The following is a 57,671-nucleotide window of genomic DNA, read 5'->3' on the forward strand; positions in this document are numbered from 1 at the left end:
TCGTACCCGGTGGTGCTGCTGTCTCGACTTGCACAATAACTGGGACGTCCAAGTGTTCGTGCGGTGCCTGCCACATCGGAGTCCGGCTGGGGCTCGGGTCACAAGCACTACGGAATGCTGGCCGACCCGTCGTTGGCGTATTCGACGCGATACGTGGACTCCTGCGCATCGACGAGCATCGTCGCGAGTACCGGCCGGCCGGGAGGGAGCAATCGTATTGTCGCGGAACCGTTTTCGAGACCGTTGAGGCATCGCGCCACCGATTCGACGACGGTCGCACGCACATCCGCGTCGAGCTCGGCGTCGGCACGGTCGTCGAGAAGCACGACGCCGACGCCGCGTCGTCGCGCAGCACGGACCGATTCCTGCAGAACGGGATCGGCGAGACGCCTCGCGCGCAACGAGTCTCGAAGATCGGCTTCGAGGATGATGCAGGCCATCTGTTCTTCGGGGCCGAGATCGGGGCCCGACACGGCACGTTCGAGGAGCGGGCGCGCCAACTCGTCGAGCCTTTCGAGCTGCACGTCCCGTTCCTCGAGGACTGCGGCGGCCGCTGCCTGAGCGGCGATGCGTTCGGTCGACTGCCTGCGCAACTCGAAGATCGAGCGTCCGAGCGGCCTGATGGTGAACGTGAAGAACGTGGCCATCAGCAACGGCGCCGCGTTGATCAGGCTGTACGACAACCCGTACCACGCGCCTTGATCGGTGGCCACCGCCCAGACCACCGTCGCGGCGACGGACATCAGCAGGCCGAGCCACGCCAGCGGCGTCCGGCCGCGCACGCACATGAACGTGTAGATCACCACGGACATGCCCAGTGGCCAGGTCTGCAGCGGGCTCGTCAGCGGAACTGGAATGGCGACGAAGACCAGCGAGCACGTGATCGGCCCGACCGCCGACAACGCCAACGCTGCACGCCGAGGCAAGGGGTCGCCGGGTGTCGTCACGACGAACAAGGCACCCGCCGCGATGACGCAGAGAGCGACGGCCACCGGCCAGATCGGGTCGACGCCGTTCAGCGTCGACAATGCGCACGTCGCTGCTGCCAGCGTGTAGAAGCCGACGATCCAGTACGCCGCACGTGATCGGATGCCGATGAGGTCGCGGATGTCCTCGCCGTCGTGGCCGGTCATCGTGGAACCCATGACAGGTGGACGGTAGTTCCCGCGCCCGGAGCCGAGTCGAGCCTCGACGATCCGCCGGGCAGGCTGTTCATCCTGCCGTGGATGCTCACCGCGATTCCGAGGCGATGCGGTGGCACGTGCGCGGGATCGAAACCGGAACCGTCGTCGCGTACGACGACGTCGAGCAGATCGGTGTCGACGCCGATCGCGACGGTGCGGGAGGCGTCGTCGCCGCCGTGACGGACACTGTTGCGAACGGCTTCCGACAGCGCAGCTCCCAGCGTGCGTACCGCGTCGGCGACGTAACGCCCGTCGGTCGTCGTGACGACGGTGACGGTGATGTGCTCGTCGACAGTGGTTGCGGCAGAACGTAGGTGCGCGACGGTCTCGTCCGCGTCGAACTCGGTGACGCTTCCGTGTGCGCGCAACGAATCCAGTTGCGCGAGAGTGCGTTCCGCTTGCTGGACGACGCCGTCGGTTCGTCCCTGTCTGGCGACGGCGAGCAACGTGGACAGCACACCGTCGTGGATCAACGCGTCGAACCGTTCACGTTCGACAGCCCTGGCGCTGACGGCCGCCGTCGCAGACGCTTGCCGGTGGGTGGCGTCGATCGTCGCGTCGAGAATTCGGGCCGTTCGGAACGCCCCGATGGTGGCGGCGAGGAATACCGAGCAGAACACGAGTCCGAACACCAGCTCGGCGAACAGCGGGGTCTCGACGAGCGTCGATCGAAGGGCGTACTGGCTGAGCTGCACCGACGTCACCGCTGCGGTGAGATACGTGAAGGCGAGCCAACCCGAGAACACGCACCCCGCCGCCAATCCTGCGACTCCGGGGAATGTGGCCAACGGCAGCCCGTTCGGGTCCAGAGAGCCGTTCCACGCCGTCCACCAGCTCAGTGCTGCGGCCAGGTAGGTGAATGCGGCTGTGGCCGCCGCGATTCGGACCCACTTGGTGTCCGGGAGCATCGACGCCAGCCCCATCGCGAGGCCGGTTCCGAACACGGCGACGGAGCTGACGGGCGTCCACCACGACGCAGTGAAGGCGGACGTCCGAACGATCTCGGGGAACAGCATGACCAGGTAGATCAGATATCCGGCTGCGATGAAACGGGCGAACGTGCGCAGAAGACGATCGGACGACGAATGTTCAGCCGTGTTGTCACGGTCGACCGTCGCGCTTTCGAAGTCCCTGTTCACCAGCCGACGAGTTTACGGTGGTGACTACTTCTCGTTCAACACGTTCTGCTGTTCGAATGACACAGCGGCACGAGCCTTGCGACGACGTACGGCGGCAACGACGATCCACGCCAGAACCGAGACGGCGAGTACGACGGCCGCGCCGATGATCGGAGCCGACGTTCCCGGCATCACGCCCTCGAAGAAGAGGGACACGCCGAAGACGAAGAACAGAATCGCCGCACCGATCTGAATGACCTTCTCCGGCAAGTGCTTACCGAGAACAGCGCCGACGACGATGGCCAATGCATCCGCAGCGACCATGCCGACCGTCGAACCGATCCACACGCCGAACCAGTTGTTGTCCGCGGCGAGGGTGACGGTCGCGAGCATCGTCTTGTCGCCCAGCTCGGCGAGGAAGAACGCGGATGCGATGGCGATGAACGCGGAACGGCCGACCTTCGACGCCTTCTCGCCCTCCTCGTCCGAGAGGGAATCGCCCCGCAGCGTCCACAGGCCGAAGATCACGAACGCGATGCCCGCGACGATCGAGACGATGTGGGTGGGGATCGACAGGCCGAGGAAGTGGCCGACGGCAACCGAGAGCAGGTGAGTGAGTGTGGTGGCGGCGGTGATGCCACCGATGACGACGTACCACTTGTAGCGCAGCGCGAACGTCATGGCCATCAACTGCGATTTGTCGCCGAGCTCGGCGACGAAGATGACGGCGAAGCTGAGGAAAAGTGCGGACAGCACGGAGATGGATCCCTTCGGTCTACTGATAGGACCGAAGGTCTCGCCCACCGCTCGTCGAGCGGTTCACTGTGCCGGGCCACGCAACTCGTACGCGTGTCCAGTATGTCGACACAGCAATTGGGGGCTACTCCCCTTCGCTGGGTTCCAGATTAGGAGGGGTTGCGCGAAAAGTCCAATGCCACAATAAGTTTGGTATCCCGAACTCTGCTATTCGGGCCGAGGTCACGACGCGAGGAGCATGGCCAAAACGGCAGTATCGGGATCGCTGATCGGGTCGAGACCGACACGGCTCACCATGGAGGTGACAGTGCCGTCGGATTCGGCTTCCACCCAGGCCGCACGGTGTTCGAGGCCGAGATGCGGTAGCCCGGGAAGAAGCACGCAGCCCGACGCGGCCCCGGCGCATTCCGGAAGGCTCGGAGTGGTCTCGGACGGCGGATGCAGCATCAGAAGAGCTGCGGGTTGGTGGTCGGCGAAACGTCCGGGCGTGACGGCCGTCTCACCGATGACGGGGCCCTCGGACACGATGAGGCCGACGGTTCCCGGTGCCGGGTCGTCGGGAAGCTCCTCGCGGACACCGAAGACCGTCGACGTCACGAGCAAGCCCGGCATCGACGCGACGCGTACCGCCAGGGCGAGAAATTGAGCCCACTCCTTGGTCGTGTCGGGCCAGCGGCCGGAGACGACGAAGCCGTGCAGAATTCCTGCGGCGTGGAAGGGCGAGATACCGATCAGATCGCGCTCGTTCATGTCCGTACTCCTCGCTCGCCCAGGGATATCCAGGTACGCAACGTTGGGTACGCCTAAGGATGGATCAGAAACACGCTGGCACACAAGACGGTACGAGTGCTAACGGCCCGCCCGGGACCGCTTGAATGGTCCTTTCATACGATCAGATGGCTTGGAAGCGCCATTCAAGCACCGGCTGGACACGACAATGGGCCACCGCGACGTACGCGATGGCCCATCGATGTCGAAATGACTTACGGGAAGATCAGACCCGGGGTCTTCGACGTGGCAGCCTCGAAGCGAGCCTGAACGTCGGCCCAGTTCACGACGTTCCAGAACGCCTTGACGTAGTCGGCCTTGACGTTCTTGTACTGCAGGTAGAAAGCGTGCTCCCACATGTCGACCTGGAGCAGCGGGATGATGCCCAGGGGCACGTTGGCCTGCTGATCGTAGAGCTGGAAGGTCAGGAGCTTCTTGCCGAGCGAGTCGTATCCGAGGACTGCCCAACCCGAACCCTGCAGACCGTTGGCGGCTGCGGTGAACTGAGCGCGGAACTTGTCGAACGAACCGAACTGGTCGTCGATCGCTGCGCCGAGTTCGCCCTCGGGCTTGTCGCCACCGTTGGGGGAGAGGTTCTTCCACCAGATGGAGTGGTTGACGTGTCCGCCGAGGTGGAACGCGAGGTTCTTCTCGAGTAGGAAGATTGCGCCGTGATCCTCGTTGTCGCGAGCAGCGGCAAGCTTCTCGAGCGCGGTGTTGGCGCCGGCGACGTAGGTGGCGTGGTGCTTGGAGTGGTGCAATTCGTTGATCTCGCCCGAGATGTGGGGCTCGAGGGCGGAGTAGTCGAAATCAAGGTCGGGCAGTGTGTACTCGGACACGTGTTTCCCTTCTCTATCGACGCGCCGCCTATCGTTGGCGCGCGCGTCCTACTGTCGATCATTCGTCAGGTTCAACCCAATCTCATTCGTACCCCTAGTGCAACACCTGTAACCGAGACGCATTTCTCGGAATAAAACCACGCTGACGCGACGCACGGACTGAAGCGCCTTTTCACGCTTGCGCGACGCACGGACTGAAGCGCCTTTTCACGCTCGCGCGACAGTGCAACAAGGTCACGGGAAGGTCACAGCTAGGCGTCAGGATTCGTCCAGTCGGTGAACAGGAACTTAGTATTGCCGCCGTGAGTCCGCAGGGAATGTCGAGCGAGCGCGCCGACGCGCGGCCTGCCGTCACCGCCCCCAGAGTCGAGCTCGCGGGCGCGGACCTGCTCCGGACCATCGCCGTGCTGGCGGTCCTGTACTCCCACATCTCGTTCTACCTGATCGACGACCGCGGCGAAGGCTGGTGGGTCATCGACGTCGTCTACCGGGTCCTGATCGAGGAGACCGGGCTCAACCAGCATCTGTCGTTCGTCGGCGTCGCGATCTTCATGCTTCTGACCGGGCTGCTCGTCACCCGGTCGGCGATGCGGCAATCGCGTCGCGACTTCGCCGTCAGTCGGCTCGCTCGCCTCGTCCCGGCGTTGTGGATCAGCGTCTTCGCGGCGATCGTGCTCGTCCGACTCGGTATCAACGGCATGTTCAGCGGACAGACAGGCATCACCAACTCCGAGGCAGCGCTGAGCTTCGTCCTCGGCGGGTTCTTCCTCAAACCCGAGGTTGCCGTTCTCGGGGTCACCTGGACGTTGACCGTCCAGCTGCTGTTCTACCTGTACTGCACCGCGGTCCGCGGCGTGCTGCGGACCTATCCGGTGGTCGTGCCGCTGGTCGGGGCTGCCCTGTGCGTCGTCGTGCTGATGTACAACTTCTACATTCCGCAGCCGTGGTCGGTGCCGATGCTGTCGAAGATCGCCGCCACCATGCCGACGCTCTTCCTCGGCCAGATCATCTACCTCGGCTGGGCCAAGATCATCGGCTGGCGCTGGGTCGTCGTCGCCGTCATCGCGCAGGCCGAGGTGGTCCGGCTGGCCACCGACATCCACGCGTACTGGGCAGGCGATCAGTACATGTGGACGATCGTCGTCGTCACCGGCCTCGTGCTGCTGCTGAGCCGCTACGACGGCCGCGTCGCGCAGTGGGAGATCGTGCGGTGGACGGGCACTCGCAGTTACGCGATCTACCTCGTCCACACGCTGATCCTCTACCGCGTCTACGAGAACGTCGTCCCGTACACCGGACCCACGGGGGCCGTGGTGGCATTCGTCGTCGTCACCGCGTTGGTGTCCGAAGCCGTCTACCGATGGGTCGAGACCCCCGCGGCCAGGTGGTTGAACGGGCGGCTCCGCCGCCCACGTGCATGAAAATCCATAGCCCGCTATGTATTTTCGTGCACATGTCAGCGAAGCTGACCCATCACCTCCGACGCCACCAATTCCAGGTGATCCAGGTCGCTCAGATCCAGCACCTGCAGGTACACGCGCGACGCACCGAGTTCGCCGTAACGACCGATCTTGTCGACCAACTCGGCGGGTGAGCCGGCGGCGCCGTTCTCACGCAACTCGGGAACCTCACGGCCGATGGCAGCTGCGCGTCGGGCAATCTCGTCCTCGGTCTTGCCGCAGCACAGCACAAGCGCGGTCGAGTACGCGAGTGACTCGGGGGCGCGCCCTGCCGACGTGCACGCAGCTCGAACGCGGTCGAACTGCGTGCTGGTGTCGTCGATCGATGCGAACGGGATGTTGAACTCGTCGGCGTACTTCGCCGCCAGTGCGGGTGTGCGCTTCTTGCCACCGCCGCCGACGAGAATCGGAGGCCGCGGACTCTGCACGGGCTTGGGCAGGGCAGGCGACGAGACGATGGGGTAGTGCTTGCCGTCGTACGAGAACGTCTGTCCCGCAGGCGTTTCCCACAGGCCGGTGATGACGGCGAGCTGCTCTTCGAGCTTGTCGAACCGCTCACCCAACGGCGGGAACGGAATGCCGTACGACGTGTGCTCTTCCTCGAACCAGCCGGCGCCGAGGCCGAGGTCGACGCGGCCACCGCTCATCGCGTCGACCTGTGCGACGCTGATCGCCAGCGGGCCCGGGTACCGGAACGTCGCCGACGTCACCAGCGTGCCGAGGCGGATCGTCGACGTCTCGCGGGCGATTCCAGCGAGCGTGATCCATGCATCCGTCGGGCCGGGAAGACCGTCGGAGTTCATCGCCAGGTAGTGATCGGAGCGGAAGAACGCACCGTATCCGAGCTGCTCGGCGGTACGAGCGACGCGCAGGAGGTCGTCGTACGTCGCTCCTTGCTGGGGTTCGGTGAAAATCCTGAGTTCGATGCTCATGGCCTCGATCTTAAAAGCTCGATATCCGGTCGGAGCCTGTGGATGAAAACGGTCGAATGCCCCGTTTCTGTGGAAAGTCCTGTGGAAACTGTGGATAAAGGTCCCGACGGGTGGCAGGTCTCGGCCGGCCCGTGACAAGATCGGGGAGTGTCTGCTCCGGATCTGCCTTCCGTGCCCGCTGCCGAACTGCCCTCCGATACGACGGAGCCGTTGATCCTTCTGGACGTCCGAGAGGACGACGAATGGCAGCAGGGACACGCTCCCGGCGCGGTGCACATTCCGATGAGCGAGATCCCGTCGCGGCTCGGTGAGATCGACATCGACTCCCAGTTGTACGTGGTGTGCAAGGGCGGTGGCAGGTCGGCGCGCGTCGTCGAATATCTCAATCAGATCGGGTACGACGCGGTCAACGTCGACGGTGGCATGGCTGCCTGGCAGAGTGCGGGCCGCCCGCTCGTGCGTGACGACGGTGCCGAGGCGAGAATCTTCTAGTGTCCGCATTCCAGGTCTGCGCGCGGTGTGCCACACGGTGGCCGGTCGGGACAGCTCCGGCGGTGTGGTGCCCGCGGTGCCACGGGGTTCTGCTGTCGCCGGTGTCGGCGCACGCACCCGCGCAGGGGGTGCGGAACTTCAAATGGGTCGCGCGGTCGCCCAAGAGCAAGCGGGCCGCGTCGGCGTCGCCGAAACGTCGACCGAGCGCCACACCGCGCTACGACGAGATCCCACGCTGGGGATTGATCGATCGGCCGGCACCACGTCCGGACGAGGGCGCGTCGCGGCTCGATCGGTGGGGCAATGCCGCGTCGGGCCTGTTGGTGCTGACCGGAGCGCTTCTTCTGCTCGCCTGCGTCGCCGAACTGGTTCGCTACGGAATTCTTCTCTACAACCGAACCCGCCTGGTCAGCCAGACTGCTCTGGTCGCATCGGATGCGTTGGTGTTGTTCGCCGAGACAGCGTCGATCGTCATCGGCATTGCGGCGGCCGTCGCATCCGCGTGCTGGCTGGTGAAGCGTCGTCGAGACTTCTTCGCGCGTGCGAAGTCTCGTGACCCGCGCAGCACCCGGTCGATCTTCCTCGGGTCGCTGATCCCGGTCGTGTCGCTGGTCATGCCGGGCGTCTACCTCACCGAACTGGTCGACGTCCGAGGCCGCAGCGATCGTTCGGCACTGCTCCGTCTCGTTCGAATCTGGTGGGCTGCGTGGGTCGTCAACTGGCTTCTGGTGCTGGGTGCGACGCTGTGGCGTACCCGTGACTCGCTGCAAGCCCAGGCCGACAGCGTTCTGTTCTCCGCTGTCCTCGCACTCGTCGCCGCCGCCGTCGCGTTCCTGACGCTACGGCTCATGCGCGACGTCGAAAGCCGCAGCTTCCGAGGGATGGACCGGCCGGCTCCGACGCGGTGGGTCGTCGACGCCTCCAGAACTCGCGACGAGGTGACGGCATGACGTCGGACCGACGGGGACCCTTCGTCGTCGCGCATCGCGGTGCGTCGGCCGAGAAGAAGGAACACACGCTCGCCGCGTACGACCTGGCCTTGCGCGAAGGCGCGGACGGGCTCGAATGCGACGTCCGACTGACCCGCGACGGACACATCGTGTGCGTCCACGACCGCCGCGTCGATCGCACGTCGACGGGCACGGGCATCGTCAGCGAACTGTCGTACGACACGCTCAAGACCTTCGACTACGGTGACGACAGCGAACCCGCCGAACTGCTCACCCTCGCCGATCTGATCGAACTGGTGCTCAGCTGGACCAGCAAGCCGACGAAGCTGTTCATCGAAACCAAGCATCCCGTGCGTTTCGGCAGCCTCATCGAGAGCAAGGTCCTCGCCGAGCTGCACCGATTCGGCATCGCCCAGCCGGCGTCCGCGGATCATTCGCGTGCGGTCATCATGTCGTTCGCGCCGACGGCCGTGTGGCGGATCCGCCGATCGGCGCCGTTGCTCCCGACGGTTCTGCTGGGCGACGCGTCGTACTACCTCGGTGGAGGTGCCGCGACGACGGTCGGCGCCACCGCGGTCGGTCCATCGATCAGGACGTTGCGGGAGCATCCGACGATCGTCGACCGGGCCGCCGCGTCGGGACGCGCGACGTATTGCTGGACCGTCGACGAGAAGGACGACGTCGAGCTCTGCCGTCAGCTGGGTGTGGGGTGGATAGCGACGAACCATCCAGGGCGTACACGGGCGTGGCTCGAGGCCCGTTCGGACGTGTAGGTTTCGGGCGTGGGTAAGAGCAAAAGAAACAGTGGTCCGAAGCAGGACAGCAACCGGGCAGCGAAGCTCGCGCAGCGCGAGGCCGAGCGCCAGACCGCATCCGCGGCGCCGGTGCGTCCGTTCCAGGGCGTCGCAGCCGAGTGCGATCTCGTGGCGATGCGTGAGTTCGTGCCGTCGGCGACCGCGCCCGTCGAGGTCGACGGCCGTGCGGTGACGATCGCGACGGTTCTTCCTGGTGCGGTCGCAGCGTTGACGCGCGAGGAAGACGGCGTCGTGAAAGGCTTTGCCGCCCTTCAGGTTCAGGCGCATTCGCCGAACGTCGCCGCCGATCTGTCCAGCGCGTTGCGGTGGGCCGCCGATGCGGAGGCAGGTGAGTCGCTCGAGGCGTCGAACCCCGACGGAAACACCGCGGCGCTCGCCGAGGTGCTCGATCCTTCTGCTGAACTGAACATCACGGTGCACCAGGATTTCAACTGGTGGATCCCCGAAAGCGCTTCTCCTGCACCCGATGTCGCGGCCACCGTCGAGCGCGCGAACCAGGCGATCATGCCTTCGGCGCGCTTGGAAGGCGAGGGGCTCGTCGCAGCCTGGTGGGTCGACGCGGGTGACAAGGCGCATCTGCGCTGGGTGCGGCCGGAGAGCGAGGACGATCTGATGTTCGCTCTCGCACGGCTGCACGCCGCAGGCCATCTGACGCTGGGTGAGGGTTCGCGGTACGCGGGATCGTTCCGTACGCACGGGCTGTTGGTGCCGGTGTTCGATCTCGATCCCGAGCTGCACCCGACCGAATGGGCAACGCCCACAATCGAATTCGGTGCGAAACTTGCCGAGGCTCTTGCGGTCGACGCGCCGCTGACCTCGGAGCAGCGACGCTCGCGCGATGGGCTGCGCGGCCGTCAGGTCACGTTGCGATAGGCGCTTCGCGCATGTGCACGGAAATGCATAGCAGGCTATGTATTTCCGTGCACATGGCGCCGGAGGCGCATTACAGCGAGCCGCCCGCAGCGTGGGGTGCGCCGGCATCGGCTGCAGCTGCACCGCTCATCTCGCGGGCAACGAACTCTTCGAGATCGAACAGGTTGTGGCCGGCGCGATCTGCGATGTTGAGCAGCGTCTTCATGCTCGCAACCTCTTCGACCTGCTCCTTGAGGAACCACTGCATGAACTGCTCGCCGAGGTAGTCGCCCTCTTCGCGTGCCGTGCTCGCGAGGTTGATGATCTGCTCGGTGACGGTCTCCTCCTGAGCGAGCGCCAGTGCGATCGGCTCACGAGCGTCGGTGAAGACGGTCTTGGCAGCGTCGACGCCGGTGAGGTCGACGGTGATGTCGCGATCCAGGAAGTACTGGACGATCATCATCGCGTGGTTACGCTCTTCGACGGCCTGCGCGTAGAAGTGCTTGGCCAGCTGCGGCAGGTCGACATTGTCGAAGTACACGGCCGTCGCGATGTACTGGTGCGAGGCGTTGAACTCGTTGCGAATCTGATCGCGAAGCAGTGCGTGGAATTTCGAGTGTGTGGTTTCTTTGATGTCAGCGCTCATGACACAAGAGAATATGCTGGTCAGAGGGGGTTGTCATCCAAGCGCGGCCTTATTGAGGCCAACATTCCCTTAATTAGATGCGCCTAATTCTTTACTCTGACCTGGGGAAACGTTCAGACCGTTCCGGCTTGCCTCGGCGGATTGGTGCTCCGGTTCACCCGCGCCGTCGTTTCGCGCGCCACCCATTCCTCGATATCGAACAGTTCACTACCCGCGCGATGGACGATGTTGACCAGCCTACGCATGCTCGCGACTTCCTCCACCTGCTCCTGCAGGAACCACTGCACGAACTGCTCACCGATGTAGTCACCGGTATCGCGTGCGGTGCTCGCCAATGCCGTGATCTGGTCGGTCACCGCCTTCTCCTGTTCCAAAGCGAGTTCGACGGGTTCGGCGACGCCGGCGAATTCGGTGACGACGTCGGCGATTCCGGGTACCGCGACGGCGAGGTCGGCGTCGATGAGGAACTGAATCATCATCATCGCGTGGCCACGTTCCTCGGTTGCCTGCGCGTAGAACCGTCGTGCCAGTTGTGGAAGGTCGTTGCAGTCGAACCAGACGGCGATCGCGACGTACTGCTGCGACGCCGCGAACTCGTGACCGATCTGGGCCCTCAGAAGTTCGTGAAATGCATTGTCGGCGTTGTCAGTAGACGTCATAGAGGTCAGGCTACGCTCTTACGGACCGGATGTGCGTAGCTCCTCGGGGATCTGACGGTCGTCGGCGAGGGCGCCGAAGAACTGCGGCGCGCGTTCGTCGTCCCACAGAAGAACGTTGCCGACGTCGGAATCCTCGAAGCCACCCACTGGAACCGTCGTCGTGACGAGGTCGCCGCGCATCGCCCATGCGAGCCCGGCCAGATTCCAGATGTGGTCCCCGTCGTCGACACTGAGCGAGCTAGCCGTGTCCTTCACGAGCGGCCACAGCCGCAGTGGATTCAGGAAGGTCGCCGGACTCGTCGCCTTCGACAGCAGCGCCGACATGAACTGCCGCTGATTGTTCATACGGTCGAGGTCTGCGAGGGCCGTCGCGCGGGATCTCACGAACCCGAGAGCCTGGGAGCCGGTCAGGTCCTGACATCCGGCGGCAAGATCGATTCCGGCGAGAGGGTCGGAAATGGCGTTCTGCAGGCACACGTTCACGCCGCCGACAGCGTCGACGATGCCGGCGAATCCGCCGAAGCCGATCTCGGCGTAGTGGTCGATGTGCACGCCCGTCGCTTCCTCGACGGTCTGGACGAGCAGTGGGGCTCCGCCGAACGCGAACGACGCGTTCAGCTTGTCCTGCCCGTACCCGGGAATCGACACGTAGGAGTCACGCGGCAGGCTGACCATCGTCGACGGTCCACCGCTCTCGGGTATGTGGATCATGATGATCGTGTCGGTGCGGCTCGGCCCGACCTCACCACCGGTAGCCAGCGCAGCTTCCTGCTCGGGCGTGAGACCGGTTCGGCTGTCCGATCCGACGAGCAACCAGTTGGTACCGGGCGTATCGCCGACGCGGCCGCTGTAGTCCGGCAACGCGTCGACGCGCGTCAGCGAGCTGTCGACGTAGTAGACGAGCCCACCGAGGGCGAGGAGCAGGACGAGAAACGTCAGGCCGAACCGTCGACCCCAGTGGCGTTTCTTTCGTGCACGTGGCGGCGTGGGCCGGGCCGGTGGCGGTGGTGCTCCACGCCGAGGCGGCTCTCGGCGCGGTGGCTGCCGTCGAGGAGGCTCGTCGACGTACGGCTGTGGCTGCTGCCGCGGCGCGTACTGGACGCGGTCCTGCTCGCCGCGTGAGTACTGCTGTGTGGGGTTCGGTCCACGCGACAACGAGCCGGGCTCGGGTGCCTGCGACCACGCCTGTGGACCGCTCGGTCCGGGCCTCGGAGCGGACGGGCGGCCGTCGCGTCGGATGATCTGGGTGCCCTCGGGCGGCGGGCCGTCGGGACGACGCGGTGGCGGCGGCCGATTGCCTGGGGGTTGGTTCCGCGGCGGAGGCGGCCGATAGCCGGGTGGAGGTGGAACTCGGCGCGGCGGTGGTGGGCCCTGCCTGGGATTCCCCCGATTCCGCTGGTCGTCGTTCACGAATCGACTGTACCTAGGGAATCCAGGACAAATGGTTTCTCAATGCCGTGTAACCGACGAACGCGACGATGTCGATCAGCGCGTGGGCGATGAGCAGAGGCCACAACCGACCGGTCTTCTGCCAGTAGCGGCCGAATACGAGACCCATCGCGACGTTGCCGATCCCGCCGCCGAGCCCCTGGTAGAGGTGGTACGACCCGCGCAGCAACGCCGACGCGAGCAGCGAGGCGTTCTCGCCGACGCCGAGGCGTCGTAGACGCGAGATGAGGTAGGCGACGACGATGATCTCCTCGGCGCCGGAGTTGGCGAACGCGTAGCCGACGAGAGCGGGGACTCGCCACCAGTGGTCGTCGATCGCGCTGGGTACGACGGTCAGATTCAGGCCGAGCGCGTTGGCGACGAGATACAGCGCCAGTCCGGGAAGTCCGATGAGTGCTGCGAGCCCGAGGCCCTGCAGCACGTCCTTACGCAGTCGCGGCTTCGCGAGCCCGACGAGTTTCGGTCCGAGCCCGGCGCGCCACAGCAGATACAACCCGAGCGCACCCCACGCACACAGCCTGACGATCCTGAGGACCTGATACAGCAGGTCGATGATGCTCAGGCTGGAACTCGACGTATTGAGCGCGACGGTCTGATCCGACAGGCTGCCGGCGATCAGAGCGTCCTCGACGAGCGAGAGCATGCTGCTGAGTCCGCTGAGCCCGAACGTCACCAGTAGAACGATGGCGATCTCGATCTTGATCGCGCGTCGTTCGGAACCGTCGAGCGGGGGGCCGGTGTCAGGCGTCGGCGGGTTCAGCCAGCCTTTGAGGTCGATCACGCACGCAAGTCTGCCTTAGCCTCGGGCGCGCAGTCCGTTCAGAAAAGGGCAGCCGGCGAGCACACGTAGTGCGCGGCTGAGAGACAGCGTGTCGTCGACGGGTTCGGCGAACGCGAGCCGAACGTCGTTGTCGCCGTAGTCGCTTTCGATGCGCAACCGGATGCCGTAACGATCGATGCCCAACGGCCGGATGCGGCCCTGGCGCAACGACGGCGGAAGGCGTCGTGCAAGTTGGTTGACGAGATCGGCATGATCCTCGTCGAGATGCTGCAGCCAGCTGGTCTCCATCTCCCAGAACGGATCCGGCTCGGCAGCGAGGAGATCGTCGACGGCAACCGGTTCGGCGCCCGTGCTGTCGGCGACGACGGCCGACGACATGATCAGGCGCAGCAACACGGTGCTGTGTCCGACGTCGAGAAGCGACGGGTGCGGGTGCTCGGCGGCGACGGCGCCGGCCATCGGTCGCATCAGCGACTCGGGGACGGGCCGCAGCTCGCCGCGCAACCACACCAGTGAACGGACCGGCTCACGCAGCGGCAGTGGTGCGTGATCGGTCAGCTCGAGTACAGCCGGAACCCCTGCACGGGCCGACTGCCACGCGATGGATCCCATGGCCGACTCCATCGGCACCGCGAGTATCACCTCACCGTTGGATCGAAGGTGGTGAAGCGACGTGACGACGGGTTCGCTGCCTTCGATCGCCAGCGCGGCACCCTCCGCACGCGCACAGGCGCTGCGAACGCGTTCGGCGGTGGACGGTCCGGTGGTGGTAGCGCCGATCATGGGCTCCTCCGATGGGGTAGCTCGACTAGGTGAGGCAAACCTAAGTTAGTCCACACTTGTTTGGTCCGCAAGTCCGCAGTGCGGTCTACCGTGTAGACGGTGTCGATTCCTCTGACTCTCGGCGTGCCGCACAGGCCCGACCCGAACGCCCTCGTCACGGGCCTCTTCCAGCAGCGATACCCCGGTGTGGCTGCCGTCGAGAAGGCGATTTCGGCGGGTCCCGTCGTCGTACCGGCTTCGGTTCTGCTAGGCCTGGACGACGGCGTCGACCTCGGCCGGGTCGTCGTGGAACTCGACGTCGACCCGGACGATCTGCGCAATGTCCGCGCTGCCTATGAGGCCGTGCGGTACTCGGTGCACGTCGATGCGGACACCCTCGCCGACGCGCTCGTGTTGCGTCTGCCCTCGCCGCTCGTGATCTTTCCCGAGTTGGACGACTCCTCGGCGCTGGAGACGGTCACCGCGATCGTCGACGCGCACCGCACCCCGGGCATCTCGGCCTGGCTGTCGCCGCGCCACATCGCGGATGTCCTCGCCGTCGTCGCGCATTCCGAGGTCGGATTCACGGCACGAGCTCGCTCGGGTGCCGAGGCCATCGCTGTCGTCGCCGCGACTGTCGCCGCACTGCGCGGTGACGACATCCCGACGGCTCTCGCATCGCCCGACGTCGCGGCGCTCGCCGCTCTGCGTCCGGAAGCGGCCGACGCCGTCCGCACCGTTCTGCTCGGCATCGAGGTCGACGACGCGTCGGCCGGGCATCGTGCTCTCGTCGAGGCGGGTTTGGTCTCCGCCGACTCGCTGGGGACGTAACCTGGCAGTCGTGCCCAGAATCGCATACTTCGGTCCGTCGGGAACATTCACCGAAATGGCGCTCGGCCGAATGGAGTCCGACGGCGTCGTCGAATCACTCGGTTTCGGTCGGCAGGTAGAACGCGTCGCGTACGGCAGCCCACCGGCAGCGTTGGAAGCCGTGCGCGACGGCGACGTGGACGCTGCAGTGGTGCCGATCGAGAGTTCGGTCGAAGGATCGGTGCCTCCCACGCTCGACGCGTTGGCCGCATCCAGCAGGCTGCAGATCCTCGCCGAGACGGAGATCGACGTCGCGTTCTCGATTCTCGGCCGACCGGGCGTCGCACTCGACGAGGTCCGATCGGTCCGCGCGTATCCCATTGCAGCAGCGCAGGTTCGGCAGTGGCTCGACACCAAGATCCCCGACGCCGAAGTGCAGTTCGCATCGTCGAACGCAGGAGCAGCGGAGGACGTCGCAGCCGGGCTCGCCGACGCGGCAGTCTCGACGTCTCTCGCCGGTGAACGGTTGGGGTTGCCGTCGCTCGCCGACGGCGTTGCCGACATCGACACGGCGCGAACGCGATTCGTTCTGGTCGCCACCCCGCGACACGCTCCTGCTCCAACCGGCGCCGACCGGACCGCGCTGGTGTTGATGCCCGACAACGTCCCGGGAGTCCTTCAGTCGGCCCTCGCCGAGTTCGGTCTGCGCGACATCGACCTCACCCGTATCGAATCACGGCCCACGCGAAAGGAATTCGGAACCTACCGATTCTTCGTCGACTGCGCGGGACACATCGAGAACCCCATCGTTGCCGAGGCCCTCGGTGCCCTGCACCGCAAGATGAAGTTGCGCTTCCTCGGATCCTGGCCCGTATCGACGGGAACAGGAAGCACGCCGCCGTCGTTGGACGATCAGATCGATTGGTTGGCGCGACTACGCGAGGGCAGGTCAGACGAATGACGGGCAAGTTGGTACTGGTACGGCACGGGCAGACGTTCGCGAACGTCGACAAACGGCTCGATACCCTGCCTCCAGGTGCTGCGCTGACCGATCACGGCCATGAGCAGGCCCGACGGTTCGGCGAATCGATCGCGGCCACCCCGCCGAGTGTGCTGATCTCGTCGGTGGCACTGCGCGCACGGCAGACGGCCGAACACATCTCGAAGGCCACCTCGGTGCCTGCGCAGGAGCGCGACGGTATCCAGGAGACCTTCGTCGGTGAATGGGAGGACCGCAGCGACAAGGACGCGCACGCGGGATTCACCGCCGTCTACGGCAAGTGGCACGCGGGCGACCTCGACGTAGAGGCCCCCGGCGGTGACAGCGGGCGGTCCATTCTCGACCGCTACGTTCCGGTTCTCGAGTCGCTACGCGCCGAATATCTGACCGATCCCGATGCGCCCGACGTCGTCGTGGTCAGCCACGGAGCTGCGATCCGCCTGGTCGGCGCGGTGCTGGGCGGAGTCGACGGCGAGTTCGCGGCCGACAACCACCTCGACAACACCGAGACCGTCGAACTGCTGCCCACGCCTGGTGGCGGCTGGACGTGCGTCCGATGGGGAACGTTCCTGCCGCCGTTCGAAGGCAAGGGCAGCCACGTCGCGGACAACCCGATCAGCTGACGTCCGCTTGCTCGGCCATGTCGGTCAGTGCTGAGCGGAGTCGCGCGTCCGAGCCGGACGAGAACGATGTCCACCGCGCGCCGTCGGCCGCGGTGGTGGAGGTGGCGACGAGCCTGCCGCGAGGAGTGTCGAACACGGCGACGGGGTGAGGACCGAATGATCTGGTGCCGGAACCGACTGTCACGCACGTGATCTCGGTGTGTCGCGTACATGTGGCGAGCGCCGCCGCGACGGCAGTGGCCGATGACGCGTCGATGCCGAGGTCGGTGAGGCGAGCAGCCGTCCCTGTGGCGTCGGTCGGGCTGGCGTCGAGCGCTTCGGCCAAGCGGTCGGTCGGTGCGGAGATGCTGTCGATCTCGAACGGCGGTTCACTGCCGAGGACATCGAGCAGGTCGCGTGCTGGGTCTCTGATCGTTGTCCGGATGTTCAGCCGTTCGGCGCTGCGAACCGCAACGACCGAACCCGCACTGTTCGACGCCCGGCACACTCGTGTGATCGGGTGGCTTCCGTAGGGGCGCGGGACGATCCGCGCCTCGACGTACCAAGCCGGTTGCTCCAGGGTGCGCAGCCACAGCTCGAGGTCGGGGTGCACACGGTCGTCGTGCAGCAGCTTGTCGGCGACGAGGCCGTCGCGACCGCGGATCAGCGCGGCACGTAGGTCCGGCGCCGCGTCGAACCGCGGGAAGACGTCGAGTACGACGGGTAGCTCGGCGATGCCCATTTGGTCGACGAGATAGTCCATGCGATCGGCGTCGAGATCTGCGAACGGAAGATCCTGGCCGACGGGTCGGGTACCCAAATCGATCAACGTTCGTTCCACGCGCCGTCGGCACCGATGACCGACGGGGCCACCGTACGTCCGTCCGCGAAGTGCTCGAACTGTTTGAGGTATCCGGGGGTGTCGTGTTCGTCGTCGCCGTCGTCGGTACGGGCTCCCGCCATCGGCGCGGGTGCGTGCCCGCCACGGGCTGCAGCGGCTGCATCGGCCGGCCCTCCAGGTGTGATCGGGCCGGAAGTGTTGGTGCCGAACGGGTTTCGATCCATTCCCAGCAGCAACCCGGCATGACCTCCTGGGAGGCCGGACGGCAGTCTCGACCCGAGCGAGCCTGAGCCGGAGATGCCTCCGGAGAAGGACGCGCCCGTCGACACTGCCCGTGTCCGGACCGGCGAGGTGGAGTCCGCTCTGGGCGATACGTGCGCCGGGGCAGTGGACTGCTGCGTACCCTGACCTGTGCTCATCAACGACGACACCGCTGCTCCGCCGAGGTTGGTCGCCGCGGACGCGACCGTGGTGACGGATGATCCGGCGACGGTACCCGCGGTGCTCGCGACCTGACCGATGGCACCTGCCACTGCCGGATTCTGTACTGCCGCAGTGACTGCCGCGAGTGCCGCCTGCGCAGGAGACGTGCGTGGACCGAAGCCGAACACGCTGGATTCCTCGTACGACGATGCGCCGTCGACGGAACTGGATGCCCTGGACGACGCACCTGATCCGTCGAGAACGATCTCCGGTGGCCGGTCGAACGAAACAGTAAGTGCGAGAGGAGTTGTCGCGGCCTCGTACGCCTCCATGACGATGGCCGCGCGCACGTCGAGGGCGCGCGCCGTGGCTTCGGCCGCTGCGGCACTGCCGTTGAGGACACCGCCGGTACCGTATGCCGCTATCCGTGCTGTTTCGACGGCGCCGATCTCCACTGGACTCGGCATCGCGACCGTAGCCGTCGTATAGGCCGCAGCCCCGCCTGCCGCATGAGCCGCGACGTCGGCGGCCTTGACTGCCGAGGCCTGCGTCCACGCCAGGAACGCGCCGAGCCTGGCCTGCGCGGCATCGGCCGCCGCACCTTCCCAGCCCGCAGCCAGCACTGCCATCACGCGGGTGAGGGTGATCGACGCGTCGGAGTACGCGGCAGCGACCGACTGCCACGCCCCCGATGCAGTCGCCAAGGGTGCTGGTCCTGCACCGGCCAACAGCGTCGTCGAATTGACCATCGCCGTGCGGGGCAACCACACGACTCCCGTCACTCCCAGCGTCATACAACGTCCCCCGTCGATGTAATGGTCGGATCAGATATCGAGTGCGCGACTGTGTTCGAGGTCGACGTCGCGATAAGCCGACGCCTGCGTCCGCAACGCTGCAGCGGTCTCGATCAGCTCGCCGATCGCGTCGTGAGTGGCCGGTGTGTACGAGCCGGCAGCATGCTTGAAATATCGATTGGCCAGCAGCGACACCTCTTCGCTGCCCGACGGGATCACCTGGATGGGAACCGACGCCGCCGCGAGACTCGCCTGGAGCCGGGTGGCCAACGCGTCGAGCTCCGCTGCCGCGCCCTCGAGGGCAACAGGGTCCACGCGCACGTGTGCCGTCATCGGTGCTCCTTTACGTCCGTGTGTCTCGAGAACCTACGCCCTCGTAGGAATTGGACGGCGACTGCCCACGAACGGTTCCCCGGTCGAGAAAAAAGCTCAGGTGATTCTTTCGGCGACCGAACGCAGAGTCCACCGGCCACCGCGGAAGTTCACGCTGGTGGAGGTCACGGGCGGAATGTCGACTCGCCAGAACGATGCGATCGGCGCGTCGAGAGTACGTACGACGACGGCTCGGACGATCGCCGGATGCGTGACCGCGAGGATTCGGCGATGCTCGTCCGCGACCCGATCCATCCACGCACCGACCCGGATGAACAACGCGTCGATGGATTCGCCGCCCGGTGGCGTCGTCGACGTGTCGGTGAGGAGGCCGACCATGTCGCTTTCGGACAGGTCCTCCAAGCTCGACCCGGCCCAGTCGCCGTAGGCGAGGTCGGACAGATCGACGACGACGTCGCCGCGCAGTCCCAGGGCGTCGGCGGTCTGTCGAGTTCGTAACTCGGGGGCGACGAGGACGGAATCGGTCGGAGCGTCGAAAGTCACGTCGTCGAGTTGCCTCGACCCGCCCGAATCGAGAGGTTCGTCCGAAGGGAAGCGAGCCCGACGCATCGCCTCGGTCATGCCATGGCTGATCAGTGACAACCTCGTGACAGTCGCAGCCATGGGCGCCAGAATAGGTTCCCCATTGACAGCGAGTGGGACTGGTGCCACAGTTCGCAAGTCAGTGCGATGTGTGTAGGTAATCCCGGTGGGAATCCGGAGCGGTTGCGCCACTGTGATCGGACCTGAGTTCGAGAGCCAGAAAACTCACACATCGCTTCAGTTCTTCGACGGGACGCACAATCCCAGGAGGAAACACCCCCGATGGCCACAGTCCACACCCCCAGCACCACCACGGAGTCGGCGGCACTCGCCCTCGTCGTGGCTGCGGTGATTCTGCTCGCATTCCTCGTGCTCTACCTGGTCGGATTCGACCAAGGCGCCATCTCGCGTAGCGGGATGTACATGCACGAACTGATGCACGACGGACGCCACCTGCTGGGTCTGCCATGCCACTGACCACTCTACCCGGCACGTTCGTTCAACTGCTCGTCCGAGGATTGCTCGCCGGCCTCATCGCGGGCCTGCTCGCCGGGGCCGTCGCGTTCACGATCGGAGAGCCGCACATCGACTCGGCCATCGCTATCGAGGAAGCCGCCGGGCATTCGCATGCAGAGGAAGCGCCCGCTGCACATTCGCACGACGAGGAAGATGCCCTCGTCAGCCGCGACGGCCAACGCGTCGGACTCTTCCTGGCGACGGGGCTCGCCGGCCTCGCGCTCGGAGCGATCTTCGCGACCGTTCTGCACTATGCCCGACGGTTCACCACGCTGCCCGGATCGGTGCTCGCTCTGACGGCCGCAGCTCTGGGGTGGGTCGCCGTCGAGGCGGTCCCGTTCTTCAAGTACCCGGCCAACCCTCCTGCCGTCGGCGATCCCGAGACCATTTCCCAGCGGACGTGGCTGTGGCTGGCGACGGTGACGCTCGGATTGCTGGCCGTGGCGGTCGGGATCTACGTCGCGAAACTCGTCGCGGCACAGGCGTCGCTCGCCGTGAGAGTCGCTGCCCCGCTGGCGGCGTTCCTCGTCGTCGTCGGGCTCGGGTACGTGCTGCTCCCGGGTATCAACGAGGTCGGCGACGACTTCCCTGCCACCCTGCTGTGGGAGTTCAGGCTGTCGTCCTTCGCGACTCAGGCGACGTTGTGGACCGGGCTCGGGTTGGCCTTCGCGTTCCTGACGGACCGGGCGTCGGCGGGGGCGCGGGAGGCTGTTTCGGTGTAGTCACCACCGCTTGAATGGTTCATTCATACGGTCAGATAGCTAGAACGGTTCATGCAAGCGGTGAGCGCACGTCGGGCCCACCGCTTGGATGGTTCATTCATACGGTCAGATAGCTAGAAGGGTTCATTCAAGCGGACGGAAATCAGCCGAACCCCAGTTCGTGCAACCGCTCGTCGTCGATGCCGAAGTGATGGCCCACCTCGTGGGCCACGGTGATGGCGATTTCGCGACGGGCGGTGTCCGCGTCGTCGACCATCTCGAGAATCGGCCGACGGTAGATGGTGATGACGTCGGGCAGATGACCGCTGTATTCGAAGCGGTCGGTGAGCGCGATTCCCTCGTACAACCCGAGGATGTCCTCGGTGGGGTGCTCTTCTTCGACGAGGACGACCACGTTGTCCATGAAGTCGATGATCGCGGGCGGGAGGGTGTCGAGGGCGTCGGATACGGCGTTGTCGAAGTCGGCGCGCGTCATCGAGAAAGGAATGTCACCCTCCCGGGGTGATCGGGGCTGCACCGGGCAGCGGTGTCGGGAGTGCGCGACCGTCGGGAGCCGACGGCGGCGGGACCGGGGCCTGGCCGTTGATGAGGATGTCGCCCTTCGCGGAACCGGTGATGGTCGCGAATCCGCCTTCGTCGAGTTCCTTGCCGACCGAGCATGTGACCTGGCGACTGCCGGCCAGCCAGCTGGTGACGTCGATGGTGTTCCAGAACAGGGTCAGCGTCTTGTCGCGCAGTGCCGTGTCGGATCCGAGGTACGTGTTGACGGTGGCAGTGCACGTCGGTTCGAGGTATGCGTCCTGGTCGGCCTCGCTGGGGATGCCGCTGGGGAACTGCTGTTGGAGATCGACGATCGACGCGACCTCGAACGCATGTGCCTGGCTGCAGTCCACCGGGTCGGCGGGAACGTTCTGGTTGATGCCGATACAGGTGCCCACGTCCCAGACGTTCGATTGGTCCTGGTCCAGCACCGAACCTGTCATTTCCTGCGGAACTCCGGTGTTCGACGACTGCTGGATGCCACATCGCAGAGTCCGCTCACCAGCCATCCACCCGGACTGCGACGGGAACATGAGGCCGACGCTGAACTTGCCGTTCGGGTCGAACTTGGTGGCGAGGTAGTCGTCGACGACGGTGATGCAGTGCTCGTCGCGCAGTTGACCGAACCGCAGGGCGCCGGGATAAGCCGAGCCGGGCGCGAACTCGATGCCGGGGTACGCGGTCAGGTCGATGTCCTGGGCGACCTCGAACCGATGCGGCTCGGCGCACGACACCTCGGCGAGGTCCTGACGGTCGGTCTCGGGGTCGTCGGTGGGGGTCCACTGCAGGCACGTGCCCGGGTCCGCCGAGCCGAAGGATTTCGCGGAGACGGGCCCGCTGGTCGCAGGCCCCGAGTCCGAGGCGTGCGTCGTGATCTTCTCCGGCTGCGAGAAGCCACCGGAGACGAACAGCGTCACGACGGCGGCAGCCACGGCTCCGATGGCGATCAACGCCAGCCCTCGGCGCGCGACAGGCGCCGTCACGGTGCGCTGGTCGCGTCGTGCTTTCGGGTTGCCGGGCTCGGCGGGATCGCTCGTGGACATCACCTCCATCATGCCCGAGTATGTTCGGTTGCCATGACGGCACCTGAAGATGACGCGGACGTCGCCGAGCTCGCGGGTCGGCTGTTCACGATGGCACGTACCGGTGACACCGCTGCGCTGACGAGCTACCTGGACGCGGGCGTCCCGGTGGATCTGAACAACAGCTCGGGCGACACGTTGGTCATGCTCGCCGCTTACCACGGACATGCCGAGACGGTCCGGCTGCTGGTCGAGCGGGGTGCCGACGTCAACCGTCCCAACGACAAAGGACAGACGCCTCTCGCGGGAGCGGTGTTCAAAGGTGAGGACGACGTCGTGCAGGCGCTTGTCGGTGGGGGTGCGGATCCGCACGGTGGGCACCCGTCGGCGATCGATGCTGCTCGGATGTTCGGACGCGAGGACTACCTGGGGTTGCTGGGGAAGTAGAGTTTCCGTTCGTGATCGACCTCAAGTTCCTCCGCGAGAACCCTGACGTTGTCCGTGCCTCGCAGCGCACCCGCGGCGAAGACCCCGGTCTTGTCGACGTGCTGCTCGAGGCCGATTCCTCCCGTCGTGCTGCGGTGTTGGCCGGTGATCAGCTGCGTGCCGAACAGAAGGCGCTGGGCAAGAAGGTCGGCAAGGCGTCTCCCGACGAGCGTCCGGCGCTGCTGGCCGGTGCCTCCGAGCTCGCCGCGAAGGTCAAGGCCGCCGAAGCCGCACAGAACGAGGCCGACGCGGCACTCGACGTCGCGGCGCGCAAGATCTCGAACATCGTCGAGGACGGCGCTCCGGCGGGCGGCGAGGACGACTACGTTCTGCTCGAGACCGTCGGCGAGATTCCGACGTTCGACTTCGAGCCCAAGGATCACCTCGAGCTCGGCGAGTCGCTGAACTTGATCGACATGGAACGCGGCGCGAAGGTCTCCGGTTCACGGTTCTACTTCATGACCGGTTACGGCGCTCTGTTGCAGCAGGGCATGCTGCAGCTCGCCGCGCAGAAGGCCGTCAAGAACGGTTTCCAGATGATGATCCCGCCGGTGCTCGTGCGCCCGGAGATCATGGCAGGGACCGGATTCCTCGGTGCGCATGCCGACGAGATCTACCGCCTCGAAGCAGATGATCTGTACCTCGTCGGAACGTCCGAAGTCGCGCTCGCCGGATACCACTCGGGCGAGATCATCGACCTGTCCGACGGCCCGAAGCGCTACGCGGGCTGGTCGTCGTGCTTCCGTCGTGAGGCGGGTAGCTACGGCAAGGACACGCGCGGCATCATCCGCGTGCACCAGTTCGACAAGATCGAGATGTTCTCCTACATCAAGCCGGAGGACGCTGCAGCCGAGCACAAGAAACTGCTCGAATTCGAGCGGGAAATGCTTGCGGCAGTGGAACTTCCGTACCGCATCATCGACGTCGCCGGTGGCGACCTCGGCTCGTCGGCTGCGCGTAAGTACGACTGCGAAGCCTGGGTCCCGACGCAGAACGCGTACCGCGAGCTGACGTCGACATCGAACTGCACGACGTTCCAGGCCCGTCGCCTCGGGGTTCGCTACCGCGACGAGAACGGCAAGCCGCAGACCGCCGCGACGTTGAACGGCACGTTGGCGACGACGCGATGGATCGTCGCAATCCTCGAGAACCACCAGCAGGCCGACGGCACCGTGCGTGTCCCGGAGGCGCTGGTCCCGTTCGTCGGGACGGACGTTCTGCGCTAGCGCCCTTGTGCACGAAAATACATAGCGGCCTGTGTATTTTCGTGTACATGGGGTGTCAGCCGCCGTATTTTGCCGTCACTCGATTTTCGAGCCACTGCAGCGCGATCGTCGGAGGCAGAGCCATGACCATGATGAGAACGACTGTGCCCATGATGTTTTCCATACGCACCAGGCTGACGTTGCGAAGAAGTTCGTAGCCGATACCGCTCGACGACGAGAACATCTCGGCGAGAAGCAATCCGAGGAACGCGAGACCGAACGTCATGCGCATACCCGTCGCCAGCGCTGGAAGCGCCGACGGGATGACGATCTGCCTGATGAGGCGCGGCCAGCTCACCCGTAGTGACGCAGCCATTTTCAAATGAATCCGTTGCACCGACGCCGTACTTTCGACGGCGACGAGGAACATCGGAACAAACGCGGCGTAGAACGTGAACCCGCCGCGGCTGAGTTCTCCGATGCCGAGGAACGACAGGAAGATCGGGTACAGGACGATTTTCGGAATGCTGTTGATGGAGTAGAAGATCGGCAGGATCGCGCGCGTCCAGAACGGGCTGATGCCCAGCGCAAGACCGAGCAGTGAGCCGACCACGGTACTGGCGAGGTATCCGAGGACGAGGATGCGCAGCGAATCGAACACGTTGGCTCGGAACTCGGCTTTTCCGAGGTCGTCGGCCAGCGAGGCCATCGCCTCCGCGGGCGTCGGGAAGATCAGACTGTTCGCGACGAGCGCGGCAAGCCACCACGCTGCGACGGCCATTGTTGCGACGACGACCGGGGGTGCGAACCGGCGGAGCAGACTTCGGTGCTTCTTCTTCGGTGGTGCAAGGCTCTCGGTTCCGGTGACGGGCAGTGTGGTGGTCATCGGCGACGCCTCCAGTCGAATCTGTTGAGTACGGCCGATATGCCGAGCGTTGCGAGTAGAGCCAGCGCAGTGACGACCAGAATGCCTGCGTACATTTCGTCGATGTCGAAGCTGTCGTAAGCGATCGATATGAAATGGCCGAGACCCTGTGTGGACAGGATGAATTCACTGGCGAGCACCGAGATGATGGCGTAGGACAGGCCCAGCTTGAGGCCGGTGACGATGTTGGGGAGCGCGTAGGGAAGCAGGATAGAACGAAAGAATTGCCAGCGAGTCATCTCCAGGGTCGTTCCGAGCTTGGTCACGATGGGACTCACGGAGTTGAAGCCCGTGCGCGCGTTCAACGCGACAACTCCGAACGCGAAGATCGTCGACAGAACGGCGATCGGGGCAATCCCGCTGCCGAACAGTACGACCATGATCGGGTAGAGGGCGAACGTCGGTACCGCGTAGTACACGTTGAGGTAGGGCTGGAAGGCTCTGTCCCACAATTCGAAACGCCACAGCATGTAGGCCGCTGCGACTCCGAGGACGGAACTGAGCACGAACGCGACGACAATGATGCCGAGCGTGCGTCCGAGGGCGTCGGCGAGGAACTCCGGGTCGCCGAGAAGTTCGACCATCGTCACCGCCATGTCCGAGACAGGAACAATGTCGAGCGGTGATGCCAACGGCGACCGGGCGTACACCTCGATCACGAGGAGAGCCACCAGAATGATCGCAGCAGTCCACCCGGGAGCACGCATCCGTACAACGGTGGACGGTGGTGGCCGAAGATAGCCGGGAACAACCGATCTCGTCGAGGTCATGGCTCGATGCTCATCGTCTTCTTGGCCTCGTCGCGCAGGCTGGCCCAGATTCGTTCGTGCAGCTCACGCGCTTCCGGGCTCGCCAGCACGTCCTCCGAACGCGGGCGAGGCAGATCGACCTCCAGTTCGTCGATGAATCGGCCCGGCCGAGCGCTCATGACCAGCACGCGGTCCGACAAGAGCACCGCCTCCTGAATGCTGTGGGTGATGAAAAGCACTCCACACGTGAGCTTCTCGACGATCTTGAGCAGCTCGTAGGACATCACGAGCCGAGTCTGTTCGTCGAGCGCGCCGAACGGCTCGTCGGCGAGAATCAGATCGGGTTCCATCGACAGGCACCGAGCAATCGCGACGCGCTGACGCATTCCGCCGGACAATTGCGTCGGAAAATGATCGCCGAACTTCGATAGCCCTACGGTTGCAAGCAATTCGTCTGCACGAAAACGTCGTTCGCGCCTTCCGACGCCCTGGACCTCCAGAGCGAAGGCGACGTTGTCGCGAACGGTTCGCCACGGTAGCGTCGCCGATTCCTGGAAGATGATCGCGGTCTTGCTCCTGGGTCCGGTCAACGGTCGGTTGTCGACCCGGACGGTTCCGCCGTCGTGATCCTGCAGTCCTGCGAAGATCTCCAGAAGCGTCGACTTTCCGCAGCCGCTCGGCCCGACGACGGAGACGAATTCACCTCTGCCGATTGCCAAGTCGATCTCGTGCAGCGCGACGACGTCGCCGAATCGGCGAGACACCGACGATGCGACGGCAATGTTGTCCGTCGTCCTGTTTCGTTCCATGGTTCGCGTCACGGGCGTCACTTTCTCGATCGATCGGACGGAGCGGTGGTGTCGCAGTCGCCCGGCATCTCCCGCGAGACACCGTCGGCCAGGAACTGCGGGTCGAACAGAGTGCAGAAGTCGGGCACGCGGTCGCTCCCCGACGCTTCGACTCCGGACTGTGCGGCGTCGACGCCTGCCGGTTCGAAGCCGCCTCCCCATGTGTCGACCGACGAGGCACGCTCGACGACGGCTTGCGCCGACTCGACGTCGAAGCCGGTGTAGGAAGCATAGATTCGGGCTGCGGCGGTCGGGTCTGCCTTGATGGACGCGACCGCTTCGGTGTATCCGGCGTTGATGGCCCGCACCACACCCGGGTTGCTTTCGGCGTAGTCCTTCGTGGTGGTGATAGTCGATTGCAGGAAGCGCTGAACGTAATCGGGGCTCGAGACGATCAACTTGAAATCTTCGGGCCGCTGTTCGGCGACGATCGAAGGAATCAGCGCGATGTCCACCGACCCTGCTTCCAGAAGCGCCAGCCCCTCACCGATTCCGCCCGACGCGACACGCTCTATCTTGCTTGCATCGACTCCGGCCAGCTCGGGAAGTAGAAGCGTCAACGCATCCGATGCAGAGTTGGGCCGGGTGTATGCCCATTTTCGAACGTCCTCGATAGAGGAGATCGACGAATTGGACGCCAGCGCATAGAAATTCATCGGGTAGGGGCCTTGGGTACCACCGCCGACGATCCTCAGCTCCGAGCCGCCCGCGTCGGCCTGCACGATTGACGGGTAACTGACCTCGCCGATCGGTATATTGCCGTCGAGCAGGGTTCGCATGGTGGCGCTGCCGCCCTTGCCGGGGACGATGTTCTCGACGATGACGCCGTGCTTCTCGAACAGACCCTGTTGCTGCGCGACGAGCCACGGGATGCTGTAGATCTCCGCGGCGGCGGAGACGGTGACGTCGATGGTGACCGGATCGGCCGGATTTGCATCGGGACCTGGATCCGACCCGCAGGCAATCAGGCCGAGCGCGAGAATCACGGCGGCCGGAAGTAGCCCGGCACGGGGTGTGAACATGGATGTCCTAAGGCTGGTTGCTGTACGTGTGTGCGCCGAACGTCGAGGTGACATCAGCCACTCACGGTCTTTACTGAGACGTGAATTACAGACAAACCAACTTAAACATAAGACGTTTAGGGCGTCAAGGGGGCATCTGGGCGGTGCATGGCCGGGATTCCGAGGCTAAAGCTCAGATGTTTAACTGTTTTTTTGAGTGTTTATGTATAGCGGGCTATACATCTTCACTCACAAGGTGGGTTTGACGTCGTCTCCCCACGCGATGCGCTTCGGATCCCCGTGGCATTCGACGATCGCCGAATGGTCCGCGTCGAAGTAGTCCCAAGCCCAGGACAGGAACGCGTCGACCTTGCTGTGTGCGCCGCTCAGCAGTGCGGCGTGGACCCCGAGCCAGGCGGCAAACGCGAGTGGCCCCTCGACTTGGTGGCGATGTGCTCCCACTTCGGCTACTGCCGCGCCGCGACCGATCATCGCCATGATTCCCTTGTCGCGGTAGACGAAAGGCTTCGTGGGCTTGCCCTCGTCGGCCCGCAAAATGTTGTGCGCTGCCCAGGCTCCCGCCTGCTGAGCGACGGATCCCAACTGCGGCAACGTCTTTCCGTCGGCGTCAGGGATGTTCGCGACATCGCCGACGGCGTAGACCGCGTCGAACGTCGGGACGGTCAGGTCGGCCAGTACGTCGATTCTGCCGCCGTGCCCCGGGGCAACCTCGCACGTCGCAGTGACCGGTGCAGCTGCTTCACCACCGGCCCAGACGACGGTCCGCGACGAGATACGTGACCCGTCGCTGAGGGTGACGCCGTCCGCGTCGACGGCCTGCACACCGATACCGAGACACACCTTGGCTCCGTGTTCGACCAGCTTGTCGTGCGCGTACTCGTGCGACTTGTCGCTGAACGGGGCGAGAAGGGCCTTGCCGTGATTGATCAACCATGCCTGCCCGCGTCCGCCGGGGTGGTTCATCGTGCGAAGGGCTCGGAACAGTTCCGCGAATGCACCTGCCGTCTCGACCCCGGTGGGTCCACCACCGACGATGACGATGTCGAGCGGATCGTTCGCCTGGGCCAGCAGGTCGCGGACGTGGTGTCGGAGTCGTTCGGCGTCCGCGACGGAGTACAGCGGAAACGAGAACTCCTCGGCCCCGGGCGTTCCGAAGAAATTCGCCGTGGCACCCGCTGCGACGACGAGGTGATCCCCGGTGATCGTCTCACCCGGCACGACGAGGGAGCGGCCTCGAAAGTCGAGCTTGCCGATGTCGGCACGCACGACTCGAACCGTCGGCAGATGTTCGAAGATCGACGCCAAGGGCCTGGCGACGTCCTCGGCGGGCAATTGCGACGTCGCGACCTGGTAGAGCAGAGGCTGGAACTGGTGGTAGTCGTTGCGGTCGACGAGGGTGACGTCGACGCCCTTACGGCCCAGCTCGTGCGCACATGCGACACCTGCGAGTCCGGCACCGGCCACCACCACGTGAGTCATGGGTATCACAGTAGTTCCGCTGCTACGCCGGTGGCGGGTTTACGCTCAGCTGATGGTGCGTCTTCGGTCGTGGCTACTGAGCGATATCACCGAGCAGCCGTCGGGCCATCTTGGTCCGTACCGCAAGCCACGGAAGGTCGAACACACCCATCCGTGGTGGAAAGTGATGTGCCTGACGGGTGTCGACTACTTCTCCACGCTGGGATACCAGCCGGGAATCGCGGCGCTCGCTGCGGGCACGCTGGCGCCGCTGGCAACCGTCGTACTGATTCTGTTGACGCTCTTCGGTGCACTTCCGGTGTATCGACGCGTGGCCCGCGAGAGTCCACATGGTGAAGGCTCGATTGCGATGCTCGAGAAGCTGCTGCCGAAGTGGGGCGGCAAGATCTTCGTGCTCGTGCTGTTGGGGTTCGCAGCGACCGACTTTCTGATCACGATGACATTGTCGGCAGCCGACGCGTCGGCGCACGTCATCGAGAATCCCTTTGCACCAACCGGTTTGGGCGACGCCGAAGTGATCATCACGCTGGTGTTGTTGGCACTCCTGGCGGCAGTGTTTCTGAAGGGCTTCACCGAGGCCATCGGAATAGCCGTCGCGTTGGTCGGGACGTTTCTGGCGCTCAATCTCGTCGTCGTGGTGGTCGGGTTCTGGGAGATCGCGTCCAGGCCGTCGTTGATCACCGACTGGCAGCACGCGCTGACCGCCGAGCACAGCAACCCGCTGATGATGATCGCCGTCGCGCTCATCGTGTTTCCGAAGCTTGCACTCGGGCTGTCGGGGTTCGAGACGGGAGTCGCGGTGATGCCGCAGATCGAATCCCCTGTGAGTGGAAATGTGCACTCCTCTATACATTCTCACTCACGAGAGGTGGCCGGGCGCATCCGAGGAGCACGCCGACTCCTGACGACGGCTGCCCTGATCATGAGCGGATTCCTGCTGACGTCGAGCATCATCACCACCATCCTGATCCCCGAGCAGGAGTTCGAACCAGGAGGTCAGGCCAACGGACGCGCACTCGCGTATCTCGCGCACGAGTATCTGGGAAGTGCTTTCGGAACCATCTACGACGTCAGCACCATCGCGATTCTGTGGTTCGCGGGCGCGTCGGCGATGGCGGGCTTGCTCAATCTGGTCCCGCGCTACCTCCCGAAGTACGGCATGGCGCCGGAGTGGGCGCGAGCGGTTCGTCCACTGGTGCTTGTGTTCTCGGTGATCGCGTTCGTCGTGACGCTCTATTTCAAGGCAAGTGTCGACGCGCAGAGCGCAGCATATGCGACGGGTGTGTTGGTGCTCATCACGTCGGCATCGGTTGCGGTGTCGTTGTCCGCGGCGCATCGGGGTGAGCGGAGAAAGGAATGGTTGTTCGGCGTCGTAGCAACGATATTCGTGTACACGACCGTCGCGAACATCTTCGAACGTCCCGACGGCGTGAAAGTCGCATCGTTCTTCATCGTCGCGATCTTGGTGGTGTCGTTCGTCTCTCGGATCACGCGGTCGTTCGAATTACGGTCCACGTCGGTGACATTCGACGAGCAGGCGCTCGAATTCATCGAGGAAGCCGCCGCGCGGGGGAGTATCCAAGTGGTGTGCCATGATTCGCGGCACCTCGAGATCGAGGAGTACGCATCCAAGGAGACGCAGCAACGCGCGGACAGTCACATCCCTGCGGATGATCCGATCCTGTTCCTGGAAGCCAACATCAAGGATGCGTCGGAGTTCTCGACCGATCTCGTCGTGCACGGGCGGCAGCGCGGGGACTACCGAATCCTCTGGGTCGACGCGGCGGCAGTGCCCAATTCCATTGCCGCTGTGCTGCTCCAGATCCGAGACGAGACCGGTGTTCGGCCGGATGTCTACTTCGAGTGGTCGGAGGGCAATCCCGTCGTCAACCTGTTGCGGTTCCTGTTCATCGGCGTCGGCGAGGTGGCCCCGGTGACGCGTGAGGTCATCCGGCGGGCGGAGCCGGACCGGGAGCGTCGGCCGAACGTGCATGTCGGGTGATCGCTTGAATGAACCGTTCAAGCTATCTGATCGTATGAGTGAACCATTCAAGCGGTCGGGAGAGGGCGGTCGGGAGCGGGTGGTCAGGAGGAGAGGGCGGTCAGGACTGGGTGGTCAGAGGAACTGCCCGCCCACGAACCCGGCGAGAAGAACTGCCGTACCGCCGATTTCACCGGCGATCAGAGCCCACATGAACCCGTGAGTACCGCGGACGGGGTGTGCGAACTGGTTGTCGGTATCGCGGACGATCCCGTGGTACATGTAGCTGCCGATGGCCGCGACGAAGAAGAACACCACCACGAGACCGGCGGTGAGGTTGACTGCCGTCGGGAATCCCGAGAACTCCGTCAACGCCGCGAGCACCAGCGTCGCGAACGAGTACATCAGCGCCGCACGGTGGGCGATGTCGACATAAGGGTGCGCGAGGGCGGTCGCCGACGTCGACATCTCACGGAACTTCCACACCCCGAGCGCGAGGGCCCACAGCAGAATCAGACCGGCAAGGAGCAGCAGGATCTTGGTGTCGACGCCGATCACGCGACGTCGCCGATGCAGTAGCCGGTCTGGTCGGCGGTCAGGGTGAAGATCCGGTTCTGCTCGAACCCGGATACATCGGTGACGTCGGCGTACACCGTCGTATAGGGGCCGTTCACCGCCGCGACGTAGACGCTGGACGGGTTGTACGACGCGGATCCGGTGAGCAGGCCAGGATTGACGGCTAGAGGCGGAATCGTCGGTGCACCGGTTCCCTGTGGATCCCACGTCGGATCGCCGGCACAGACGACCGGATAGTCACCTTCGAGGTCTGCCGGTGACACGGGAGCGCCGGTGAAGCGGCCGAGGTACCGGGTGACGGTGTAATTGGCGTCGACGTCGGCGAACACGGGTTGCGTCCCGGCCGGCGACACGCGCGGGCACGCGTAGCCGGATACGACGTCGGTGCGTGTGATCGACAAGGTGACCGCCGGACCGTTCCAGTTCACGGTCGACGGCCCGTCGACGCCGGGTGCGGCGGCCGCGTCGAGAATCCCCGCGACGTCCGCGTACTGCGTCGGCAACTCGGTGGGCGGCACGGTCCAGCACCTCGCGGCTACGGCTGGAATGCCGCCGGATTCGAGATCGACCAGGAACGCGCGCAGCGCAGACGCGGCCTGAGGGTTACCGGGAACATCGCCGACGCTCGGGCCAGGTGGGGGTGCGACAGTGGTGGTCGGCGCCACCGTTTGTTCGACCGTCGGGGTCTTGGGAGGGTCCGTGGGGATCCCCTGTTGGCCGTCGCCCTCGCAGGCGGTGAGCGACAGAACCGCTACCGACAGTCCGACACCTGCGAAAGCGATACTGCGCAAACCACTCATGTTCAGCTGACCTTCCCCACTTTGTCTTCTCCCCATGACGTCGTTACGACTACGCTAACCGACTGTGGAACCCGTCTATCGATCCGTCATCGGCATTGCTCGTGTGGTCTTCGCATTCGAAGGCCTGAAGTTCGAGGTCGAGGGCGAGGAGAACATCCCCGCGACCGGCGGTGCTGTCGTCGCCGTCAATCACACCGGCTACATGGACTTCACGTATGCGGGGCTGCCGCCGCGAACCGTCAAGCGGTACATCCGCTTCATGGCGAAGAAGGAAGTGTTCGACAACAAGATCTCCGGTCCGATCATGCGGGCTCTGAAGCACATCCCGGTCGATCGTGCTGCGGGTGCGGAGTCGTACAAGGCGGCCGTTCAGTCGTTGAGCAAGGGTGAGCTCGTCGGTGTCTATCCCGAGGCGACCATCAGCCGAAGCTTCGAGATCAAGGAATTCAAGTCCGGCGCCGCACGGATGGCCATCGAGGCAGGCGTCCCGATCATCCCGACGGTCATCTGGGGCGCACAGCGGGTGTGGACCAAGGGATTCCCGAAACGTCTGGGGCGCACCAAGACTCCGATTTCGATTGCCGTCGGAAAGCCGATCGATCCCGTCGGTCCGCCGGCCGAGTTGACCGAGAAGCTGCATGCGACGATGCAGGAGATGCTGCTGAAGCTTCAGGAAGGCTACGAGCACCCCGCCGGCGCCTACTGGGTGCCTGCTCGTCTCGGAGGTAGTGCTCCGACGCTGGACGAGGCCAACAAACTCGACGCGGACGACGCGGCGGCGAAAGCTGCACGGCGACAAGGCAAGTAATGTCCCGCGAGCCGGTGTACGCGACTCTCACCGCACTGGTGCGAGCGATCACCACGGCTCAGGGCCTGCGCACCACTTATCGCGGCACCGAGAACATCCCGCGCGAGGGTGGCGTGGTGCTCGCGGTCAACCACACCGCGTACCTGGATTTCATGCAGGTGGGACTCGTTGCGCGTCAGGGCAAACGGCGTGTGCGATTCATGATGAAGAAGGAACTGGAACGCAACCCCATCGTCGGCTTCCTGATGCGGCACTGCAAGGCGATCGGGGTCGACCGTGAAGCAGGAGCCCAGTCGTACCAGGCGGCTGTGCAGTCCCTGCGCGACGGCGAACTCGTGTGCGTCTATCCCGAGGCCACGATCAGTCGGAGTTTCGAATTGAAACGCTTCAAGTCGGGTGCGGCGCGGATGTCGCTCGAAGCGAATGTGCCGATCGTCCCTGTCGCGATCTGGGGTGCGCAGCGCGTCATGACGAAGGACATTCCAAGAGCCGTCGGGCGACATAATTTTCCGATTCACATCGCCGTCGGCCCGCCGATCGCCCCGCACGGGACACCCGACCAACTGACAGCCGAACTACGGACCGCGATGGACATCGCATTGAACGCCGCGCAGAACGGCTACCAGCATCCCGTCGGCGCGCGGTGGGTTCCGCGCAGGCTCGGCGGAACGGCACCGACTCTCGACGAGGCGCTGAAGATCGAAGAAGCGGAACGAGCGGCGAGGAAAAGCAGGTCAGCTGATTGACGCGTGCCACACCAGCGCGGCCGCGAGGGCGCCCAGGCCGTTGAGCGACCAGTGCAGTGCGATCGGGGCTATCAAACTGCCGCTACGACGCCTCAGCCACGTGAAGACGAAGCCTGCCGCTGCGGTCGCGATCACGGCCGCGAGGATGCCGACGACCTGGCCGAACACTCCACCGCCGAGGAAGTTGCTCAGACCGGCGTTCCCTGCGGTCAGGCCCAGCGACGACGCGATGTGCCACAGTCCGAACAGCAGCGACCCGGCGGCGAAGACCCCGCGGGCGCCGTAGATGCGGCCGAGCGTGCCGTGCAGCACGCCGCGGAACGCCAATTCTTCCGGAATGACCGTTTGCAGCGGGATGACGATCATCGACGCCACCAGCGCAGCCGAGATGGTCGCATAGCGATCCGCCATGAAGAATGGCCTGGTCAACGGTAGGAGCGCACCGATCGCGACGACCGTCAGAACCAGTCCGACGGCGGCGAGCGCGTAGATCGACCCCGTCTTCCACTGCCTCGGCGACAGCCCGAGTTCTGCCCATCCGAGCCCGCGCCGACGCGTCAGGGCAACCAGGACGACGGCCGCGATCGGCACCGTCGCGATGCTGGCCCACACCGTCGTGAAATGAGCGATCAGATTGGTACACACAAGCACCACGACCACGACGGCGACGTCGAGATACGCGTGGAAGCCGCGCCAGCGAGCAGCAGTCGCGGCGTCCTTGGTCATGAGCATTCGGCCGAGTGTACGGACGATTCCTGAGAACGCAGGTGGAACGGGATGCTAACGCGGCTGAGTTGCCCGTCGTAGTCCTCGGTAGGCCGGGACCACGGCGACAGCGAAGATCCCCAGCGACCAGAGCCCGGCACGTGCCAGCGCGGCCCCGCTGGGTTCGCCGAGCGCCACTGCCTGCATCGCCTCGATCGCGCAACTCATCGGCTGGTACTCGACGAGCGGCTGGATCCAGGTCGGATACGCCGCGAGCGGCACGAACCCCGGACTCAGGAACATCGACAGCGAGCAGAACAGCGACACGGTTTCGACGAGGGCCGTCTTACCGAGGCTGAACGACGCGGCCATGACAGCGGTCGCGAACGCCATGCCGTAGACGAGGGGGATGGCGAACAGCAGCGCCCATGATCCGTGACAGTGGAAACCCAGAAGGAGGCCGACGACGACGATGACGGTTGTCGTCACGAGGATCCGTGCGGCCTCGGCGGTCACTCGGCCCGCCAGTGACGACGCCCGGTGGATCGGCAGCACCCAGAATCGCGCGAGAATTCCTGCGTCCCATTCTCTTCCGAGCCTCACTGCACCGGCGACGGACCCGAGCATGGCAGACAACAGCGCCGTCATCGGAACCGTGCCGTACAGCGAGCTGTGTCCGGAGAATGCGGAAACCTGCTGTCCCAGAACGATGGTGAGAATCACCAGCATGATGGCCGGGTACAGGATGGACTGCATCAGCGTCATCGGATCACGCACGAGGTGCAGCAGCAGCCGCTTGCTCTGCAGAAGGGTCTGGGGGACGAGTACGGAGGTGGCGTTCTCGCTCATGGGCGCCTCGTATTCACGCGTAGGGACAGGGGGACGAATAGCAGCAACATGCCGACGAGCCACAACACGGCCGGGTAGAGCGACGAACCGGTGGCGGTCCCGTCGGCGAGGCCGCGCAGTGCCGTCGTGAACTGCGAGATGGGTTGGTTGCGGACGAACGGCTGAACCCACTCCGGGAACTGGTCGAGCGGCGCGAAACCGCTCGACAGCATGCCAAGGATCAGCTGCGGAACGATCAGGATCTGCGTCGTGGCCTCGGGGCTCTTGGACGTCGTGCCGATCATGTCGGCGCCGATGATGAGTGCGACGGCGATGACGGCGACGAACCCGAAGAAGCATGCGGTCTGAATCGCGCTGCCGGAGAACCGAAACCCGATCACGTAGCCGCATCCGAGCGCCGCCGCCGACGACACGGCACACTTCAGCAACCCGGTTGCGACGCGTGCGGTGAACGGAACCGACGGTGCCACCGGCATCGACGCGAAACGCGTGTTGATGCCGTCCACTGCGTCGGTGGCGGCGAGGAACGCAGCGGAGATCGCGGTGAATGCTATGGCCTGCAACGCGATCAGTGGCATCAGGAACTGCCCGAAATCGGCGACGCCGTTGCCGAACAGCGAAATCACCTTCTGCAGAGGCAGATAGAAGCCGATCGTGAACACGACAGGGGCGATCAGCGCGGTGACGAGTTCACCGGCGCGCACCGACGTTCGGAGTGTGCGCGACGTCAGCACCCACCACTGGACCGAAGACGGCGCGGTCACGACGCGACCTTCTCGTCGGCAGGTGTGCCCGTGAGAGCGAGGAAGACCTCGTCGAGCGAAGGGCGGCGCAGTGCGATGTCGACGAGTTCGATTCCAGCGGAGTCGATCCGGTGGAGAACCTCGGTCAGCGTCCTGGCTCCGTCGGGTGCGGGGACCGACACCCGATCGGACGACGGGTCGAGCAGGAAACCGTCGGGAAACATCGGTCGAAGAACGGCGGCGACGGAGGGCAGGACGTCCGGATGCAGCGGGACCACCTCGCAGAAGCTGCCGCCCGTGCGTGCCTTCAATTCAGCGGACGTCCCCTCGGCGACGACGGTTCCGTGATCGACGACAACGATTCTGTCGCTCAACACATCTGCCTCCTCGAGGTACTGCGTCGTCAGCAGAGTGGTGATGCCCTGATCGGAGAATCCGGCGACCAGGTCCCACACCGCTTGGCGGCTTCGTGGGTCGAGACCGGTGGTCGGCTCGTCGAGGAACACCACCTCGGGAGGGACGACGAGTCCACACGCGATGTCGATGCGACGACGCATCCCACCGGAGTATCGGCCTACCCGTCGGCCTGCGGCGTGGGTGAGGTCGAACTCGTCGAGCAGCTCGTCGGCGCGACGTGCCGCTGCCCGCTTGCGTAGGCCCATGAGTCGAGCGAACATCACGAGATTCTCGTAGCCGCTGAGGGTTTCGTCGAGTGTCGCATGCTGTCCGGTCAGCATGATGGATGCTCGTACGCCTGCCGGGTCGGTGACCACATCGTGGCCTGCAACCCGTGCGGTTCCGCTGTCCGGGGTGACGAGGGTGGCGAGAACACCGACGGTCGTCGTCTTGCCTGCGCCGTTGGGGCCGAGGACGGCCAACACCTCGCCGCGTTCGGCTGTGAAGTCGATGCCGCGCAGGGCGTGGACGGGGCCGTAGGACTTGCGTAGTCCGGATACTTCGATCGATTTCATGTCTCTCCGTTTCAGGGTGCGAGTGGGTACGTGAAGTGGTCGATCAGCGGAGTTGAAATCTGCTGCAGAACAGCGGAATCGAGCATGTCGTCGTGGGCGGCATCGACGGTACGGTCGTCGATGCGGCCGGTGACGAAGTTCGCCCACGTGTCGGCGGCGCGGGACTCGCGTGCGTTGAAGAACAGGACGTCACCGTCGAACACCGGTGGGCGGTAACCCGTCAACAGTCGCAGTGCACTGTTGTACGAGTCCGCGAGCCGGTCGACGTCCGATGCATCGACATCCACGCTCACCGCGCTCCGAATCCGCTGTGCCGCTTGATCGGAGGTGATGGAGTCGGTGACGCCGTCGATGCCGAGGACCGGTGCGAACTCGCCGAAGAATTCACCGGTGGTCAGCGGCTTCGGAGGTTCGACCTCGCACGCGTCGACGTCGGAGTCGAGCATCGCCAGGAGCGACACCTCCTCGCCCATCGCCTGCAGTCGTGCTGCGACTCCGTGTGCGACGAAGCCGCCGTACGACCAGCCGAGCAGGTTGTACGGGCCCTCCGGCTGTACGGCGCGGATCCGGGCGAGGTAGGTGTCGATGGCATCGTCGAGAGTCGATGCCCCTGTCCCGCCGGCCAGTTCGGGCGCCTGGAGTCCGTAGATGCTGCGTTCGGTCCCCAGCGCTGCAGCGAGCCCGGCGTAACTCCATGCCAATCCGGATGCGGGGTGGATGCAGAACAGCGGTGCTTCGGTACCGCCGTTGCGCAGTGGGACCACGGTGTCGAACGGCGATGCCTGAGACCCGATGTCTCCCCGGCCGATCCTCGCGGACAGGCTTGCTGCTGTCGGGGATTCGAACAGATCTCTCAGCGACACCGGCGACTGCAGTCCTGCGTTGACGCGCGTGACGACTCGGGTCGCGACCAGCGAGTTGCCACCGAGGTCGAAGAAGGAGTCGTCGATGCCGACATCCTGGACTTCGAGCACGTCCGCGAACGCCTCGACGACCAATTCTTCCACCGGCGTACGTGGGGCGCGGTACATCCGGCGTCGAGATGCGAAGTCAGGCTTCGGCAGTGCCGCAGTGTCGAGTTTGCCGACCGGTGTCAGCGGAATCTCGTCGAGGACCTGGACGACGGTCGGCACCATGTATCCGGGCAGTCGCTCGGAAGCATGCCGGCGCAACACGTCTGGCTCCACGCTGGTTCCGTCTGCCGCGAGGACGTACGACACCAGAACCGTTGCTCCTGCTGGACCTTCAGCGCCGATCGTCACCGCGAACTCGACGTCGGAACGCTCGGTGAACGTCGCGTCGACCTCCCCGAGTTCGACGCGAAAGCCCCGAATCTTCACCTGGAAATCTGCACGAGACTGGTAGTGAAGCCTGTTACCGTCCCACCGAACGACGTCACCGGTGCGGTACATGCGTGCACCAGGATCGCTCGGGTGAGCGACGAACCGCGTCGACGTCAGGTCCTGCCGGTTCTGATAGCCCCGTGCAACGGCCGGGCCCGCCAGGTACAGCTCGCCGGCACTACCGTCGGGAACCGGTCGCAGCCAGCTGTCCAGGACCAGCATCGACGCGCCGCGGATCGGACGGCCGATGTCGACTGCCTTGTGCAGCGGAGTGGAACCCGTTGCCCAGATGGTGAACTCGGTCGGCCCGTAGTGATTGAGCATGATCCGGCCTACAGACCACCGTTCGACGACATCGCGGCTCGGTGCCTCGCCCGCGACCGCCAACACACGCACGCTGTCGATTGGATCGACGGTGGCAAGTGCTGCCGGTGTGATGACCATGTGCGTGACATGGTCGCGTCTCAGCAATTCGGCAAGTTCGTCACCTGCCGCCGTCGTCGGCGGGGCCACCACGAGCGTTCCGCCGTGCGAGAATGCCATGAGCGACTCCGAGATCGACGCGTCGAAGCTGGGCGATGCGACATGCAGCACACGCGATTCGCAGTCGAGGCCGAACTCCTCTCGCTGCGACTCGGCGAAGTTCGCGAGCCCACGATGTGACACCGCAACGGCTTTGGGAGTACCCGTCGACCCAGACGTGAAGATCATGTAGGCCAGGTTGTCGATGTGCGGTGCAGGGATAGCCAGTTCCGTCACGTCCCCCGCGGTGTCCGACGCATCGAACCAGACCATCGGTGCGTTGAAGGTAGGGATCCGGTCGTCGAGCATGATGCCGAGACGGGCGCCGCAGTCGTCGAGCATGCGCTCGATACGCTCCGGCGGCAGCGTCGGATCGACGGGGACGAACGCAGCTCCGGTCTTGACGACTGCCCACATCGCGACGACCGACTCGATCGAACGTGGGATCGCCAGTGCGACGAACGATTCCGGGCGGGCGCCGTGCTGGACCAGTCTGCGTGCCAACGCATTCGACCGCTCGTCGAGCTCGCGATAGGTGACGTCCGTGCCTTGGGAGCTGACGGCGACGCGATCGGGGTGCGACGCGGTGGTATCGGCGAGTATCGATGCGAACGTACGCGGTGCACACTCCGATTCGCCGTGGATGGATTCGATTCTGCGGGAGGCGTTGACTCGGGCGTCGGGTTCGGCCGCGATCCGCGACAGCAGCTCGACGTACCGGTCGAGTAGTCCGTCGGTATCGGCGACGGCACCCTCCAGATACTTGAGCGTGATCTGCATCGAGTCGCCAGGAATGATCAACAGCGACAACGGGTACGGCGTCGCATCGGTACCCTCGGCGTCGAGCACACGCATACCGGGCAGGTCGAGCGACTGGGCGAGCGCAGCGCGGTCGACCGGGTACGACTCGAACACCGTCATCGTGTCGAACATCTCGGGCAGTCCGGCGACCTCGTGGATTTCGCTCAACCCGATGTACTGGTGGTCGAGCAGCCTCGACTGCTCGTCCTGTACACGAGACATCAACTCGACAAACGTTTCTCGTGGATCGAGAGCGACCCTGACCGGCACCGTGTTGATGAACAGCCCGACCATCTGCTCGACACCGGGCAGAACCGGGGGGCGGCCGGACACCGTGCCGCCGAAGACGACGTCTGTCCGTCCCGTCAGCGATGACAGCATCATCGCCCACGCCGTCTGTATGGCGGTGTTGATCGTGATGCCGTGCGTCCGGGCCAGGCCGTGCAGCGCCGTCGTGACCTCCGCGCCCAGTGCCCGGGAGTGTTCACCCGCAGCACTGTCGCCGAGGTGGTCGGACGACGAGACGAGGGTCGGCTCGCTGACGCCTGCCAGGGCGTCTTGCCAGGCCAGACGTGACGCCCCGCGGTCCTGTTTCGCCAGCCATGCCAGGTACTCGCGGTAGGAGCGTGCAGGGGCCAGCGAGGCTATGCCGTCCAAGGCCGCATAGAGCGTCAGCAGCTCCTGGACCAGCAGCGGTGTGGACCATCCGTCGAGCAGAATGTGGTGGTTGGTCATCAACAGGCGGTAACCGTCGTCCGATGTGCGAATCAGATGAAAGCGAATCAGCGGTGGGTTCGCCATGTCGAATCGAGTGGCCTGATCGTGCCGCAGAATTCGTTCGACGTCGCCGCCGGCTCGAAGGTCGGTTTCCGACCAACCGACGTCCAGCTGATCCAGCACGATCTGGCGGGGTCCCGAATCCTGCTCACGGAAAGCGACTCTCAGATTCTCGTGTCGGTCGACGAGTGCCTGTGCTGCGTCGTGCAGGCGTGCGGCGTCGACGTCGCCCGCCAGGGTCAGAACGGACTGAACGATGTAGCTGTCAGGGCCTTCCGCGTCGAACATCGCGTGGAACAGCAGGCCCTCCTGCAGCGGAGACAGCGGCCAGACATCGGTCAGTGCCGGGAATTCCGTTTCCCACGAATCGATCTCGGGCTGAGTGGTCGGTATCAGTGCGAAGTCCGACGGCGTATGGCGCGTGACGGTCTCCATCTCTGCATGCGCCGCGAGCGACTTCAGAGCATCGACCCAGGCTCCTGCGAGGTCGTCGACGTCGTCGAACATCCCCGACGCGTACGAGAACGTCGCCACCAGTTCGGTGTCCGAACCACTGTGCTCGGCAACGACGTTGATGTCGATCGCGGCAGGCAAAGGCATCTGCGGGTCGGCATGGGATGCGAAGCGCGCGGGCATGAAGGGGGAGTCGGCGGCGGTCTGCACTCGTCCCAGATAGTTGAACGACACCTGCGGGTTGACTGCGATATCGGTGACGCCGCCCAGATGACGCAGCATGCCGTAGCCGATCCCGTGATCGGGGATCACCGCCAGTCGCTCCTTCACGGACTTCAACGCAGTCCCCGCGGCAGGACCAGCGGCGAACGCGTCGTCGATGTCGATACCGTGGAGGTCGAATGCCACCGGGAACACCGTCGTGAACCAGCCGACAGTCCGAGACAGATCCGCACCGGGCACGGCCTGCTCTTCACGGCCGTGGCCTTCGAGCGTGACGACGCTGGTGGTTCGTGAACGCCACCGAGCAATCGCGAGGGACAGTGCCGTCAGCATCACGTCGTTGGGGCCGCAGCGAAAGCGATCTGCCACGGTGCCGAGAACGGTGTCCGTGATCGTGGCAGGAACGGTCACGACGGAATCCTTGCGGGTCGAGACTGTGTCGATCGACGGGTCGAGATCACGATGGGACAACCGAGGGTCGTCGTTCGCAACGATCGAGGTCCACAGCGGCAGCTCGTCGACGCGATGTGCAGCATTCTCGGCGAGCCCGTGGGCCCACCGGCGCATCGACGTCCCGACGGGTTCGAGTGACTCGCCCATCACCGCAGCTGCGAAGTCCGGCAACAGGATTCGCCACGACACGCCATCGACGGCGATGTGGTGCAACACGATCCACAGGGAAGTGCCGGTACGGGCGAGCTGGATGACTCTGCCCGTCGCGGGGTCCAGACGGTCCGCGCCGTCGGCGAGTTCTCCCCTCGTGAAAGCGTCTGCGGCATCGACCGATCCGACCGGCATGATGTCGTGTACATCGGTGACGCGGGATCGCAGGGCGTCGTGATGGTCGATCAGCGTTGCGGCGGCGGCGATCAGCGCGTCGTCGGAAATGTCGTCGGGAAGAGTGATCTCTACTGCCTGGCTGTAGGTCCTGAAGTGGCCTGCCTGAACGATGTCCGCGGCGACGGGAGTGAACGGAACTTCCCCGACGCCACCGCCCGTGAACTCGGCGAGAACCACTGCGGCCGGAACGTCGCTTGCAACCTCTGCCAGTGCCGCAACGGTCTTGCGCTCGAAGACGTCGCGCGCTGTGAAGGTCAGACCCGCCGCCTTGGCGCGGGCCACCAACTGGATCGACACGATGCTGTCGCCGCCGAGTGCGAAGAAGCTGTCGTCGGCCCCGACGGATGGGGCACCGAGGACATCTGCGAACAATGCCGCGACCGCGATTTCCTTCTCGGTGGACGGTGCGCGGAACGATGTTGCCGCTACGAACACCGGATCCGGCAGCGCGCGGCGGTCGACCTTGCCCACGGGCGTCAACGGCACGTCGTCTATCACCATGATCGACGACGGCACCATGTAGGCGGGCAAGACGGTGGACAGGTGTGCGGTGAGATCGTCGACGTCGACGTCACCCTTGACATAGGACACGAGAACTGTTGCACCGGACTCTGTTCGGTGGCCGATGGTCATGACGAACACGGTGTCCGACGCGGCAGCGATGGCCGCGTCGATCTCGGTCAGTTCGATGCGGAAACCGCGGATCTTGACCTGGAAGTCACTCCGGCCCGAGTATTCGAGCTGCCCGTCCGAGTTCCACTGCACGAGATCGCCTGTGCGGTAGAGGCGTTCACCGGGAAAGTGCGGGCTCGCGACGAAGCGGGAGGATGTGATGGCCGGTCGCTCGTGGTACCCCCGTGCCATCGCGTCGCCTGCCAGGTACAGCTCGCCGATGCTGCCTTCGGGTACCGGTCGCAACCAACGGTCGAGAATCACGACCGACGTTCCACTGATCGGGCCGCCGATCGTGACAGGCCCATCGACGCTCATCGGTGAGCTGTAGGTGGACGTCACCGTCATCTCGGTCGGGCCGTACCCGTTGATCATCTGCCGGTCGCCTGCCCACCGGGCGCGAAGCTCCGACGGGCAGGCGTCGCCACCGACGATTACATGGGTCAGATCGGGAAGTGCGGTGGGGTCGAGCGTGCCGAGAACCGCTGGGGTGACGTCGATATGGGTGACCCGGTGCCTCGTCAGATGGTCGGCCAGTTCGCTGCCGCCGTAGGAACCGGGAGGTACGACGACCACCGTCGCAGCCGCGCCGAACGGCAGCAGCAGTTCCGACAGGGACGCGTCGAAACTCGGTGAGTAGCCGTGCGTGACGCGAGAATGCTCGGTCAACTGGAGTCGGGCGATACCGTCGTCGACCAGATCGGCGAGCCCGCCATGCGTGACGACGACACCCTTCGGCTTCCCCGTCGACCCCGACGTGTAGATGATGTACGCGGCGTTGTCGGGATCGATCGACGCGTGGCGGTCGGCGTCGGTGATCGGCTCGGACGAGAACTCGCCGCTATCGGGGATGTCGTCGACGACCAGAGATGCGTGGGAGTCGTCCAGAAGGTAGTCGATCCGCTCCTGCGGGTACGTCGGGTCGACGGGGACGAAGGCGGCTCCGGTCTTGACGACGGCCCACATCGCGAGAATCGACTCGTGCGATCTCGGAATCCGGACGGCCACAGTGGTTTCGGTTCGGGCTCCGCGTGCGATCAACGAGCGTGCGAGCCTGTTGGACCGCTCGTCCAGTTCCCTGTAGGTCAACTCCTCGCCCGAGGCGATGGCTATGCCATCGGGACGGCGGCGTACCGCGTCGTCGAGAATCTCTGGAAAGAGCCGGACCGCAACGGGTTCGGCGCCGCTGTGCATGTCGTCGTCATCGGTCATCGGGATTCCGATGATCGATGCGGAAGGCGCGGAGAGGAAACGTTCCAGGAATGCGAGGAATGCGCTGTGATGACGAGCGAGGTCGTCGTCGGTGTACAACTCACGGTTGCCCTGAAAGTCGATGTGCATACTTTCACCGCCGACACCAGGATAGATGTTGACGAACAGGTCGTCGATCATGCCCGACGTCAGGACGTGGAGGCGTCCGGTGAACTCGCCCAACATGATTCGGGTGTCGAACATCATCATGTTGACCGACGGACCGAACCCCGCCGGGTTGCCCAAGTCACGGGCGATGTCCTCCTGGCGGTAGCGCTGGCGTCGCAACGCTCCTGTCAGTTCGAGTTGCGCGTCGCGCACGAGATCAGCGACCGACGTGTCGGCGCCCAATCGCAGACGCAACGGGACGACGTTGGCCATCATGCCGCCGGAGCGTCGCAACGCGGCGGTCGTGCGAGCGGAGACCGGAAGGCTCAGGGTGACTTCGGTGCTGTCCGTTGCGCGTGCAAGATAAGCTCCGAAGGCTGCGACGACGACCGGTGCGACGCTCGATTCCAACTGCATCGCAACGGATTCGAGACGCTCCGACATCGACGGTGTCAGTTCACCCCGATGCAGTCTGGGGTGCGCGCCTGCGGGAGCGGCGCGCCCGGCCAGGCTGACCGGGTCGGGCAGGCCCGCGAGGTGTTCGGTCCAGTACGCGCGATCCGCCTCGAAACGATCCGACGCGCGGTACTGCTGATCGGCGTCGACCAGGATGTTCAGGTCCTCCGCCTTGGATGCGGGTGCGTCGGCGCCTTCGGTGTAGAGCTGCGCGCAACGCTTCAGCAGCGTCATCGCGCCGTACCCGTCGAGGGCGATGTGGTGGATGCGTGAGTACCAGAAGCACTGCTCGTCGTCGACGCGTAAGACGGCCATGTTCACGAGGCGATCGCGCGTCGGATCGATGGGGGAGGAGTACTCGTCGTACATCCATGCTCGTGCGGCCGCGATCGGGTCGGACTCTTCCCGCAGGTCGATGTACGGGATCGTCTCGGGCGTCGACGGGTCGACGGTCTGCATCGGGTGGCCGTCGACCTCGACGATGCGTAGGTAGCCGGTGCCGAACTCGCGGCCTGCGGTCTTCGCGGCGTCCGTCAATCGTTCGATGTCGAGGTTGCCGTCGATCTCGACGAATTGTGCGATGGAAATCGGGACGTCGCCTGCGAGGTGTTGTGCGAACCAGATGCCACGCTGCGCGGCGGAGAGGGGGAAGGTCGGTGCCTCTGTAGTGGTGAAATCCATGTACAGAACACTCGTCGCGATCAGCCGTAGGCGACACGGACCCTCGAGGTGGTGGCCCACCCCCTGAGGTGGCGGTTTCTTCACCCTGGGTGGGCTGGCGTTCCGGGTACGGCAGAATGGCCCCGATGCCTGACACCAGCCGTACCCAGCCCCGTCTCGTTGCCAGCGACGTCGACGGAACCCTCCTCGATCCCTACGAGAAGGTCACCGAGCGCACGCGCCGGGCAGTGCTGGCCATGGTCGGGGAGGGGACGCCGTTCGTACTGTCCACCGGTCGGCCGCCGCGGTGGATATCTCCGGTCGTCGAGCAGCTCGGCTACGCGCCCATGTGTGTGTGCGCCAACGGTGCCGTCGTCTACGACAGCGGAACCGACCGCATCCTCGACGCGCAAACGCTGTCGAGCGAGACTCTGCACTGGCTGGCAGATATCGCCTACGCGGCCCTGCCCGGATGCGGCCTCGCCGCTGAACGCGTCGGAGCCACCGCGCACGACGCCGCCACCCCGCAGTTCGTCAGCTCACCCGGATACGAGCACGCCTGGTTGAATCCCGACAACACCGAGGTGTCGCAGGCGGAGGTTCTCGACGTCCCGGCGGTGAAACTATTGATCAGGCTGTCCAGCGCGACGAGTGAGTCGATGGTCGCGGCACTGGAACCGCTGATCGACGGCCGCGCCGACCTCACCTTCTCGACGAGCAACGGACTGATCGAACTCGCCGCGCCGGGAGTCACCAAGGCGTCGGGACTCGCGGTCGTGGCAGAACGGCTCGGTGTCGTGTCCGCCGACATCGCGGCGTTCGGAGACATGCCCAACGACGTCCCGATGCTCGAGATGGCCGGGCTCGGGGTGGCGATGGGTAACGCGCACCCGGCGGCACTGGCCGTCGCGAACGAGGTCACGACGACCAACGCAGACGACGGCGTCGCGCGGGTCCTCGAACGTTGGTGGTGACGGCGCCTTCGGCGCACGTGCACGAAAATACATAGCAGGCTACGTATTTTCGTGCACATGCGCGAAGCGCCTTACGGAGCCGGAGCGTTCTGCATTTCCTGCTCGTAGGTGTCGTTGTACGTCTTGATGACCGTCGTGACGACGCCGGTGAGTTCGTTGAAGATCAGCGACCCGTTCTCGAAGTCGGTGCGCAGACCTTCGGGCACACGGTATTCGTCGGTCATCGGGAGACCGAGCTCACCGTTCTCCCCGCCGAGCGCGAGGAACTGCTCGAAGATCTTGCCGATCACCGCAACAGCCTGTCCGGCAAGGGAAGTGAAGATCGAGCCGTTCGTGAACGAGGCAGCTTCGCCGCCGCCCTTGACCTGTACGAGACCGCTGACGGGAACTCCGAGCGACCCTGTTTCACCGCCGGATTCGAGCCACTTCTGCGCGACGGGGTTGCTGCTCGCCAGCCGCACCAGCTCGTCGACCAGTGCCGGAATGTTCTGTCCGACAGTGCTGCTCGCATCGGTACCGGGTGACGACGGTGTCTGCTCCGGGGTGTCCTCGGTCGGAGCAGGTGCGGTGTCGACGCTTCCGCCGCCGAGGTTCGCCGCCGCGATGTCACGGATCTGATCCATCTTCGCGTAGGCGCCGTCGCCCGGGCATGCGGTGTTACCGACGTCGCGGTGCGCGAAGATGACCGGCAGGTCGACGCTCTGGCCGCGGCCGACGAACGTGTAGTTGGTGCCTTCGCTCGTCATCGTCGTCTCACCCTTGGGGTCGAGACCTGCCTTGCCCAAACGCCATCCGAGGAACTTGCCGACGGAGTCGATGGTCTCCTGCGACGGCGACTCGGACGTGTAGTCGCCCATCATCGCGATGCCCATGGTGTTCTCGTTGAAGCCACCGGCGTGCGCGCCCTGCACGGGCTTGTCGAGTCCGCCTGCACGGCCTTCGAAGATCTGACCGTACTTGTCGACGAGGACGTTGTAGCCGACGTCGCACCAGCCCAACGTCTGTGCGTGGTAGGCGTAGATCGCGCGCACGATCTCGGCCGACTCGTTCTTCGAGTAGTCGTTGCTGCCCGCGGTGTGGTGAACCGTTGCGCCACCGAGGAAGTCGTCGTACGTGGGGTTCGCGCAGCGGATCGACTCGTCGGCGCCCCACTGTGCTCGGGAGATGACCTTCGGTCCGGCGTCGCCCGCGACCGGGGTCGCGAGGTCGGACAGCGCGGAGTCCGCAGGCGAGCTTCCCGGCTGAATCAGCACTGCGCTGATGTCCGCCAGAGCGTCGGCGACGGGAATGTCCTGCTGGCGCAACGGCTTCGAGACCGAAGCAGGCGTGTATCCGAGGTCGGCCTGGGGAACAAGAGCCTCGGGAGCAGGGGCCTCGGGAGCAGGAGCCTCAGGAGCGGGAGCTTCGGGAGCGGGAGCCACCTCGGGAACCGGCGCGATCTCGGGCGCGGGAGCTGCGGCTGCCGCGTCGCCTGCGCGCGGAGTCAGCAGCAGCTGAACGGCTTTCGTCGCGCCGACGAAGATGGGCTCGGTGCCCTTCTTGTCCGGTACGGGTGCTGCGTCGGACGCGGCGGTGTCGATCGGCTCGGTCGCGAGCCAGGGGCCCCACGAACCGTCGTCGAGCTGGCGGCGGACCTGGGCGACAGCTCCGTCGAGAGCCGTCGACGTCAGTGCCACCATGCTGAAGGGGTCGTCCTGACGCAATTCCTTGACGACGGCACCCAGGGGTGCGCCCGGATCGTCCGCAAGAGGCGCCGCGGCATCGTGACGCTCGAGGCTGGGCACCGGGGCCTGAGCCGTCGGGCCGGTGGGTGCCGGAACCGTCAAGCCGGGGATTTCCGGAATCGGCGGGATGGTGATGTTCTCCGGCAACGGTAGGTACTTCAGATCGGAGAGCCGCAGGTCCGGCAGAGGTAGACCCGTCAGTTCCTGCAGCGGAACGACGATGTCCGGTGCGGCGTTCAGCGCTGTCTCGACGATCTTGGTCGGCACGGTGACAGGGGTGGTCTCGTTGGCCGATCGAACATCGGTGGACGCGGAGTCGCCGGAGACGCTGTACACCGTCACGGGACCCGCGACGGCCAGCAAGGCGACTGCGCCGAGAACGATCGACGGCTTCGTTCGACGGTGCAAGGCGTTTCTCCCTGGTTGTTGGGTGCGGTCGACGGCCGATCGTGCTGGCATCCACCGCGAAGCATCCTGCGACTTGGCGACGCGTTTTGCTTCCGTTCAGATCCAATGTCCGTGAGATGTGATGCTGTTGTTACTTGTGTGAATATTGAGACTTAAACTAAGTCACACGAGTAACAACAACCTCAGCAGACACAAGGCTAAACCTTAGCTTGAGAGTTAGCCAGTGCTGGGATCCGATCGTGACGCGGCGCGTCGGGAGCGGGCGCATAGGCTTTTGCCCCGTGACAGTTCACTTCATCGGCGCCGGGCCGGGTGCCGCAGACCTGCTGACGTTGCGCGCGGTCGAGCACCTACGCACGAGCCCGGTCTGCGTCTACGCAGGTACGTACATCGACGACGCGATACTCGCGCACTGTCCGAGCGACGTCAGGAAAGTCGACACCGCGAGGATGGACCTCGACGCGATCACCGCCGAACTCGTCGCAGCGCATGAACGTGGACAGGACGTCGCGCGCCTCTGCTCGGGTGACCCATCTCTCTACTCGGCGCTCGCCGAACAGTCGGCGCGGCTCGATTCCGCCGGTGTCCCGTGGGACGTGACGCCAGGCGTGCCCGCTTACGCCGCCGCAGCCGCGACGTTGCGCGTCGAACTGACCGTTCCCGAGGTCACGCAGTCCGTCGTCCTCACGCGCACGCAGGCGCGCTCCACAGCGATGCCCGACGCCGAGGCGCTCTCGAACTTCGCAGCGACCGGCGCGACGCTCGTGCTGCATCTGGCGATCACCCGAATCGGAGTCCTGGCCGACGAGCTGAAGGACCATTACGGACCCGGCTGCCCTGCCGCCGTCGTATTTCACGCCAGCAAACCGGACCAGCTCGTACTGACGGGCACGCTCGACGACATCGCCGGACAGGTCGAGGCCGCGGGATTGAAACAGGCTGCCGTCATCCTCGTCGGGCCCGCGGTGGGTAGGGCTCCCGGCGTCGAATCACATCTGTACGACGCGTGCCGGGATCGCGCGTGAAAATCCACCTCGTCGGCGTCGGCGCGGGCCATCCCGACCAGATCACCGTCCAGGCCGTCGCCAAGCTCCGAGAGGTCGACGTGTTCCTCGTCGCCGACAAAGGCTCGTCGGTGGGCGACCTGGCCGAGTTCAGGGCCGAGATTCTCAGGCGTCACGTGCCGGGTCGGCCGCGCGTGATCGAAGTGAAGGATCCGGAGCGCGACAGGAAGCCGGCGGACTACGGGACCGCGGTGCTGGACTGGCACGACGCCAGGGCCGGTGCATACAAGGAAGTCCTTGCAGGCCTCGATCCCGACACGACGGTCGGTTTTCTGGTCTGGGGAGACCCAGCGCTGTACGACAGCACGATCCGTGTCGTCGAGAGACTGGGTATCGAGTTCGACGTCACGCCGGGGATCAGCAGTGTGTCGATGCTCGCAGCCGCCCACAGGCTGGTGCTGAATCGCATCGGCGGGCCGATCGTGATCACGACGGGTCGGGCGTTGCTCGGAGACGTCGACGCCGGTGCCGAGAACATCGTCGTCATGCTCGACGGCCATCTGACGTGCCGCGAACTCGTCGGAACGGGTAGGTGGAGCATCTATTGGGGGGCCAACCTGGGAACGGCCGATGAAAAGTTGGTGTCCGGACCGCTCGACGAGTGCATCGGGGAGATCGAGCAGGTGCGTGCCGAGCTGAAGGCGAAGCACGGCTGGGTCATGGATGTGTATGCGCTGCGCGCCCGTGCGTGAGGAGTTACGTCGGGCGGTAACTACGCACGCACGGGCGGCGTAGCCGCAAAGGTCGGATACCCTGGTTGCCCGTGACTGCTGTAACTCCTTCGTCTTCTGACCGAGATGCCTCCGTGACCGGCCGATACGACCTGATCGTCGTCGGATCCGGCTTCTTCGGCCTGACCGTGGCGGAGCGTGCGGCGTCCCAGCTGGGCAAGCGCGTCCTCGTGCTCGACCGCCGCCACCACATCGGCGGCAACGCGTACTCCGAGGCCGAGCCGGAGACCGGCATCGAGATCCACAAGTACGGCGCGCACCTGTTCCACACGTCGAACAAGCGGGTCTGGGACTACGTCACCCAGTTCACCGAGTTCACCGACTATCAGCACCGCGTGTTCGCGCTTCACAACGGGCAGTCGTACCAGTTCCCGATGGGGCTCGGTCTGATCTCGCAGTTCTTCGGCAAGTACTACTCGCCGGACGAGGCGCGCGCTCTCATCGACGAGCAGTCCAGCGAGTTCGATTCGAAGGACGCGCAGAACCTAGAGGAGAAGGCGATCTCGCTGATCGGCCGTCCGCTGTACGAGGCGTTCATCCGCGACTACACCGCCAAGCAGTGGCAGACCGACCCGAAGAACCTGCCCGCTGGCAACATCACGCGTCTCCCTGTGCGTTACAACTTCGACAACCGCTACTTCAACGACACATACGAGGGACTGCCGGTCGACGGCTACACCGCGTGGCTGGAGAAGATGGCCGACAGCGACCTCATCGACGTCCGTCTGAACACCGATTGGTTCGACGCGCGTGCCGAGCTGACGGCCGAGAGCCCGAACGCACCGATCGTCTACACCGGCCCGCTCGATGCGTACTTCGACTACTCCGAGGGTGAACTCGGTTGGCGCACGCTCGATTTCGAGACCGAGGTGCTGCCGACGGGTGACTTCCAGGGCACGCCGGTCATGAACTACAACGACGGTGACGTCCCGTTCACTCGCATCCACGAGTTCCGTCACTTCCACCCCGAGCGCGAGTACCCGACCGACAAGACCGTGGTCATGCGCGAGTTCTCGCGGTTCGCCGAGAGCGGCGACGAGCCGTACTACCCGATCAACACCCCCGACGACCGCGCCAAGCTCGAGGCGTACCGGGACCGCGCCAAGAAGGAAACCGCCGAGAACGGTGTGCTGTTCGGTGGGCGCCTCGGCACCTACCAGTACTTGGACATGCACATGGCCATCGCCAGCGCGCTGAACATGTACGACAACACGCTCGCACCTCATTTCGAGTCGGGCGCAGCGTTGAACGGGGACAAATGACAGCCAAGCATCTGCTCGACGACGGTGCCGCCGACGTCGCCGAAGTACTCGGAAAGTCGCTGCTGCAGCGGGTTCTGCTGCCGCGCTCGGGTGAGCCGCTCGACGTGCGCACGCTCTACCTCGAAGAAGCGACGACCAATGCGCGACGGGCACATTCGCTCTCGCGTACGTCGTTGACCGTCGGCGCCGAGTCCGAGGTCTCGTTCTGCACGTACTTCAACGCGTTCCCGGCGAGCTACTGGCGGCGGTACAGCATCCTGAAGTCCGTCGTGCTGCGCGTGGAGGTCTCCGGGCACTGCCGCATCGACGTCTACCGGTCCAAGGCCGACAGCTCGCGCATCCATGTCGAGGGGCGTGAGGTCGTCGACAGCGATGCGACACAAGAGTTCTCGGTCGACCTCGGTCCGTTCGAGGACGGTGGCTGGATCTGGTTCGACATCACCTCCGACAGCGAGGTCGTGCTCGAGAGTGCGGGTTGGTACGCGCCGATCGAGGCGCCGGGCGAAGCGACTGTGGCCGTGGGTATCCCGACGTTCAACCGGCCCACCGACGCGGTGAAGGCGCTCGAGGCCCTCGGCTCGGATCCGCTGGTGCTGGACGTGATCGAGGCAGTCATCATGCCGGATCAGGGCACGCGAAAAGCCAAGGACGAGCCCGGTTTCGACGCGGCGGCAGCTGCCCTCGGCGGCAGGCTCGCAATTCACGACCAGGCCAACCTCGGTGGCTCGGGCGGGTACAGCCGCATCATGTACGAGGCGCTGAACAACACTGCGTGCCAACACATTCTGTTCATGGACGACGACATCGAGATCGAGCCCGACTCGATTCTTCGTGCTCTCGCGATGTCCAGGTTCGCCAAGGTCCCGACGCTCGTCGGCGGACAGATGCTGAACCTGCAGGCGCGCAGTCACCTTCACGTCATGGGTGAAGTGATCGACCGTGGCAACTTCATGTGGACCGGCGCTCAGAACGTCGAATACGACCACGATTTCAGCAAGTACCCACTGCGCTCCAGCAAGCTGCTGCACCGACGCATCGACGTCGACTACAACGGCTGGTGGATGTGCATGATCCCGCGCGTCGTCGCCGAGGAACTCGGTCAGCCGCTTCCACTGTTCATCAAGTGGGACGACGCCGAATACGGTTTGCGCGCAAGGGAAGCCGGCTACCCGACGGTCACGCTCCCCGGTGCGGCGATCTGGCACATGGCGTGGAGCGACAAGGACGACGCCATCGACTGGCAGGCGTACTTCCACCTGCGTAACCGTCTCGTCGTCGCGGCGCTGCACATGCCGGGCAACGGACGAGGGCTCGTCCTCGACACCGTCAAGGCGACGATCAAGCACCTGCTGTGCCTCGAATACTCGACCGTCGCGATCCAGAACAAGGCGATCCGCGACTTCCTCGAAGGCCCCGAGCACATCCTCGACATCCTGCCGACGTCGCTCGGTGACGTGCACGCGCTGCGCAAGACGTACCCGGATGCCGTCGTCGTCGGATCCTCGACGGAACTGCCGCTCGCCTCGGGTGAGGAAGTGGGAGCCGTCGGACTGCCGACGAACCCGCTGTCGAAGATCAGCCGCCTCGCCAAGGGCCTGATCCACAACGTCAAGCCCGCGCACACGCGTCACCACGAGCGTCCGCAGCTCAACGTCCCGACGCTCGACGCACGCTGGTTCCTTCTGTCGCAGGTCGACGGCGTCACCGTCACCACTGCCGACGGCCGAGGCGTCGTCTACCGGCAGCGTGACCGCGAGAAGGCGGCGGCCTTGTTCAAGGAAGCCATGGCGCTGCGGACGGAGCTCTACCGCCGCTTCCCCGACCTGAAGGGTCGCTACCGCGACGCCGTCCCTCACCTCACCAGTAAGGAAACCTGGGAACGTGTCTTTCGTTACGAGGCGTAAGAACCAGAGCGAGGCAGCCGCCGAAGTTCGCATCCTGTCGAAGATCCAGAAGACCGTCGCAGTGCAGCCGGGTGCGATCACCGTCGCGCGCGGGATGTCCCACTTCGGTGAGCACGCGCTCGGATGGGTTGCGATCGCCGGCGTCGGCGCGGCTCTGGATTCGGCGCGGCGACGGCAATGGGCAGGCGTCGCGGTCGGCGCTGTCGGCTCGCACGCGGCGTCGATCGTCATCAAGCGCGTGATTCGTCGCCCACGTCCGAACGATCCGTCGGTGAGTGTCAACGTGTCGACACCGAGCAAGCTGAGCTTCCCGTCGTCGCACGCGACCTCGACCACTGCGGCCGCGATTCTGCTGGGACGACTCACCGGTCTACCCTTGCCTGCGGTCCTCGTGCCCCCGATGCTGCTCTCGCGGCTCGTACTCGGAGTGCACTACCCCACAGATGTACTTGCCGGAACTGCGCTCGGCGCTTTGTCCGCAGCCGCCGTGCGCAAGTTCGAAGGAGACTTATGAGCGAGGAAGCTACCGCCGTCGGGGCGCCCCCGAAGAACCTGATCGACGGGGTCATCAAGGCACTCCGGCCGCGTCAGTGGGTCAAGAACGTCCTGGTCCTGGCAGCCCCACTCGCCGCGGGCTCGGTCACCCAAGCCGACGTCCTGCTCCCGGTCGGGCTCGCGTTCGTCGTGTTCTGCTTCGCTGCATCCGGCGTCTACCTGGTCAACGACGCCATGGACGTCGAGGCCGACCGAGCTCACCCCACCAAGCGTTTCCGGCCGATCGCCGCGGGAGTTCTGCCCGTCACGCTGGCCTACGCGATGGCCGTCGCCTGCATTGCGCTCGCGATCGGACTGTCGTTCTTCGCGAACTGGAAGCTCGCGCTGGTCATCGGCGTCTACATCGCGATCCAGCTCGCATACTGCTTCGGTCTCAAGCATCAGGCCGTGCTCGACATCTGCATCGTGTCGTCGGGCTTCCTGCTTCGTGCCATCGCTGGTGGCGTCGCCGCGTCGATTCCGCTGTCTCAGTGGTTCCTGCTGATCATGGCCTTCGGCTCGCTGTTCATGGCCGCGGGCAAGCGTTACGCCGAGCTCCAACTGGCCGAACGCACCGGCGCGAAGATCCGTAAGTCCCTGGAGAACTACACGACGACGTACCTACGCTTCGTCTGGACGTTGTCCGCGACGGCCGTCGTGATTTGCTATGGACTGTGGGCCTTCGAACAAGACGCCGAAACCTCGACCAACTGGTTCGCCATCTCGATGATTCCGTTCACGATCGCGATTCTGCGGTACGCGGTCGACGTCGATGGCGGACAGGCCGGTGAACCCGAGGAGATCGCGCTGGGCGACAGGGTGTTGCAGGTGCTCGCCCTTGCGTGGATCGGAGTAGTGGGTGTCGCTGTCTACCTCGCGTGAGGAACTGACCGAACCCGCACCCGACGCGCCTTCGGTTCGCTCGCGTACCCCCCTCACCACCGCGATATTCGCCGTCGGCGTCGTCGTTTCGAGCCTGCTGTTCCTGTTGGGAGCATGGGAACGACGATGGATCGCCGACGACGGTCTCATCGTGCTTCGCACGGTTCGCAATCTTCTGGCGGGCAACGGGCCTGTCTTCAACGCGGGCGAACGCGTCGAGACCAACACGAGCACGATCTGGACGTACCTCGTCTACGCAGGCAGCTGGCTGAGCGAGGCGCGGATCGAGTACGTCGTTCTGACGATCGCGCTGGTTCTGTCGACGGCAGCCATCGCTATCGCCATGTTCGGGACTTATGCGCTTCGCGCCCGTGCGCGCGTAGTGACACCAGGGACCAACTTTGCGCGCACGGGTGGCGCAGCCGCATACCTGCCCGCCGGTGTCCTGGTCTACATCGCCGTCCCGCCGGCCCGCGACTTCGCGACGTCAGGGCTCGAGACGTGCCTCGTCATCTTCTGGATCGCGACGCTGTGGCTTCTGATGGTCCGCTGGTCCACCAAGGACATCGGTAGGCCGGCACTACTGTTCCTGTCGTTCTGGGCGGGCCTCGGGCCGCTCGTGCGCCCGGAGCTCGTCATCCTCTCCGCGCTCGCGCTCGTCATGATCTTCCTGGCCCCGCAGACGTGGGCGAGCCGATTCTTCGTGTTCGCCTTCGCCGGGGCCGTTCCGGTCTGCTACCAGATCTGGCGCATGGGCTACTACGGCCTGCCGTACCCCAACACCGCCGTCGCGAAGGATGCGGGCGGCGCGAAGTGGGCACAGGGCTTCGAGTATCTCTGGAACCTGCTCGGCCCGTACATGCTGTGGCTGCCGCTGGTTCTGCTCCTCGTCGCCGCCGTCGTCACGACGCGTAGGCCGGGGCCGGTTCGGCTGCCCAAGACCATCGGCGATGCGCAGCGTGCGTTGCGGTCACCGACCGCGGCCGTCGTGTTCGTCCTGCTGGCCGGTGTACTGCAGTTGATCTATGCGATTCGCGTCGGTGGCGATTTCATGCACGGGCGAACTCTTCTTCCGGCATTGTTCACAATTCTGCTGCCCATTTCGGTGTTACCGCTGACAATTCCGACGGCGAAATCCGGGGCCCGCGCGGTCGTCGCGTTCGGCGTCGGCGCTGCCGTCTGGATCGTCACGATCGTCTGGGCTTTCTTCGCAGCCAATACCACCGGTATGCCGGAGGGGTCGATCGTCGGCCGTTCGGGCATCGTCGACGAGCGTGCGTTCTACGCCCTCAACACCGGGCACGCGCATCCGATCCTCGCGTCGGACTACCTCGACTATCCCCGCATGCGTGCGATGGTCGAGGCGATCGAGAACACGCCCGACGGGGGCCTGCTGCTGCCGTCGTCGCAATTCACGTACTGGGACGTCGTGCCGCCACCGCTGCCGATCCCGCCGGGCGGGGCCGGGCACACGGTCTACTTCCTGAATCTGGGCATGACGAGCATGAACGTCGGTCTCGACGTCCGCGTCATCGACCAGATGGGCCTCGCGTATCCGCTCGCGTCGCACACCGCGCGGCTCGAGAACGGTCGCATCGGACACGACAAGAACCTGTTCCCGGACTGGGTCGTCGCGGATCTCGGATTGGTCGGCGAACATCCCTACCTGCCGTGGTACATGGACGAGGACTGGGTCACCGAGGCTCGCGTCGCGCTGTCGTGTGCGGACACGCAGGAGCTGATCGCGTCGTACCGCGCCCCGCTGACGCAGGACCTGTTCATCAGGAACATCAAGCGGTCGTTGTTCTACGCGGGTTATCGTTTCGACCGCGTACCGAAATACGAAATACAAAGATGTGGTTTGGAGGAGCCGGTTCTCCAACACGACAATTAGTTGCGTCGATATGGATTCGACGCCAAGATGGGATATCTCATTTTCGTAACGGAGGTCGAGTTTCGGCCGATGTATGCGAAAGATGTGTGTGACTGATGGGCCGCAAGGACCGGATTCACCCCGCTGAACGGGCGAGTCGTAGCAATACGGCCCACCAAAACCGCTGAGAGGTCGATTGCATGCTGTTTGGAACGAAGAAGAGTGCCGGGGGGCGCGCTCGCCGAGTACTGACGTCCTTGGCGATGGCTGTGGCACTGCCCCTCGGTCTGGCAGTGGTGGGAACGGGCGCGACCGCGAACGCAGCGTTCGACGACCGTGCGTTCGATTTCTGGACGGACTCGAGCATGGGTCCGATCAAGAGCCGAGTCTGGCGAGCAGCGGACGGCAACACCGACCGCGTCGTCTATCTGCTCGACGGCCTGCGCGCCACGAGTGACATCTCCGGCTGGGAGCACGAGACGGATGCAGGCGCGACTCTCGCTGCCTGGAACATCAACGTCGTCGAGCCCGTCGGCGGTATGTCCAGCTTCTACTCCGACTGGTACGCCCCGTCGAACTTCAACGGGCAGCAGACCACGTACAAGTGGGAAACGTTCCTCACGCAGAACCTGCGCGACAACCTCGCCAACCAGCTCGGCTTCAACCGCA

54 protein-coding genes (1 of these 54 only partly in view) are annotated in these 57,671 nt (G+C 65.0%); 24 read left to right on the forward strand and 30 right to left on the reverse strand.

Features of this window, described 5'->3' with window-relative positions; translation table 11 throughout:
• Positions 1-107: 107 nt before the first annotated feature.
• The 5 genes from CHB96_RS19830 to CHB96_RS19850 form a co-directional block, all read right to left on the reverse strand.
• Entirely contained in the window at positions 108-1,145 is a 1,038-nt protein-coding gene (locus CHB96_RS19830; protein WP_089249416.1) for a DUF8320 family protein, read from the reverse strand.
• Positions 1,130-2,323: a sensor histidine kinase gene (locus CHB96_RS19835; RefSeq protein ID WP_245865928.1), complete on the reverse strand. Its 1,194-nt coding sequence runs from the start codon at positions 2,321-2,323 to the stop codon at positions 1,130-1,132. Before CHB96_RS19835 ends, CHB96_RS19830 begins: the two co-directional genes overlap by 16 nt.
• A gap of 24 nt (positions 2,324-2,347) precedes the next feature.
• Complete coding sequence (locus tag CHB96_RS19840; RefSeq protein WP_089249418.1) at positions 2,348-3,058, reverse strand: TMEM165/GDT1 family protein; 711 nt, start codon at positions 3,056-3,058, stop codon at positions 2,348-2,350.
• 222 nt (positions 3,059-3,280) lie between these two features.
• Entirely contained in the window at positions 3,281-3,808 is a 528-nt protein-coding gene (locus tag CHB96_RS19845) for a peptidase (protein WP_089249420.1), read from the reverse strand.
• A 233-nt stretch (positions 3,809-4,041) separates the two neighbouring features.
• On the reverse strand, positions 4,042-4,665 hold the full coding sequence (locus CHB96_RS19850; RefSeq protein WP_089249422.1) for a superoxide dismutase: 624 nt from the start codon (positions 4,663-4,665) through the stop codon (positions 4,042-4,044).
• A 317-nt stretch (positions 4,666-4,982) separates the two neighbouring features.
• On the opposite strand from CHB96_RS19850, the gene CHB96_RS19855 reads away from it, so the two are divergent.
• Complete coding sequence (locus CHB96_RS19855) at positions 4,983-6,086, forward strand: acyltransferase family protein (RefSeq protein WP_176444389.1); 1,104 nt, start codon at positions 4,983-4,985, stop codon at positions 6,084-6,086.
• A 35-nt stretch (positions 6,087-6,121) separates the two neighbouring features.
• Here the strand turns inward: CHB96_RS19855 and CHB96_RS19860 are convergent, their stop codons facing one another.
• A complete protein-coding gene (locus CHB96_RS19860; protein WP_176444390.1) occupies positions 6,122-7,051 on the reverse strand; it encodes an LLM class F420-dependent oxidoreductase in 930 nt (309 codons plus the stop codon).
• A gap of 153 nt (positions 7,052-7,204) precedes the next feature.
• Here CHB96_RS19860 and CHB96_RS19865 point away from each other — a divergent pair, with 153 nt between their 5' ends.
• Genes CHB96_RS19865 through CHB96_RS19880 form a run of 4 tightly spaced genes read left to right on the forward strand, consistent with a single transcriptional unit; the run spans position 7,205 to position 10,187 of the window.
• Positions 7,205-7,549: a rhodanese-like domain-containing protein gene (locus CHB96_RS19865; RefSeq protein ID WP_371829036.1), complete on the forward strand. Its 345-nt coding sequence runs from the start codon at positions 7,205-7,207 to the stop codon at positions 7,547-7,549.
• Entirely contained in the window at positions 7,549-8,499 is a 951-nt protein-coding gene (locus CHB96_RS19870) for a DUF4328 domain-containing protein (RefSeq protein ID WP_217899967.1), read from the forward strand. The genes CHB96_RS19865 and CHB96_RS19870 overlap by 1 nt, the downstream gene beginning before the upstream one ends.
• The gene (locus CHB96_RS19875) at positions 8,496-9,272 is read left to right on the forward strand and encodes a glycerophosphodiester phosphodiesterase family protein (RefSeq protein WP_089249428.1); all 777 of its coding nucleotides are present in this window, start codon (positions 8,496-8,498) and stop codon (positions 9,270-9,272) included. The genes CHB96_RS19870 and CHB96_RS19875 overlap by 4 nt, the downstream gene beginning before the upstream one ends.
• A gap of 9 nt (positions 9,273-9,281) precedes the next feature.
• Positions 9,282-10,187: a DUF5926 family protein gene (locus tag CHB96_RS19880; RefSeq protein ID WP_089249430.1), complete on the forward strand. Its 906-nt coding sequence runs from the start codon at positions 9,282-9,284 to the stop codon at positions 10,185-10,187.
• A 70-nt stretch (positions 10,188-10,257) separates the two neighbouring features.
• Here the strand turns inward: CHB96_RS19880 and CHB96_RS19885 are convergent, their stop codons facing one another.
• The 5 genes from CHB96_RS19885 to CHB96_RS19905 all read right to left on the reverse strand — a co-directional run bounded on the left by CHB96_RS19885 (position 10,258) and on the right by CHB96_RS19905 (position 14,484).
• Positions 10,258-10,812: a ferritin gene (locus tag CHB96_RS19885; RefSeq protein WP_089249432.1), complete on the reverse strand. Its 555-nt coding sequence runs from the start codon at positions 10,810-10,812 to the stop codon at positions 10,258-10,260.
• A 113-nt stretch (positions 10,813-10,925) separates the two neighbouring features.
• Positions 10,926-11,471, reverse strand: coding sequence for a ferritin (locus CHB96_RS19890; protein WP_089249434.1), 546 nt, complete (start codon positions 11,469-11,471; stop codon positions 10,926-10,928).
• Between the two features lie 18 nt (positions 11,472-11,489).
• On the reverse strand, positions 11,490-12,713 hold the full coding sequence (locus CHB96_RS19895; protein WP_176444391.1) for an LCP family protein: 1,224 nt from the start codon (positions 12,711-12,713) through the stop codon (positions 11,490-11,492).
• A 181-nt stretch (positions 12,714-12,894) separates the two neighbouring features.
• Positions 12,895-13,701, reverse strand: coding sequence for a CPBP family intramembrane glutamic endopeptidase (locus CHB96_RS19900; RefSeq protein ID WP_089249436.1), 807 nt, complete (start codon positions 13,699-13,701; stop codon positions 12,895-12,897).
• Positions 13,702-13,716: 15 nt separating this feature from the next.
• On the reverse strand, positions 13,717-14,484 hold the full coding sequence (locus CHB96_RS19905) for a DUF2470 domain-containing protein (RefSeq protein WP_089249438.1): 768 nt from the start codon (positions 14,482-14,484) through the stop codon (positions 13,717-13,719).
• A 99-nt stretch (positions 14,485-14,583) separates the two neighbouring features.
• On the opposite strand from CHB96_RS19905, the gene CHB96_RS19910 reads away from it, so the two are divergent.
• Genes CHB96_RS19910 through CHB96_RS19920 form a run of 3 tightly spaced genes read left to right on the forward strand, consistent with a single transcriptional unit; the run spans position 14,584 to position 16,896 of the window.
• The gene (locus CHB96_RS19910) at positions 14,584-15,294 is read left to right on the forward strand and encodes a hypothetical protein (RefSeq protein ID WP_089249440.1); all 711 of its coding nucleotides are present in this window, start codon (positions 14,584-14,586) and stop codon (positions 15,292-15,294) included.
• Positions 15,295-15,304: 10 nt separating this feature from the next.
• Positions 15,305-16,234 carry a prephenate dehydratase gene (gene pheA, locus CHB96_RS19915; protein WP_089249442.1) on the forward strand — a complete coding sequence of 310 codons (930 nt, stop codon included), beginning with the start codon at positions 15,305-15,307 and terminating at the stop codon, positions 16,232-16,234.
• Complete coding sequence (locus CHB96_RS19920; RefSeq protein WP_089249444.1) at positions 16,231-16,896, forward strand: histidine phosphatase family protein; 666 nt, start codon at positions 16,231-16,233, stop codon at positions 16,894-16,896. The genes pheA and CHB96_RS19920 overlap by 4 nt, the downstream gene beginning before the upstream one ends.
• Here the strand turns inward: CHB96_RS19920 and CHB96_RS19925 are convergent.
• From CHB96_RS19925 to CHB96_RS19940, 4 genes are all read right to left on the reverse strand, one after another.
• Positions 16,889-17,704 (reverse strand): ESX secretion-associated protein EspG, encoded by an 816-nt coding sequence (locus CHB96_RS19925; protein ID WP_089249596.1) that lies wholly within the window; start codon positions 17,702-17,704, stop codon positions 16,889-16,891. The genes CHB96_RS19920 and CHB96_RS19925 overlap by 8 nt on opposite strands.
• Positions 17,701-18,933 carry a PPE domain-containing protein gene (locus tag CHB96_RS19930; RefSeq protein WP_089249446.1) on the reverse strand — a complete coding sequence of 411 codons (1,233 nt, stop codon included), beginning with the start codon at positions 18,931-18,933 and terminating at the stop codon, positions 17,701-17,703. Before CHB96_RS19930 ends, CHB96_RS19925 begins: the two co-directional genes overlap by 4 nt.
• Positions 18,934-18,963: 30 nt before the next feature.
• Positions 18,964-19,266, reverse strand: coding sequence for a PE family protein (locus tag CHB96_RS19935; protein ID WP_089249448.1), 303 nt, complete (start codon positions 19,264-19,266; stop codon positions 18,964-18,966).
• Between the two features lie 96 nt (positions 19,267-19,362).
• On the reverse strand, positions 19,363-19,929 hold the full coding sequence (locus tag CHB96_RS19940) for a histidine phosphatase family protein (RefSeq protein WP_089249450.1): 567 nt from the start codon (positions 19,927-19,929) through the stop codon (positions 19,363-19,365).
• A gap of 201 nt (positions 19,930-20,130) precedes the next feature.
• Here CHB96_RS19940 and CHB96_RS19945 point away from each other — a divergent pair, with 201 nt between their 5' ends.
• Together CHB96_RS19945 and CHB96_RS19950 are read left to right on the forward strand one after the other, a co-directional pair.
• Positions 20,131-20,325 (forward strand): CbtB domain-containing protein, encoded by a 195-nt coding sequence (locus tag CHB96_RS19945; RefSeq protein WP_089249452.1) that lies wholly within the window; start codon positions 20,131-20,133, stop codon positions 20,323-20,325.
• Positions 20,316-21,086, forward strand: a complete 771-nt coding sequence (locus CHB96_RS19950; protein ID WP_089249454.1) for a CbtA family protein — start codon at positions 20,316-20,318, stop codon at positions 21,084-21,086. The genes CHB96_RS19945 and CHB96_RS19950 overlap by 10 nt, the downstream gene beginning before the upstream one ends.
• A gap of 142 nt (positions 21,087-21,228) precedes the next feature.
• Here CHB96_RS19950 and CHB96_RS19955 read toward each other — a convergent pair whose 3' ends face one another.
• Positions 21,229-21,561, reverse strand: a complete 333-nt coding sequence (locus tag CHB96_RS19955; RefSeq protein WP_089249456.1) for a metallopeptidase family protein — start codon at positions 21,559-21,561, stop codon at positions 21,229-21,231.
• 13 nt (positions 21,562-21,574) lie between these two features.
• On the reverse strand, positions 21,575-22,669 hold the full coding sequence (locus tag CHB96_RS19960) for a septum formation family protein (protein WP_245865930.1): 1,095 nt from the start codon (positions 22,667-22,669) through the stop codon (positions 21,575-21,577).
• 33 nt (positions 22,670-22,702) lie between these two features.
• On the opposite strand from CHB96_RS19960, the gene CHB96_RS19965 reads away from it, so the two are divergent.
• Together CHB96_RS19965 and serS are read left to right on the forward strand one after the other, a co-directional pair.
• Positions 22,703-23,095: an ankyrin repeat domain-containing protein gene (locus CHB96_RS19965; RefSeq protein ID WP_089249460.1), complete on the forward strand. Its 393-nt coding sequence runs from the start codon at positions 22,703-22,705 to the stop codon at positions 23,093-23,095.
• Positions 23,096-23,106: 11 nt separating this feature from the next.
• Positions 23,107-24,360, forward strand: coding sequence for a serine--tRNA ligase (serS, locus tag CHB96_RS19970; protein WP_089249462.1), 1,254 nt, complete (start codon positions 23,107-23,109; stop codon positions 24,358-24,360).
• Positions 24,361-24,415: 55 nt separating this feature from the next.
• On the opposite strand, the gene CHB96_RS19975 is transcribed toward serS, so the two are convergent.
• The 5 genes from CHB96_RS19975 to CHB96_RS19995 form a co-directional block, all read right to left on the reverse strand.
• Complete coding sequence (locus CHB96_RS19975; RefSeq protein ID WP_245865932.1) at positions 24,416-25,225, reverse strand: ABC transporter permease; 810 nt, start codon at positions 25,223-25,225, stop codon at positions 24,416-24,418.
• Complete coding sequence (locus CHB96_RS19980; RefSeq protein ID WP_089249464.1) at positions 25,222-26,034, reverse strand: ABC transporter permease; 813 nt, start codon at positions 26,032-26,034, stop codon at positions 25,222-25,224. The genes CHB96_RS19975 and CHB96_RS19980 overlap by 4 nt, the downstream gene beginning before the upstream one ends.
• The gene (locus CHB96_RS19985) at positions 26,031-26,834 is read right to left on the reverse strand and encodes an ABC transporter ATP-binding protein (protein ID WP_089249600.1); all 804 of its coding nucleotides are present in this window, start codon (positions 26,832-26,834) and stop codon (positions 26,031-26,033) included. Before CHB96_RS19985 ends, CHB96_RS19980 begins: the two co-directional genes overlap by 4 nt.
• Positions 26,835-26,839: 5 nt before the next feature.
• On the reverse strand, positions 26,840-27,883 hold the full coding sequence (locus CHB96_RS19990) for an ABC transporter substrate-binding protein (protein WP_089249466.1): 1,044 nt from the start codon (positions 27,881-27,883) through the stop codon (positions 26,840-26,842).
• A gap of 228 nt (positions 27,884-28,111) precedes the next feature.
• On the reverse strand, positions 28,112-29,362 hold the full coding sequence (locus tag CHB96_RS19995; protein ID WP_089249468.1) for an NAD(P)/FAD-dependent oxidoreductase: 1,251 nt from the start codon (positions 29,360-29,362) through the stop codon (positions 28,112-28,114).
• 52 nt (positions 29,363-29,414) lie between these two features.
• Between CHB96_RS19995 and CHB96_RS20000 the strand changes: the two genes are divergently transcribed.
• Positions 29,415-31,364 (forward strand): APC family permease, encoded by a 1,950-nt coding sequence (locus CHB96_RS20000; RefSeq protein WP_089249470.1) that lies wholly within the window; start codon positions 29,415-29,417, stop codon positions 31,362-31,364.
• A 114-nt stretch (positions 31,365-31,478) separates the two neighbouring features.
• On the opposite strand, the gene CHB96_RS20005 is transcribed toward CHB96_RS20000, so the two are convergent.
• Together CHB96_RS20005 and CHB96_RS20010 are read right to left on the reverse strand one after the other, a co-directional pair.
• The gene (locus CHB96_RS20005; RefSeq protein WP_089249472.1) at positions 31,479-31,901 is read right to left on the reverse strand and encodes a hypothetical protein; all 423 of its coding nucleotides are present in this window, start codon (positions 31,899-31,901) and stop codon (positions 31,479-31,481) included.
• Positions 31,898-32,719: a hypothetical protein gene (locus CHB96_RS20010; protein WP_245865934.1), complete on the reverse strand. Its 822-nt coding sequence runs from the start codon at positions 32,717-32,719 to the stop codon at positions 31,898-31,900. The genes CHB96_RS20005 and CHB96_RS20010 overlap by 4 nt, the downstream gene beginning before the upstream one ends.
• Before the next feature lie 64 nt (positions 32,720-32,783).
• Here CHB96_RS20010 and CHB96_RS20015 point away from each other — a divergent pair, with 64 nt between their 5' ends.
• Positions 32,784-33,527 carry a lysophospholipid acyltransferase family protein gene (locus CHB96_RS20015; protein ID WP_089249476.1) on the forward strand — a complete coding sequence of 248 codons (744 nt, stop codon included), beginning with the start codon at positions 32,784-32,786 and terminating at the stop codon, positions 33,525-33,527.
• Positions 33,527-34,273 carry a lysophospholipid acyltransferase family protein gene (locus CHB96_RS20020; RefSeq protein ID WP_089249478.1) on the forward strand — a complete coding sequence of 249 codons (747 nt, stop codon included), beginning with the start codon at positions 33,527-33,529 and terminating at the stop codon, positions 34,271-34,273. Before CHB96_RS20015 ends, CHB96_RS20020 begins: the two co-directional genes overlap by 1 nt.
• Here CHB96_RS20020 and CHB96_RS20025 read toward each other — a convergent pair.
• From CHB96_RS20025 to CHB96_RS20045, 5 genes are read right to left on the reverse strand one after another with little or no spacing between them, the layout of a single operon-like run.
• Positions 34,262-35,005, reverse strand: a complete 744-nt coding sequence (locus tag CHB96_RS20025; RefSeq protein WP_089249480.1) for a CPBP family intramembrane glutamic endopeptidase — start codon at positions 35,003-35,005, stop codon at positions 34,262-34,264. The two genes, CHB96_RS20020 and CHB96_RS20025, sit on opposite strands and share 12 nt — an antisense overlap.
• Before the next feature lie 48 nt (positions 35,006-35,053).
• Positions 35,054-35,827: an ABC transporter permease gene (locus tag CHB96_RS20030; protein WP_089249481.1), complete on the reverse strand. Its 774-nt coding sequence runs from the start codon at positions 35,825-35,827 to the stop codon at positions 35,054-35,056.
• Positions 35,824-36,591 carry an ABC transporter permease gene (locus tag CHB96_RS20035; protein ID WP_089249483.1) on the reverse strand — a complete coding sequence of 256 codons (768 nt, stop codon included), beginning with the start codon at positions 36,589-36,591 and terminating at the stop codon, positions 35,824-35,826. Before CHB96_RS20035 ends, CHB96_RS20030 begins: the two co-directional genes overlap by 4 nt.
• Entirely contained in the window at positions 36,588-37,541 is a 954-nt protein-coding gene (locus CHB96_RS20040; protein ID WP_089249485.1) for an ATP-binding cassette domain-containing protein, read from the reverse strand. The genes CHB96_RS20035 and CHB96_RS20040 overlap by 4 nt, the downstream gene beginning before the upstream one ends.
• A gap of 11 nt (positions 37,542-37,552) precedes the next feature.
• On the reverse strand, positions 37,553-45,667 hold the full coding sequence (locus CHB96_RS20045; protein WP_089249487.1) for a non-ribosomal peptide synthetase: 8,115 nt from the start codon (positions 45,665-45,667) through the stop codon (positions 37,553-37,555).
• Between the two features lie 116 nt (positions 45,668-45,783).
• Here CHB96_RS20045 and CHB96_RS20050 point away from each other — a divergent pair, with 116 nt between their 5' ends.
• Complete coding sequence (locus tag CHB96_RS20050; protein ID WP_089249489.1) at positions 45,784-46,620, forward strand: HAD family hydrolase; 837 nt, start codon at positions 45,784-45,786, stop codon at positions 46,618-46,620.
• A gap of 71 nt (positions 46,621-46,691) precedes the next feature.
• On the opposite strand, the gene CHB96_RS20055 is transcribed toward CHB96_RS20050, so the two are convergent.
• Positions 46,692-48,803 (reverse strand): N-acetylmuramoyl-L-alanine amidase, encoded by a 2,112-nt coding sequence (locus CHB96_RS20055; protein ID WP_245865936.1) that lies wholly within the window; start codon positions 48,801-48,803, stop codon positions 46,692-46,694.
• A 230-nt stretch (positions 48,804-49,033) separates the two neighbouring features.
• Here CHB96_RS20055 and CHB96_RS20060 point away from each other — a divergent pair, with 230 nt between their 5' ends.
• The 8 genes from CHB96_RS20060 to CHB96_RS20095 all read left to right on the forward strand — a co-directional run.
• Positions 49,034-49,777 (forward strand): cobalt-precorrin-4/precorrin-4 C(11)-methyltransferase, encoded by a 744-nt coding sequence (locus CHB96_RS20060; protein WP_089249493.1) that lies wholly within the window; start codon positions 49,034-49,036, stop codon positions 49,775-49,777.
• Positions 49,774-50,508 carry a precorrin-6A synthase (deacetylating) gene (cobF, locus tag CHB96_RS20065; protein WP_089249602.1) on the forward strand — a complete coding sequence of 245 codons (735 nt, stop codon included), beginning with the start codon at positions 49,774-49,776 and terminating at the stop codon, positions 50,506-50,508. The genes CHB96_RS20060 and cobF overlap by 4 nt, the downstream gene beginning before the upstream one ends.
• 113 nt (positions 50,509-50,621) lie before the next feature.
• The gene (gene glf, locus CHB96_RS20070; RefSeq protein WP_089249495.1) at positions 50,622-51,809 is read left to right on the forward strand and encodes a UDP-galactopyranose mutase; all 1,188 of its coding nucleotides are present in this window, start codon (positions 50,622-50,624) and stop codon (positions 51,807-51,809) included.
• The gene (locus tag CHB96_RS20075) at positions 51,806-53,713 is read left to right on the forward strand and encodes a glycosyltransferase (RefSeq protein ID WP_089249497.1); all 1,908 of its coding nucleotides are present in this window, start codon (positions 51,806-51,808) and stop codon (positions 53,711-53,713) included. The genes glf and CHB96_RS20075 overlap by 4 nt, the downstream gene beginning before the upstream one ends.
• 31 nt (positions 53,714-53,744) lie before the next feature.
• The gene (locus tag CHB96_RS20080) at positions 53,745-54,227 is read left to right on the forward strand and encodes a phosphatase PAP2 family protein (protein WP_371829037.1); all 483 of its coding nucleotides are present in this window, start codon (positions 53,745-53,747) and stop codon (positions 54,225-54,227) included.
• Positions 54,224-55,129 (forward strand): decaprenyl-phosphate phosphoribosyltransferase, encoded by a 906-nt coding sequence (locus tag CHB96_RS20085; RefSeq protein WP_089249501.1) that lies wholly within the window; start codon positions 54,224-54,226, stop codon positions 55,127-55,129. The genes CHB96_RS20080 and CHB96_RS20085 overlap by 4 nt, the downstream gene beginning before the upstream one ends.
• A complete protein-coding gene (locus tag CHB96_RS20090; RefSeq protein ID WP_089249503.1) occupies positions 55,107-57,023 on the forward strand; it encodes an arabinofuranosyltransferase AftB family protein in 1,917 nt (638 codons plus the stop codon). The genes CHB96_RS20085 and CHB96_RS20090 overlap by 23 nt, the downstream gene beginning before the upstream one ends.
• 179 nt (positions 57,024-57,202) lie before the next feature.
• Positions 57,203-57,671, forward strand: the 5' portion of a protein-coding gene (locus tag CHB96_RS20095; protein WP_245865938.1) for an alpha/beta hydrolase. The gene runs 524 nt beyond the window's last position; 469 of the gene's 993 nt are visible here — the first part of the coding sequence; its start codon is at positions 57,203-57,205; the stop codon falls past the right edge of the window.

The sequence above is a fragment of the Rhodococcoides kyotonense genome, from assembly GCF_900188125.1.
GTDB lineage: Bacteria > Actinomycetota > Actinomycetes > Mycobacteriales > Mycobacteriaceae > Rhodococcoides > Rhodococcoides kyotonense.

Bases quoted from the DNA above. Each gene is read 5' to 3' on its own strand.
- CHB96_RS19935 (WP_089249448.1), bottom strand. From the start codon at position 19,266: ATGACGGCACACGTGCGCGTGGACCCTGTTGCCCTCGAGGGCGCGGCA.
- CHB96_RS19920 (WP_089249444.1), top strand. From the start codon at position 16,231: ATGACGGGCAAGTTGGTACTGGTACGGCACGGGCAGACGTTCGCGAAC.
- CHB96_RS20020 (WP_089249478.1), top strand. From the start codon at position 33,527: ATGTCCCGCGAGCCGGTGTACGCGACTCTCACCGCACTGGTGCGAGCG.
- CHB96_RS20000 (WP_089249470.1), top strand. From the start codon at position 29,415: ATGGTGCGTCTTCGGTCGTGGCTACTGAGCGATATCACCGAGCAGCCG.
- CHB96_RS19990 (WP_089249466.1), bottom strand. From the start codon at position 27,883: ATGTTCACACCCCGTGCCGGGCTACTTCCGGCCGCCGTGATTCTCGCG.
- CHB96_RS19885 (WP_089249432.1), bottom strand. From the start codon at position 10,812: ATGAGCGCTGACATCAAAGAAACCACACACTCGAAATTCCACGCACTG.
- CHB96_RS19975 (WP_245865932.1), bottom strand. From the start codon at position 25,225: ATGACCACCACACTGCCCGTCACCGGAACCGAGAGCCTTGCACCACCG.
- CHB96_RS19960 (WP_245865930.1), bottom strand. From the start codon at position 22,669: ATGTCCACGAGCGATCCCGCCGAGCCCGGCAACCCGAAAGCACGACGC.
- CHB96_RS20050 (WP_089249489.1), top strand. From the start codon at position 45,784: ATGGCCCCGATGCCTGACACCAGCCGTACCCAGCCCCGTCTCGTTGCC.
- CHB96_RS20085 (WP_089249501.1), top strand. From the start codon at position 54,224: ATGAGCGAGGAAGCTACCGCCGTCGGGGCGCCCCCGAAGAACCTGATC.
- CHB96_RS19830 (WP_089249416.1), bottom strand. From the start codon at position 1,145: ATGGGTTCCACGATGACCGGCCACGACGGCGAGGACATCCGCGACCTC.
- CHB96_RS19955 (WP_089249456.1), bottom strand. From the start codon at position 21,561: ATGACGCGCGCCGACTTCGACAACGCCGTATCCGACGCCCTCGACACC.
- CHB96_RS19950 (WP_089249454.1), top strand. From the start codon at position 20,316: ATGCCACTGACCACTCTACCCGGCACGTTCGTTCAACTGCTCGTCCGA.
- CHB96_RS20075 (WP_089249497.1), top strand. From the start codon at position 51,806: ATGACAGCCAAGCATCTGCTCGACGACGGTGCCGCCGACGTCGCCGAA.
- CHB96_RS19855 (WP_176444389.1), top strand. From the start codon at position 4,983: ATGTCGAGCGAGCGCGCCGACGCGCGGCCTGCCGTCACCGCCCCCAGA.
- CHB96_RS20055 (WP_245865936.1), bottom strand. From the start codon at position 48,803: ATGCCAGCACGATCGGCCGTCGACCGCACCCAACAACCAGGGAGAAAC.
- CHB96_RS19890 (WP_089249434.1), bottom strand. From the start codon at position 11,471: ATGACGTCTACTGACAACGCCGACAATGCATTTCACGAACTTCTGAGG.
- CHB96_RS20010 (WP_245865934.1), bottom strand. From the start codon at position 32,719: ATGAGTGGTTTGCGCAGTATCGCTTTCGCAGGTGTCGGACTGTCGGTA.
- CHB96_RS19845 (WP_089249420.1), bottom strand. From the start codon at position 3,808: ATGAACGAGCGCGATCTGATCGGTATCTCGCCCTTCCACGCCGCAGGA.
- CHB96_RS19995 (WP_089249468.1), bottom strand. From the start codon at position 29,362: ATGACTCACGTGGTGGTGGCCGGTGCCGGACTCGCAGGTGTCGCATGT.
- CHB96_RS20025 (WP_089249480.1), bottom strand. From the start codon at position 35,005: ATGCTCATGACCAAGGACGCCGCGACTGCTGCTCGCTGGCGCGGCTTC.
- CHB96_RS19965 (WP_089249460.1), top strand. From the start codon at position 22,703: ATGACGGCACCTGAAGATGACGCGGACGTCGCCGAGCTCGCGGGTCGG.
- CHB96_RS19980 (WP_089249464.1), bottom strand. From the start codon at position 26,034: ATGACCTCGACGAGATCGGTTGTTCCCGGCTATCTTCGGCCACCACCG.
- CHB96_RS19905 (WP_089249438.1), bottom strand. From the start codon at position 14,484: ATGATCGGCGCTACCACCACCGGACCGTCCACCGCCGAACGCGTTCGC.
- CHB96_RS20040 (WP_089249485.1), bottom strand. From the start codon at position 37,541: ATGAAATCGATCGAAGTATCCGGACTACGCAAGTCCTACGGCCCCGTC.
- CHB96_RS20030 (WP_089249481.1), bottom strand. From the start codon at position 35,827: ATGAGCGAGAACGCCACCTCCGTACTCGTCCCCCAGACCCTTCTGCAG.
- CHB96_RS19930 (WP_089249446.1), bottom strand. From the start codon at position 18,933: ATGACGCTGGGAGTGACGGGAGTCGTGTGGTTGCCCCGCACGGCGATG.
- CHB96_RS19940 (WP_089249450.1), bottom strand. From the start codon at position 19,929: ATGGCTGCGACTGTCACGAGGTTGTCACTGATCAGCCATGGCATGACC.
- CHB96_RS20045 (WP_089249487.1), bottom strand. From the start codon at position 45,667: ATGGATTTCACCACTACAGAGGCACCGACCTTCCCCCTCTCCGCCGCG.
- CHB96_RS19875 (WP_089249428.1), top strand. From the start codon at position 8,496: ATGACGTCGGACCGACGGGGACCCTTCGTCGTCGCGCATCGCGGTGCG.
- CHB96_RS19945 (WP_089249452.1), top strand. From the start codon at position 20,131: ATGGCCACAGTCCACACCCCCAGCACCACCACGGAGTCGGCGGCACTC.